Raw genomic sequence first — 56597 nt, forward strand, 5'->3', positions numbered from 1 at the left:
TTCCGATTGCGGAAGAGAACGGCCTGATCGTTCCGATCGGCGAGTGGGTGCTGCGCACGGCCTGCGCGACCGCCGCGACATGGCCCGATCTCACCGTCGCCGTGAACCTGTCGCCGGTGCAATTCCGCTCGCGCGGGCTGGTGACGATGGTGACGAGCGCGCTTGCGGAGGCCGGCCTGCCACCGCATCGGCTCGAGCTCGAACTCACCGAGACGGCGCTGCTCGACGACAGTGAATCGACGATCGAGATCCTGCACCAACTCCGCGCGTTGGGGGTGCGCGTCAGCCTCGACGATTTCGGCGTCGGCTATTCTTCGCTGAGCTATTTGCGCAGATTTCCGTTCGATCGTATCAAGATCGACCGCTCCTTCGTCGGCACGATCAGTGAAAGCCCGGAGAGTGTGGCGATCGTCCGCACCATCGCCAGCCTCGGCTCGGTGCTCGGCGTCGAGACCACGGCGGAGGGTGTGGAGACGATTGAACAACTCGACTTCGTCCGCGAATGCGGCTGCACCGCCGTGCAGGGATATTATTTCGGCAAGCCCTCCCCGGCCGCGGAGGTCGGACGCGTGATCGAGACGCTGAGCGCAGTACGCCGCGTGGCGTAAGGGCCCCACCGAAGCCAAATTCCGTATCTCGGCACGCCTTCAAACGACCAATTGTCGCACGTGCGCTTTTCGGCGGGATCACCGTATCGCGCCCGCGCAATGCGCTTTTCTTCTCCCATGAATTCGGGGACAATCCCGTCATAACAATGAGAAACGGCGGCCCGAACCAGGCCACCGCGAGGGAGGAGTTTCGATGTCGCGATACGGGCTGAAGACAACCGCCTTTGCCGCCATGCATGCCGTTGTGAGCGCGCTGCTCGCAACCGCCGCCGGTGCGCAGGATTATCCCACCAAACCGGTGACGCTGATCGTGCCATGGCCCGCCGGCGGATCGACCGACATCTCGATGCGCGCGATCGCCGACAGTGCGTCTAAGGTCCTGGGGCAGCCGATCGTGATCGACAACAAGGCCGGCGGCGGCGGCACTGTTGGACCTGCCACCATGGCCGCGGCTGCGAAGCCGGACGGCTACACCATCTCACAGCTTCCGATCACCGTCTTCCGCCTGCCCCTAATGCAGGAGGTGTCCTGGGATCCGGCGAAGGACTTCACCTATATCGTTCACCTCACCGGCTACACCTTCGGCGTAACGACCAGCGCCGAGTCGCAGTTCAAGTCCTGGAAAGACGTGGTCGAGTTCGCGAAGGCAAATCCGGGCAAGGTGACCTACGCGACGCCGGGCACAGGCACCTCGCTTCACATCGGCATGGAGCAAATCGCCGCGATGTCCAGCATCAAGCTCACGCAGGTGCCGTTCAAGGGCGGGGCAGAGACCAACGCCGCGGTACTCGGCCAACACACCATGCTGCAGGCCGACTCCACCGGTTGGCGGCCCTTGGTTGACGCCGGCAAGCTGAAGCTTCTCATGGTGTGGACCGGCGCGCGATCGCCGAATTATCCTGACGCGCCTACGCTGAAGGAGCTCGGCTACCCCATGGTCTATGATTCCCCGTTCGGCATCGCAGGCCCCAAAGGCATGGATCCCAAGATCGTCGCCAAGCTGCACGACGCCTTCAAGAAGGCGGTCGAGGACCCCGCGGTGATCGCCACGCTCGCCAAATACGACATGGTGCCGAGCTACAAGAATACCGAGGACTACAAAAAGTTCGTCGTCGAGGTCACGGAGTCAGAGCGCAAGGTGATCGACACGCTCGGGCTTGCGAAGAAGTAGGATTGAGCCACTTTCGTGTCCCGGATCTGCAGCACACCGCGTCGCGCTGCGTAGCGTCCGGGGCACGACCGAGAGGGTATCGATGAACGACCAAACCACCGTCAAACTCCGTTTCAACAACTCCGAACTCTGGGGCGGCTTGATCGGGCTCGCGCTGGGCGGCTTCGTGATCTGGCAGGGCGTTAGGCTCAAGCTCGGCACCATCAACGATCCCGGCTCCGGCTACGTACTGTTCTACACGGGCATCCTGATGTGCGTGTTCGCGGCCAGCATTATCATCTCGGCCATCACCGAGGGCGGGCCGACGCTGGCTTCGCGCTGGGACAATGTGAGCTGGAGCAAGCCGCTTCTCGTCATCGCCTGCCTCACTGCGTTCTCCTTTGCCCTCGAGCCGCTGGGATTCCTGCTGTCATCGATTCCGCTCATGTTGCTTTTGCTGCGCTTGATCGATCCCGTCCGTTGGACGCTGGCGATCCCGATCGCCGCGCTGGTGCCGCTCGGAATGTGGTGGGTACTCAAGCGGCTGCTGCTGATCCAACTACCCTCGGGCCTGTTCGGGATCGGTTGATCGCATGGATACGCTCGTCAACGTCGCGCACGGGTTTGGCGTCGCGCTCCTGCCGATCAACCTGCTCTACTGTTTCATCGGCGTCTTCATCGGTACGCTGGTCGGCGTACTGCCAGGCATCGGGCCGATCTCGGCGATGTCTCTGTTGCTTCCGGTGACACTGTCAGGAACGCCGGAATCCGGCATCATCATGATGGCGGGGATCTATTACGGCTCGATGTATGGTGGCTCGACCACTTCGATCCTGGTCAATATCCCGGGCGAGGCGGCTTCAGTCGTGACCTGTATTGACGGCCACCAGATGGCGAAGCAGGGCCGTGCCGGCCCTGCGCTGGGCATCTCCGCCTTCGACTCCTTCATCGCCGGCACATTTTCGCTCGTTGCGCTGATGCTGGTGGCACCTCGGCTCGCCAACATCGCCATCGCGTTTGGCCCTGCCGAATATTTTAGCCTGATGGTGCTCGGCCTCATCGTGCTCACGTTCCTCACTCAGGGATCGATGCCGAAGGCGCTCCTGATGGCATGTATCGGCGTCGTGCTCGGACTGATCGGCCTCGACAGCATCACGGCGCAGCCGCGGCTGACGTTCGGCCGCATGGAGCTGATCGACGGCATCGGACTCGTGCCCGTCGTGATGGGCCTGTTCGGCGTCGCCGAGGTGCTGCTCAATACCGAGCAAGCAATCAAGCGCGATATCATCAACGCCAAGATCACGCAGCTGTTGCCCAATAAGGCCGATTGGCAAGCGAGCGCCGGCCCGGTGGCGCGTGGCACGTTCCTCGGCTTCCTGCTCGGCATTCTCCCGGGCGGCGGCGCCGTGGTCGCCTCGTTCGCGTCCTATGCCCTGGAGAAGCGGCTGTCGAAAACGCCGGAGCGTTTCGGCCATGGCGCGATCGAGGGCGTAGCGGGTCCCGAATCCGCCAACAACGCGGCGGCCGGCGGCGCTTTCATTCCGCTGATGACCTTGGGCATTCCCCCGAACGTGGTAATGGCGTTACTGCTCGGCGCCTTCGTCATCCATGGCCTGCAACCGGGGCCGCTGCTGATCACGCAGAACCCCGGCCTGTTCTGGGGCATCGTCGCCAGCATGTATATCGGCAACGTCATGCTGCTGATCCTCAATTTGCCGCTGATCGGCATTTGGGTGCAGCTGCTCAAGCTGCCCTACAACATCCTGTTCCCGCTGATCATCCTGTTCACGATCCTAGGCGTCTACTGCTCGAGCAACAATGTGTTCGACGTCTATGTGATGATCGCGTTCGGGATCATCGGTTATTTCATGCGCAAGCTCGGCTTCGAGCCCGCGCCGCTGGTGCTGGCGTTCGTGCTGGGACCGATGATGGAGAACAATCTGCGCAAGTCGCTGATCCTGTCGCAGGGCGACCTCTGGACCTTCGTGCAGCGCCCGATCTCGGCAGCGTGTCTGGCGCTCGCGCTGGTGCTGCTGATAGCGCCGTTATTGCCCGCCTTGCGCAAGAAGCGCGAGCTCGTGGCGCTGGATGAGGGGGCATGAGGGTTTGGCAGGGTGTCTCAGCTTGCCGCGGGCAGCGCGCTGTCCGGCGGCGCGCCCCAGGGGCGGTCGGCTGAGGCGAGCCCGATCAGGCGGCCCTGGATGTAGTCGCAGCCCCAGTCGCGCAGCATGTTCGCAGCTTCTTCGTCCTGCACCCATTCGGCCACCGTCTTGATGTTGAGGCGGCGGGCGAGGTCGATCAAGGTCTGCACGAAGGCGCGGTCGTCGGCGGAGCGAGTGATGTTCTGCACGAACGCGCCGTCGATCTTCACGATGTCCACGCCGAGCTTGCGCAGATTGCGGAACGAAGTGTAGCCGGCGCCGAAATCGTCGATGGCGATGCGGCTGCCGAAATTCTTCAGCCGGGTGACGAAGCCGCGCACATCGTCGATGTCCTGGATCGCGACGGTTTCGGTGATCTCGACGATCAGCCGCTCGGCGACGCCGGGATGGGCACGCATCAGCGATTCGATTCCTGCCCACCAATCCGGGTCCATGGTGGTGTCCGGGGAGATGTTGAGGCTGAGGCAGATGTCGGGCGCGGCGGCGAGCTCGGCGACCACGAGCTCGAGCACGCGGTGATCGACCAGGCGGATCAGGCCGAGCCGTTCCGCGACCGGCACGATATCGGGCGCGAGCAGCACCTGGCCGTCGCCCTGGTCCATCCGCACCAGGCATTCGTGAAAAGAGCACTCGCGCGAGAGAGCAGCAACCACCGGCTCATAGGCGAGCTTGATGCGGCGCTCGTTCAGCGCCGTGACGATCTCGTCGGTGACGCGGATGTTGACGCGGCGCTGGGCGTCGCGCGCGGCATCCGGGCGCCAGGCGGCGAACGAGCCGACGCGGCGTTGTTTCGCGGTGTCCAGGGTCTCGTGGGCGCGATTGACCGCTTCATCGGTGTTGCGGGCATAGCGCGGCACGCTGACCGCGCCGATCGAGGCGGTGACCGACACCGGGCCGGATTTGGTCGGCACCACCTCGTCGCGGATGCCGGCGAGGAAGCGCTCGGCGGCGACGTTCATGTCGTCGACGGTGCAGTTCTTCAGGATCAGGCCGAACTTGTTGCCGGAGAAGCGGCCGAGCACGTCGCCCCCGCGCAAGCGCGCGCGAATGCGCGTGGCGACGTCGAGGATCACGGCGTCGGCAACGTCGAAGCCGAAGGCTTCGTTGACACGCGCGAGATGATCGATGCCGACCAGCATGAAGGCCGCGGTCGAGCGGAAACGGGTCGTCTCCTCGATGGCCTCGGCCAGCGCGGCGATCAGATGCGAGCGATTGAGCTCGCCGGTCAGCGGATCAAGCCGGGCGAGCTTCGTCAGTTCCTCGTCGCGGGCATGACGTTCATTGTTGATGCGGACGGAGCCGATCGCACGCACGGGGCGGCCGTCGGGGCCGGCGAACCACCGGCCGGTCTCCTCGATCCAGACCATGGGATCGGCGGCGCTCATGCGCACGCCGTACTCGACCCGATAGGGCGTGCCGTCGGCGCCATGCACGGCTGAGGTCTGCGCCAGCGCGGCGGTCCGCAGCGATTGCGCGGGCTCGATCAGCTTTGCGAATTCGGCGCCGGTGGCCAGCCGTTCGGTGGGAATCCCGGGGAAGATGGCGCCGACCTGCTCACCCCAGACGATGGCATCGCTGGCGATGTCCCAGGCGAACACGGCCTGGCCAAGGGCAGCCAGGATGTCGGAGGCTTGCGGCAATGCGGGGGTCAAAATCGCCTCGTTTCGGGACAGCGGGGAGTCCTGAGTCGGCACAGGATAAAGCCAGATTCGCCATTGACCCTAGGCAAAGTTGATAAACAATTTGGAAACCACGTTTGTTCTCGTGCAGGAACCAAACCGGCCCGTCCGGCATAGGCCTTGCGAGTACATCACACGCACCGGCGCCAGCGTCTCGAAACGCGACAATCCAAGCCGGGTCAACGGTGATCGCGATGTTGAGTACTGATCAAGTGGACGTGGCGGACAACGGCACAGGCTCGGCTGTGGTGCCGCTGATGCCGGTTTTGCAGTGGGTCCACAAGGCACCGCTGCCGCGCCCCGATCCGAGCTTCGTCGCCCAGCTCATCGCCAATGCCGAGCACCTGCCCCAGGCGAGCCGACTTCGCCGCGTGTCTTCCGAGGATGCGCAGGTCGCCTATGGCAGCAAGCGCCCGCTTCCGAGCGTGACCGCGCGCACGCGCCAGGTGGCTTGATCAGCGCGGCGCGTCGGGAGACGGCTGGGTGCCGTTGCCCGGCTGCAAATGCGGCGAGGGAATTTCCGGCGAGGGCGTACTCACAGGCTTCGGCGCGGGATGATCCATCAGTACGGATTCGGCGACCGATTGCGCGGAAGGCGCGGATGCGGGCGGCGCAACGACCGGCTCGAACTTGGGCTCGAACGTCCCTTCATCCGCCGGCGTCTCGGCCTGGCGCTTGGCCTTGCGAGGCGCCGGCACTGTCGTTTCGGCGACATAAGCGACGCGGCGGCGGGTGCGCTGGGCGATGCCGCCGAGGAAATCGGCCATCGCCAGCAGCACCAGAAGGAAATAGGTGGAGTTGCCGAATTTGGGCCACATCACGAATTCGGCCGCAGCCGCGCCGAACACAATCAGCGACAGCAAATGATCCATCAGGAATTTCGACCCGGGCCGCGCGCCCTTGACCACCTCGAGCAGCAGCAGCACGACACCTAGCGCGAGCATCACGTCGGCAAGCGTGACCGGCCAGGCCTCGCCCGTGATCATCGGCACCCTGAACAGCACGTCCGTAAAGGACACGCTGGGCATCAGGAAGGCGATGATGTTGTAGACCGCAAGCGGGATCAGGAGCAGCGGGAAACCGACCATCGGCGAAATGCCTTCTCGATCAAGAAATCCAGACAGGACAATGCGGCGGCGAAGCATTCGCTCCGCCGCCGTCACTGTCATATCTCATGGATTGGCCGAAATCAGGCAGGCGAAATCATCCTGCCTGGGAAAGGTCCTGAATTCAGGACTCTTTCTTCTTCAGGACCTGACGGCCCTTGTACATGCCGGTCTTGAGATCGAGATGATGCGGACGACGGAGCTCGCCGGAGTCCTTGTCTTCCACATAGGTCGGCTTCTTGATGGCGTCGGCCGAGCGGCGCATGCCGCGGCGCGACGGCGAGGTTTTTCTTCTCGGAACGGCCATTTCAGTATCCTCTAGGGATTGGTGTCATCAGGGCATCGTCCGCGAGGGGACGGCTCAGCACCCGCAAACCGAGGCGAGCTGAATGCCGGTCAAGGCCGGGCTTATAGAGGAAGGCCTGCCTTAAATCTAGGGCTCTGGGCCGGAAAATGCGCCCGAAAAGGACCGGAAATCAGCGATTCTCCCGCCAGCAGGTCGAAAGCGAGCTCGCCTGCGCCCTCGCCACATAGGTCCCGGCCAGTCGCCGGACACCCGGTCCCGGCGTCCTTGCGCTGCGTTTGACCGGATTCGGCAGGATCGAGGCCAGAAGTGCCGCCTCCCGGGGGGAGAGGTTCGCCGCCGATTTGCCGAAGGCATAGGCGCTGCCCGCCTCGGCCCCAAACTGGCCCTGTGGTCCCAGCTCAGCGATGTTGAGGTAAATCTCCAGGATCCGTGCCTTGGGCAGCACGAGATCGATCCACAGCGCCAGCGGGAATTCCAGCGCCTTGCGGACGAAGTCCCGCCCCTGCCAGAGGAACAGGTTTTTCGCCACCTGCTGGGTGATGGTGGAAGCGCCCCGGAACGGGGTGCCGTCCTCCCGGGCATCGTCGACCGCCTCACGCAGCGCCCCCCAGTCGATACCGTGATGCTTGCAGAAATGGGCGTCCTCGGCCGCCACCACCGAGCGTGGCAGCGAGGGCGACATCGCCGCCAGATCGATCCATTCCCGCTGCATCGGCGCACCCCGAAGCGAGCGCCAGATCATCAGCGTCGAAACGGGATGGCCGGCGCGGTAGAACGGCGCGACGACATAGGGCGCGAGAACCGCGACCGCGAGCACCAGGAGAAGGATTTTGACGACGCGCAAATCAACCTTTCCGGCGCAGAACGAAACGCGGCCACGGGCCCGGCATTAAGTCTGTGATAATTCGGGCCTTTTCCAGCACTTTTTAGGCCTTCCAAACGATTGACTGAGGCGGGCGCATAAAGGATTGTCCCGCCGAATTTTAGTTCTGGAGCCCTTCTTGATGACCGGCACGTCCCCGTCCGATTTCGCCAAACGTCTGGACAAGACCGCTGATGACACCGAGGCGCTGCTCGGGCGCCTGCTGTCGGACGACATCCTGCCCGATGAGATCGCCCGGCCCAAGCGACTGATGGACGCAATGCGCTATTCGAGCCTCAACGGCGGCAAGCGCCTGCGGCCCTTCCTGGTGGTCGAGAGCGCGGCCGTGTTCGGCGTGCCGCGCGAAGCCGCGCTGCTCGTCGGTGCGGCGCTCGAATGCATCCACTGCTACTCGCTGATCCACGACGATCTGCCGGCGATGGACAATTCGGACCTGCGCCGCGGCCGTCCGACCTTGCACAAGAAGACCGACGACGCGACCGCGATCCTCGCCGGTGACGGCCTCCTGACGCTCGCCTTCGACATCATCACCCGCGACGAGATTCATCGCGACGCCAATGTCAGGCTTTTGCTGACCCGCGCACTGGCGCGCTGCGCCGGCATCGGCGGCATGGTCGGCGGCCAGATTCTCGACCTTGCCGGCGAAGGCCGCTTTGGCGGCAACGAGCCGATCGACGTCGCCCGCATTCAGCAGATGAAGACCGGCGCGCTGCTGCGCTACGGCTGCATCGCCGGCGCGATCCTCGGCCAGGCCTCGCAAAAGGAATATCAGGCGCTCGACGATTACGGCCGCGCGCTCGGTGAAGCCTTCCAGATCGCCGACGATCTGCTCGACGTCGAAGGCGATGCCGCCGCGCTCGGCAAGCCTGCCGGCGCCGATGCAGCTCTCGGCAAGACCACCTTTGTCACCCAGCTCGGCATCGAAGGCGCCAAGCAGCGCGTGCGCGACCTGCTCGCGCGCGCCGACAGCGCGGTATCGATTTTCGGCGATCGCGCCGCCGTGCTGCAAGCGGCTGCGCGGTTCGTGGCCGAACGGAAGAGCTGATAGCGCGATGGCGGGCGGCAACAAGGAAGACCCCGCCCTCGCCCGCTTTCGCAAGATGTCGCGGCCGATGCGGCTGATTTATGCGCGTCCGCGGACGTTCATGTCGCTTGCCGTTGGTATTCTCGTCTGCCTGCTCATCCCGGGTTCGCACCGGCTGGTCACGCGGCTTCTGTTCGGCTGGGATGCGTTGATCGCCGTTTATCTGGTGCTGGTCTACGCGATGATGCTGTGCAACGACCACCAGCACATCCGCCGCGCCGCAGCGATGCAGGACGACGGTCGCTTCGTGATCCTGCTGGTGACGGCGATCGGCGCCTTCGCCAGCATCGCCGCGATCGTCTCCGAGCTTGGAACGCCGCATCGCGGCGTCCTGGAGCTGAGCATCGCAATCACCACTATCGTATTGTCATGGGCCGCCGTGCACACGATCTTCGCGCTGCATTACGCGCATGATTATTACCGGCACGCCACGCCGGGCGGCCTTCAGTTTCCCAGCGGCGACAAGGAAGACCACGCGGATTATTGGGACTTCGTCTACTTCTCGTTCGTGATCGGCATGACCGCCCAGGTCTCCGATGTCGGCATCTCCGACAAGACCATCCGCCGCACCGCCACCGCGCACGGCATCGTCTCATTCATCTACAACACGGCCTTGCTGGCGCTGACCGTCAACATCGCGGCCAGCGCGATCTCAACTTGAACTCACTTCCGCAATCCTAATTACAGACCTCGGCATTGGCATCGTTGCCGGGGCCGCCGCCGCCGCGATATTCGAGATGGCAGCCGCGGTTGACCGGACGGCAGCCGCCGTTATTGCAGAATAGCTGTCCGCCACTCGAGGGGCGGCTGGCGCCAGCAGCAGCAGCAATGCCGGCAGCGCCGCCAAAGCCGCCAGCTGCTCCGGCAGCTTCACCGCCGGCTTGACGACGCTGCCGTGCGGGACGCTCGTCGCCGTCGTCACGCTTTGCAGTCGCAGGCTTGGCGGGCCTGGCGGCACGCTGCTTCTCGCACTCGTTGTCGTCGTTGAGCGCATAGCCATCACGGCAAACGATCCTGGTGCACTTGTCGCCGTCGGCCTTGAAGCCGTGCTCGCAAACCAGCGGACAGACGCGCGACTGTTTCGACTTGACCGTGTCGAGTGCATCGGTGCTCGCCACCTTCACGTCGAGCTTGGTGCCGGCATAACGGTTGAACTGCGACAACGAGCGCTGTGCGGACGGGGTCCAGTTGCCGTCGGCGGCGCCGGAGAAGCAGCCGACGCGGCCGAGCTCGGTCTGCACCGAGCGGCTGAGATCGGCCGGCGCGGTGGCCGGCGTCAGCGACGCGACGTTGGTGCCGGCTGGGCTCGCCGTGCTGGCGGGCGCTGCACTCGGCGCCGCGGCGGCGAGATTGACGCGCTGCTGCTCGGCGGCGGCCGCCTGCTGCTGCGCCTGCTCCTTGGCCTTTTGCGCGGCAAGCTGTACCTGCTCTGCGGCCTTCGCATCGGCGGCTGCCTTGGCCTGCGTATCCTTCTGCGCGCCAACCGCGGCAAGACGATCGCGCTCGGCCTCGGCCTGCTTGGCCTTCTCGGTGGCCGCCGCATGAGCCTGTTCGGCACCGATTTTTTCGACCTGAAGCTTGGCGAGGCTCGCATAGAAGCCGTCGGGATGCTGGGCAAGGAAGGCATCCCACGCCGGCCTGTTGCCGACCTGGAGCGCGAGTTCGTAATCGCGGCGGATGTCAGCCTGAGGATTCGGCGCGGGCGCGGCGGCAGCCGCAGCGGTCGCCTTGACCGGCACCAGCGGCACGTCTTCGCCGCCGAGCGAGCCATAGACGAACGGCTCCTGCTTGTTACCTGTCGACTTGAGCACGTCGTCGCGCACGAAGCCGAAGGCGCGGCGGACGTCGAGGCCGGGCGTCGTCAGATGCTTCGACAGCGCCACGGTGAAGGGGCTGTTCGCACCGTCGCCATCCTGCGCCGTGAAGCCGGCCTTGGCCGAGTAGGCGATCAGCGTGTTGGAGCTGGTCGGCTCGACCTGGGCGAGGCCGCGGCCGATGCCGCGCGAGGCGACCGTGCGCTTCATGGTCTTGCCGAACGGATTGTCACGGCAGGCATCCAGGATCACCAGGCGAAGCTGCTTGGCCGGTTCGACCGCGACCAGGACGCGGTCGAGGGAGAGCGCCTCGTCGAAGACGTCGGTGTCACGCTCCAGCTTGGCGTCGACAGGGATCAGATAATTCGAGCCTTCGACCTCGATGCCGTGGCCGGCATAATAGACTACGGCGATATCGGCATCGCGGGTCCCGTCGGCGAATTCGCGCAGCACACGCCGGGTTTCCTGCGCCGTCAGATCGCGCCGGGAATCGACGATGTCGAACCCGGCCTCCTTCAGCGTCCTGGCCATCACCGAACCGTCATTGACGGGGTTCGTCAGCGACGGCGCATGCTGATAGGCGGAGTTGGCGATCACCAGCGCGACGCGCTTCCCGGCGAAAGCGGGCCCGGTGCCGAATAGCAGCGCGACGACGAGGAGAAGTGGGCAAAGTCTGAGCAATTGGCGCATGACACGACTTCCGAGTTCAGGGCAGTTCGAGCCCCTTTGGGACGGCTTTAGCAGGGTCCGTCGCGGACGCTTGTGACGGAGGTCACGAAGGTGGCGCCGGCGGCGGGCCGAAAGACCCCTTTTGTTTGTCGCGCCAGTCCGGCCGCGGTTCGCCGCGAAACAGGTGCGCAGCAGGTTCCCTCAGGCATCCCCGATGTGGCCCCGATATTGAGGCAGATTGTCCGTAATCTCGTGCCAGGGCGCCTTCGAGCCCACGAAAATGTGGGCGCTCGGTCGGATCGAGGGGACATCGACCAGGGTTCCCATGGCGACATGGACCCATTTTCCCTCGCGCACCCGGGAATAAAGCAGCGAGCCGCAGCGGGCGCAGTGGGCGTCGTGGGTGGTGTCGTCACCGTAGATGGTGCGCTGGTCCTCCCCTCTGATGATGCGGAGCTTGCTCTGCTCGATGCCGGCGAACGGCTTGAAGGCGGCGCCCGTGGTGCGGCGGCAATCCGAGCAATGACAGTTCAACGCATAAGAGAACGCGTCAACCACCTCGTAGCGCACGGCGCGGCAATAGCATTCGCCGACCAGGATACGAGCGTTCGAATTCTCTGATCCGGTCATCACAGTGTCCTCGCGCAAATGGTACGCACTCCCATAGCGCATTTTGATCTGTACGACTAAGTTCGCCCCGAGCCATCAGTCAAAGGGATGACCCATGAGCCAGAACCGTTCGAGCGTCGAAGCCGTCGTGCAATCCTATTTCGACGGACTTTACGAGGGCGATGCCGAAAAACTCGGCGCCATCTTCCACCCCTCCGCCGATTTGCGCTGGGTCGAGAAGGGCGAGCTGCAGGTGCTGACCGTGCCGGACTGGCTCGACCGCGTGCGCAAGCGTCCCTCCGGCAAGGCCGAAGGCAAGGCGCGCGAGGATTTCATCGTCACCATCGACCGTTCGGACGACAAGACCGCCTTCATCAAGGTCCGGTGCCAATTGCCGCCGCGTTTTTTCACCGACTATCTGGTGGCGATGAAGCTCGCCGACGGCTGGCAGATCGTGTCGAAATCCTATCGGTATGACCTGCGGGAGTGAGGGGCGCGACCTTCCGCTGCCCGAAATCGGGCGCACTCGTCCCACATCCTCCGTCATTACGAGCGCAGCGAAGCAATGACGATGCGGATGGAGTGCATGCCGCATCTCCACCCCGCCCCGTCTCGCCCAAGAGTTCCCCATGCTTCTCGACCGCCGTTCGCTGCTCGCCTCGCTGTGCTGGATGGCCGCCTCCCCTGCACTCGCCGCGGACGCGCAGCCTGAGCTCGAAACCTATGAGCGCGAGAGCGGCGGCCGGATCGGGGTCTATGCCGAAAACCTCGCGACCGGCGCAAAGCTCGCCTGGCGCGCTGACGAACGGTTCGTCATGTGCTCGACATTCAAGGCTTCGCTGGCGGCTTGCGTCCTGGCGCGGGTCGATCGTGGCGAGGATCAGCTTGCGGCCATGATCCCGTACGGCAAGGCCGACCTGCTGGAGTACGCACCGGTCGCCAGGCAGAACATTGCCGCCGGCGCAATGTCGGTCACCGAGATGTGCAAGGCGATCGTCGAGCTCAGCGACAACACCTGCGCCAATTTGCTGTTGGCACGGATCGGCGGCCCCGCCGCGCTCACGGCATTCTGGCGCTCACTCGGCGACACCACCTCGCGGCTCGACCACAATGAGCCCGAGCTCAACCGCTCACCGCCCGGTGATCCCCACGACACCACGACGCCGGCGGCGATGGCAGGCAATCTGCGCCGGCTGCTCACGGGCGAGGCGCTGTCGGCCACCTCGCGCGCACAGCTCACGGAGTGGCTGGTGGGTTGCAAGACCGGCGCGAACCGGCTGCGTGGCGGGCTCCCCGCAAGCTGGAAGATCGGCGACAAGACCGGCAACAACGGCAAGGACGCCTCCGGCGACATCGCAGTGGCCTGGCCCAAAATCGACACGAAGCCCGATGCACCGATCCTGATCGCGGCCTATACTCAGGGCGGCACGCCGACCGCGGCGCAGATCGAAACCGTGTTCGCACGCATCGGCCGCATGGTGGCCGAGCGGCTGGTGTAAGCCGCACGCATTGACGTTGCGACCGCTTCCGGGTGAAGACAGATCATCATGGAAGCGAAATTTCAGACCTTTCTCATCCTGCTCGCCGTGCTGGCGGGCACCGCGCTTGTCGCCCGCCGCTTCAACATCGCGCCTGCCATTCTGCTGATGCTCTCCGGCGTCGGCCTCGCCTTCGTGCCGGGCATGCCGCCGGTCGAGCTGCCGCCGGAACTGGTGCTGCTGATGGTGCTGCCGCCGCTGATCTACTCGGCGAGCGTCGCGATGAGCTGGCGCGAATTCAAAAAGAATCTTCGTCCGATCGTGCTGCTCGCGGTCGGCGCGGTGATCTTCACCACAGCACTGGTCGCAACCGCCACCCACTATTTGATCGGCCTGCCCTGGACCATCGGCTTCCTGCTCGGCGCCATCGTGGCGCCGCCCGACGTGGTGGCGCCGCTCGCGATCGCGCGCCGGCTGCATTTGCCGCGCAGGCTCATGGTCATCCTCGAAGGCGAAGGGCTCGCGAATGACGCCACCGCGCTGATTCTCTACCGCTTCGCGCTCGCCGCAATCATGGTCGGGCATTTCTCGCTGCCTCTGGCAGGCGGCGAGTTCTTGCTCATCGTCGCCGGCGAGATCGCATTCGGCATCGGTGTCGGCTGGCTCTCCCTACGGTTCCGCAAATGGTCGGGGGACCCGCAGGTCGAGCTGACACTGTCGCTGATCACGCCCTACGTCTCCTACTGGCTGCCCGAGCATCTCGGCGGCTCCGGCGTGATCGCCACCGTCGCCTGTGGCCTCTATGTGAGCTGGAACGGCCCGCTGCTGATCTCGGCATCGACGCGGCTGCAGGGCATCTTCTTCTGGGACCTCGGGATCTATCTGATCGAGGGCTTGTTGTTCCTGCTCACCGGGTTCCAGATGCGCGCGCTGTACGAGAAATCGAAGGCATTCCCGCTCGACGACATCGTGATCGCGACCGTCGTGGTGCTGGCGGTCGTTGTGATCGCGCGCTTCGCCTGGCTCTATCCCGCGACCTATCTGCCGCGGATGCTCAGCAAGTCGCTGCGCGTGCGCGACCCCTCCCCGCCATGGCAATGGCCGTTCGTGCTTGCGTTCACCGGCGTGCGCGGCGCGGTGTCGCTGGCGGCGGCGCTCGCGCTGCCGTTCACGCTTCCGGGCGGCGCGGCCTTTCCGTTTCGCGACCTGATCCTGTTCGTTGCCTTCGGCGTCATCTTCATCACGCTGATCGGCGTTGGCCTCACGCTACCCCCGGTGGTCCGTTGGCTCGGTGTCGCCGAAGCCGGTCGCAGCGAGCATGCCGCCGAGCACGAGGCCGAGATCGCAGCACGGCGCCAGGCCCTCGATGCCGCCCTGAAGTCGCTCGACGCGCTGACCGAGGAGAAGGACGTATCGGACGAGGTGATGCGGCTCCTGCGCGCGCGACACGAGATCCGGGTCAATCAGCTGCCGGACTCGCTCGATCCCATCCACCACGACGTCTCCGCCGCCGGCACCGCCTTGACCCGCGACCTGATCGCCGCCGAGCGCAAATTCATCCACGAACTGCTGCGCGACGGCCAGATCACCGACGAGACGCGGCGGCGGATCGAGCGGGATCTGGATCTGGAGGAGGCGAGTTTGGCGAACCGGGAGTATCGGGGCGGGCCGCTGTAGCTCCTCGTCATTGCGAGCGTAGCGAAGCAGTCCAGAATCTTTCCGCTGCGGCAGCCTGGATTGCTTCGCTACGCTCGCAATGACGGCTGTTGAAGCGGCGGAGCAAACTACCGCCTCTCGCAGAATTCCCTCATCGCCACCGCCACGGCGCCCGCAATGATCTCCTGCCGCTCTAGGGAGTTCATCGCCATTTCCTCGTCGCGGTTGATGATGGAGCCGGCTTCGAGCAGCACTGCGGCGCTGCGGGTTTGCGAGAGCACGACGAGCCCATCATAGCGGTAGACGCCGACATCCTTGTCGAGCAATTGGCGCCGGTAGCGGCCCATCACCGGCAGGGCATATTGGCCGGCATAATGCAGGTCCTGATCCTTTAGCTGCCGGCCGATCATCCGGGCCAGCATCAGGCTCGCAGCGTAGTGCGGATTCCGCTGCGACACGAACAGAGAGTGGCCCGAAAAGCGGTCGCTGAAATAGCTGTTCGCGCCGTCGAACTCCCAGGTCTCGATCAGCTTGTCCGGCACCGAATCGTGATGGATCGACAGGAAGAGATCGGCCCGGGCGTCATTCGCGGTGCTGACGCGTTTGAGCAGGCTCGGTCGCGCCTTGCCGGCCGTGACGAGCAGGCGGGCCGCGGCAAAGCCTTCGGCTTTGAGCTTCGCCGTGATCAGACTTGCAAGCCGGAAGTTGAAGCCGAACTCCGTGTCGTTGCGTGCGCTCAACGCGCCGTAGGAGTCCGGGGTGTGCCCGACATCCACGACGATCCGGAATTTCGACATCTCACATTTGACCGGCGCGTGCGGCGGCTTGGGCTTCACGATTTTTCGCGCGATAGCAGCATGACCGGTGCTTGCAGGCGCCAGCGACCATAGCAGGATCGACGCGACCAGCGTCGAGACGAGACTTGCGATGATGCTGCGCGGCTGCCCCAAGCGCTACTCCGCTGCCGCTGTCCGCGGCCGGCCGACAAAACCCGTGACGTCACCGAAACGCTCCAGCATCACCGCGGAAAGGTCCTTGGCCTTGCTGGTGACGCAGGCGCCCGAGCGCACGGCGTAGCGATCCTGATGCACGGCGTGCGGCGGCGGCTCGCCCTGCTGAAGCGCCCGCGCCAGCTCCATCACGACTTTCCGGAAATGCATGATACCGAAATCGGTCGGACCGAGATGCTCGCGGCTGCGGTCGGCGATCGGGCCCTGGCTGTCCTGCACGGCCGCGTCCTGTTCGGAGACGCCCTTGATGCCAGTGTAGCTCCTGGTCTTCTGCAGCTTGCGGTCGATCAGATAGTCGTTGCCCTTGTGGCGCAGCGGCACGTAATTGTCGCCGACCTCCGCGATCACGCCATTGCCGCGGTCAAAGGCGTCACGCTCGGCTTGCGTCAGCGGCCGCTCCGGATTCCAGGCATAGGTGTAGATCCAGCAATTGGTGTCGGTGACGGGCACGAAGGTCTGGCCAAAGATGTTCTCGCCCGGCATCGCGCTCGGGGCATAGGCGTGGAACGGCATCAGGATCTGCGCGATTCGCCAGTAGATGTCATCACGGCCCGTGAGCCGCCCGCCAGCGATCGTAAGGCCCGCATCGTGCGCGGCGATCTTGATTACGGGACGCGGGTCTTCGGCGATCCAGCGCATGTGATCGCTCGACATCCGCGCGATCGGATTCACAAAATGCTTCTTGATGTCCAGGATCTCGTTCTCCTCCTTGTCGAAGGAGAGATGGGCGAAGGTGAAATGCGCGGTGTCGATCGAGCCTTCCAGCGCCTGCACCCAGTTGCAGTCCTGCCATTTCTTGCTGACGTAGCGGTGCGAAGCCGGCAGCAGCGCCATTTCGAGGTCCGGCAGCTCGGGCATCGCGTCAGCCGGGCCCATATAAGCCCAGATCATCTCGCCCCATTCGCGCACCGGATAGGATTTGATGCGGATGAGGTCTTTGGCGTTGAGGTCGGGATAGGACGTCGGCATGTCGACGCACCGGCCGTCGGTATTGAACTTCCAACCGTGATAGACACAGCGGATACCGCATTCCTCAACGCGCCCAAGCCAGAGATTGGCGCCGCGATGCGGGCAGTATTGGTCGATGACTCCGACAACGCCGCGCGTGTCGCGGAAGGCGAGCAGCTCCTCGCCGAGCACAGTGATCTTCTTCGGCTCGCCGTCGGGCTCAGGGAGTTCTTCGGACAGGAGCACCGGAATCCAGAAGCGGCGCAGCAGCTCGCCCATGCCGGTGCCTGCATCAGCCTCGGTCAGGAATTTGTTGTCCTCGGCGCGGAGCATGGCAGGCTCTCCCGACTATTTTCGCAGAGATTGGCGCGGGCGCGGGAGGACGTCAACGTTGAGCTATTGACCGTGAACCATCCGAAGAACTTTGCCGTCACGGCGGGCGACTTCAACTTCAACTACTCCGCCAACTGCGCCGTGCGGCAACATGCCTGTCACAATCCAATTGTTACGTTGGTTGAGCTCAGCGGTTAGAGGCTCCTCGCTTCGAATAACGACCTCACCGTAGCGGTTAACGGCCGCCGCACGTGCGATCTCGACGGCCGCATCAGCAGTCGCCACCGTGCCTTCAGCGCCGGTCGCCACCTTGTCCCCGGCAATCGCGCAGCTCGTGACAAAGACGAGTGCGACCACAAAAATGCCTCTCACACCGGCCTCTCTCCCTTCACCGTCACGCGCGTCCCCGAGCGTGTGTGCGGCCAGTAGTCCCACATGGCGCGGTGCTGGGTGCAGCGGTTGTCCCAGAAGGCGATGGCATTCTCGGTCCAGCGAAAGCGGCACTGGAACAGCGGATTCTCGGCGTGCTGGTAAAGATAGGCAAGCATCGCATCGCTCTCGTCGCGCGGGATTCCGTTGATGTGGCGGGTGAAGCCGCGGTTGACGTAGAGCGCCTTCCTGCCCGTGACCGGATGCGTGCGCACCACGGGATGCTCGGCACTCGGATAGGACGGGCGGTCGGCGACGCCGTAATTGGCGTAGAGCCCGCGATAGATCGGCTCGCCGTCATGCAGCGCGGTCAGCCCGTCGACATAGGCCTTCATCCGGTCCGACAGCGCCTCGTAGGCTGCGTACATGTTGGCAAACAACGTGTCGCCGCCGCGCGGCGGGCACCGCTTGATGTAGAGGATCGAGCCCATCGGCGGCTCGAGATCGCAGGACACGTCGGAATGCCAACCCTCACCGTTGGCGCGCGGCGAGTTCGCATCCGCATAGATCTTCATCAGCGCCGGGTCTTCATCCTCATGCGGCGCGGCAGGATGGAAATGCAGCTCACCGAACTTGCGGCCGAAGGCGAGATGCTGTTGTGGCGTGATGGTCTGGTCGCGGAAGAAGATGACGAGGTTTTCGGCGAGCGCGCGATGGACCTCGTCCATCTGGCGGTTGGAGCGGGCATCGTCGGAAACGAGCTTACCGATGTCGACGCCGGAGATTTCCGCGCCGATGATCGGGGTGAGCTTTTCGACCGCGATGGTCTCGTACGGCACGCCGTCGTCCGTCGCGTGGCGATAGCGCGGACCCTGCTTGCCGGCGAGTGAGCTCATGGCGTGTCTCCCGATCGTTTGATTGGGAGCATGGTAGCGCGCAGTTAAGGATGTGCAATCTGCATTGCAAACACCGCCCGTCGTCCCGGACAAGCGAAGCGCAGATCCGGGACCCATAACCACAGGATTTGGTTTGGCGAAAACTCGGAGCGACAGCTCGTTCTAACCACCAATCCTGTGGTTATGGGTCCCGGCCTCCGCCGGGACGACAGCTCAGTATGAGGCGCGAGCGGAGCAATACTACTCCGCCGCGGTCACCGGCACCTTGGCGCCCTGGCCGTAGCGCTGCTCGATGTAGTCGATCACGAGCGCCTTGAAGTCGGCGGAGATGGTCGGGCCGCGCAGGGTGCGGAACTTCTTGCCGTCGACGAACACCGGGGCAGCCGGCGCTTCGCCCGTGCCCGGCAGCGAGATGCCGATATTGGCGTGCTTGGATTCGCCGGGGCCGTTGACGATGCAGCCCATCACCGCGACGTTGAGCTCTTCCACGCCGGGATATTTCGTCTTCCAGGTCGGCATCTCGTCGCGGATGAAACCCTGGATCGATTGGGCCAGCTCCTGGAAAGTGGTCGAGGTGGTGCGGCCGCAGCCGGGGCACGCCGCAACGAGGGGCACGAAGGTGCGGAAGCCCATGGTCTGCAAGAGTTCCTGACCGACCTGCACCTCGCGGGTGCGGTCGCCGCCGGGCTCCGGCGTCAGCGATATCCGGATGGTGTCGCCGATGCCCTGCTGCAACAGGATGCCGAGCGCCGCCGAGGACGCCACGATGCCCTTGGTGCCCATGCCGGCTTCGGTGAGGCCGAGATGGATGGCGTAATCGGAACGGCTGGCGAGAACCTCGTAGACCGCGATCAGATCCTGCACCGCCGAGACCTTGGCCGACAGGATGATGCGGTCCTTGGGCATGCCGAGCTCTTCGGCGCGTGCCGCCGAGAGCAGCGCCGACTGCACCATGGCTTCGCGCATCACCGCGCGCGCATCGCGCGGATTGGCCGAGGCGGTGTTCTCATCCATCAGCCTGGTCAGCAGCTCCTGGTCGAGCGAGCCCCAATTGGCGCCGATGCGGACCGGCTTGCTGTTCTTGTTGGCGATCTCGATGATGTCGGCGAACTGGGTGTCGCGCTTGTCCTTGAAGCCGACATTACCGGGATTGATGCGATATTTGGCGAGCGCCTCGGCGCAGGCCGGATAGGCCGCGAGCAGCTTGTGGCCGATATAGTGGAAGTCGCCGATCAGGGGCGTGGTGAGACCGAGCTTGAGCAGGCCGTCGCGGATATGCGGAACGGCAGCTGCCGCCTCCTCGCGGTCGACGGTGATGCGGACCAGCTCGGAACCGGCGCGGGCGAGCGCTGCGACCTGGGCAATGGTGCCGTCGATATCGGCTGTGTCGGTGTTGGTCATCGACTGCACGACGATCGGCGCACCGCCGCCGACGGTAACGTCGCCGACCTTGACCTTGGTGGTGTGATGACGCGGCGCAGGCCCCGCGATGTCGGAATCGATGGTGTTTTCGAGCTTGTTCATGGCGTCCAAATATCAGGTTTTGGTGACGTTCAGCAATGCATCGCGCGGCGCCGCAGCGGATTGACTGGGACGGTTAACCAGAAAAAGCCCAGCAATGACAAGGACGGCGGCAGCCCCGAATGTCAGGTTCAGCGTGTCGTGCATGATGAAATAGCTACCCACCACGCCAAACAAAGGGGTGATGAAGGTAAAAGCCGACAATTTGCTGGCCGAATAGGTCTTCACCAGCGCGAACCAAAGCGTGAACGTGGTTCCCACCACCCAGATCGCCTGGAAGGCCATCAGGCCCAGCGACAGCGGCGACGGGGTGTGGGGGATGGTCTCCCCGAACAGCCAGGCCGCCAGCCCCAGGATCGGGATCGAGGTCGCGACCTGGTAGCCCAGCGCCTTCTCGGGCGCGGCGAAGCGCAGCCGGGTGCCCTTGGCAACCAGCGTGGTCGCCGCCCACAGCGCGGCGCCGCCGACGATCATGAGGTCGCCGAGCAGAACATGCGAATCGACGTTGGGCTGCGGCACGCCGATCGCGAGTGCGACGCCGGCAAAGCTGATGGCGAGCCCCAGCCATTGCGTCCCGCCAAGTCGCTCGCCGAGCACCTGGTAGGAGCCGAGCGCAACGAAGAACGGCGCGGTGTAGAGGAACACGACCGCCCGCGATGCCGGTGTGAAACGCAGGCCCTGAAAGATCAGCACGAACTCGATGCCGAACATCAGTCCGGCGATGACGCCCGGCTTCCAGGTGCCGTCGCGTTCGAAGAATTTAACGCCGCGCAAGCTGCCGATGATGAACAGCACCGGCAGCGCGCCCATCGAGCGGAACGTGGCCTGAAGCATCGGCGGGATGTCCGGCAGCACCAGTTTCACCGCGATCTGGTTGAATCCCCAGGTCAGGCACAGCATGAGCATCAGGGCGATGGCGCCGGCACTGAGGGGACGACCGGCGGACGGTATGATTTGAGGTGAGGACATTTCTTCCTGAAAAACCGGCTTTGCGCCGTTGTTGCTCTATGCAGCTTTCTGACAATGCGCACAAACGCCCGTGATTTCCACCACGGACAATTTGGGAGCGAAGCCTGAGCTGCGCGCGGCGGCGTTGAGATCCCTGGCGAAGGAAGCCGACGGAATCTCACCGACCAGGCCACAGCGCTCGCAGATCAGGAACGTCACCGCCGAGGTCGCGTCGTGGTCGTGAGCGGCGCAGGCGAGATAGGCGTTGCGGCTTTCGATGCGGTGCACGAGGCCGTTGGCCATCAAGAAATCGAGAGCACGATAGACCGTGATCGGCGCGGGCCGCGGCATCGACTTTGCCAGCTCGTCGATCACCTCATAGGCGCCGAGCGGCCGGTGGCTCGAGAGCAGCGCCCCCAGCACATGGCGGCGTATCGGCGTGAATTTCTGCGCGCGCTCTCCGCAGACGGCCTCGGCATGCGCCAGCGCATCCGCGGTGCAGCGGCCGTGATCGTGGTCGGGCGCGGGAAATGCCGGTTTTGCGAGGGTCATGCGACCGGCGTTCTAGCATTTCGAAAGGGGAACCCAAAGCGGCACCGGCGATGCGGCCATCAGCCATGCTCGGCCTGCGGGACAGTGTCCCGCAAACCCGCCATGAAATAATCATAAGCTTGCTTATTATATTCCAAGCTTATTGGAGACCAAGCTCATGAGCCCAGGGCCCGTGGACCAGAACTTCCTGTTTACGCTCGCCGAGCTCTATCGCCTGCTCCGGGTCTATGCCGACAAGGAAGCCTCGCGCTTCGGCATCACCCGCGCGCAATGGGCGGTGCTGGCCAAGGTCGAGCGCAGCGAAGGCATGAAGCAGTCGGAACTCGCCGAGCTTCTCGAGGTGCAGCCGATCACGCTAACGCGCCTGATCGACAAGCTCTGCGACAGCGACTGGATCGAGCGACGCAACGATCCTTCGGATCGCCGCGTCAAGCGGCTGTACCTGAAGAAGGCCGGGCGGCAATTGCTCGGGCGGATGAGCGGGCTGAAATCCGAGCTCACGGCCAACGCACTCGACGGCATCACTCCGGCGGACGCCCACCGCCTCCTCACCCAACTCGAGACAATCAAGGAAAACGTGCGGTCCGCGATCCAGACCAGCGGAGCGGAACAAGCGCGTAAGGAGCAGCGCTATGGCTGATCAGGTTCTCAAGTTCCAGCCCGAGCAGAAAATCGACGGCGGCAAGCCCACCAAGAAAGCCGGCACCAATCCGCGCCGCCGCCTGCTGGCGGGCCTGCGCCGCTACCGCCGCGTGCTGCTTCTGGTCGTGCTGCCGATCGTCGTCGCGGTGGCCGGCTTCACCTTCTATCTCAATGGCGGCCGCTATGTCGGCACCGACGATGCCTATGTCGGCGCGCAGAAAGTGCTGGTGACCCCCGATATCTCCGGCAAAATCCAGAAGGTCGTCGTCAAGGAGGGCCAGATCGTCAAGCACGGCGACGAGCTGTTCGAGATCGACCCCGCTCCGTTCCGTCACGCATTGGAAGAAGCCAAAGCGCAACTCGCCCAAGCCCGCATCACCTATGACAATCTCGTTGCCAACATCAAGATCTACGGCGACATGCTCAATCTCGCCCAGCAGGGCATGGACCTGAAGCAGCGCGACGTCGAACGCAAGCAGTCGCTGGTGAAGAACAATTACGGCTCGCAGCTCGATTTGGACAACGCGTCGAATGCATTGGTGACCGCCGGCGCGCAGGCGCAATACATCAAGCAGCAACTCTCCAATGCCAAGACCCAGTTGCTGGGCAATCCCGAGTTGCCGCTTGAGCAATTCCCCGCCTACGCGCAAGCGAAAGCCAAGCTGGACGATGCCCAGCGCAACCTCGACCACACCGTGCTGCGCGCGCCGATGGATGGCGTGGCAACACAAGTCGAGCAGATTCAGCTCGGCCGCTACGTCGCCGCCGGCACGCCGGTGTTCTCCATCATCGACGTCGCCCATCCCTGGGTCGACGCCAATCCGAAGGAGAGCGACCTCACCTACGTCACCGAAGGACAGCCGGTCACGCTCGAGGTTGATGCCTTTCCGAGCCATCTCTTCAAGGGCAAGATCGGCTCGCTCTCGCCCGGCACCGGCGCGCAATTCGCGATTCTGCCGCCGCAGAACGCCAGCGGCAATTTCGTCAAGGTGGTGCAGCGCGTGCCGATTCGCATCTATTTCGACGAGACCGACAAATACGTGCGCAAGCTGAAGGCCGGCATGAGCGTCTACGCCACCATCGACACCGGCCACCGGCGCTCGCTCGCCGGCCTGCTCGGCCTGTCGGCGACCGCGAGCCAAGACAAAGATTCGGACAAAGACTGAGACAGGGACTGATCCGATGTCCGGCCCCAATGCCCATTTGATGGTTCCCGGCCTGCGCCGGAACATGGTGACGATCTGCGCCATGACGGCAACCATCATGCAGGCGCTGGATACCACCATCGCCAACGTCGCCCTGCCCTATATGCAGGGCACGCTGTCGGCTTCGCAGGACCAGATCAACTGGGTGCTGACCTCCTACATCGTCGCCGCCGCGATCATGACGGCACCGGTGGGCTGGATCGCCAACCGCTTCGGCCGCAAGCGCATCTTCATCATCTGCTCGGCCGGCTTCACCATGGCATCGGTGCTGTGCGGGCTTGCGCAGGACATCAACCAGATGGTGCTGTTCCGCCTGCTGCAGGGCGTGTTCGGCGCGGCCCTGGTACCATTGTCGCAATCGGTGATGCTCGACTATTACACGCTCCAGGAACGCGCCAAGGCGATGTCGATCTGGGGCATGGGCGTGATGATGGGGCCGATCATGGGTCCCTCGCTCGGCGCCTGGCTGACCGAGACTTATTCCTGGCACTGGGTGTTCTTCGTCAATTTGCCGTTCGGCGCCATCACCGTGATCGGGCTGATTATCTTCATGGACGAGACCCGGAAGGATCTCAGTCTCAGGTTCGACTGGTTCGGCTTCGCGGCGCTGGCGGTCGCGATCGGCTCGCTTCAGCTCGCGCTCGACCGCGGCGAGCAATTGGGCTGGCTCGAATCGGGTGAGATCCTTGCCGAGTTCATCGTCTCGGCCGTCGCTTTCTACTTCTTCATCGCGCACTCCTTCACGACCTCGACGCCGTTCATCCGCTTCGCGCTCTTCAGGGATCGCAACTTCGTCACCGGCTGCATGTTCATGGTCGTGATGGGTCTCGTGCTGTTCTCGACCATGGCGCTGGCCTCGCCCTACATGCAGAACGTGATCGGCTATCCCATCATCACCGCGGGCCTGCTGCTGGCGAGCCGCGGCTTTGGCACCTTCTTCGCCATGATGCTGGTCGGCCGCATGATGCGTTACATCGAGGCCCGCACGCTGATCATCACCGGCCTGACGCTGACCGCGGGATCGCTGTTCCAGATGACCGGCTGGACCGATTTGACCCAGGTGCCGGAGATCGTGACCGTCAGCGTCATCCAGGGCTTCGGCTTCGGCCTCGTCTTCGTGCCGCTATCGACGGTGGCGTTCCTGACCTTGTCGAACGAACTGCGCACCGACGGCACCGCGATGCTGACCCTGATGCGCAACGTCGCGAGCTCGGTGGGCATTTCCGTCGTCATCGCCCAGCTGACGCAGGGCACGCGCAAGACCTACGCGATCCTGTCCGAAAACATCAACCCGTTCAACCACGCGCTCCAGATGCCCAACGTCAGCGGCATGATCAATCTGTCCACCGATGCCGGCCGCGCCATGGCCGACCGCATGGTCAGCGTGCAGTCGCAGATCATCGCGTTTGCGCACGACTACCAGTTGGTGATGTTCTTCATCCTCTGCACCATCCCGCTCGCTTTGTTCATCGGCTCGACCAAGGCCACCCTGCGCAAACAGGCGGCGGGGCCGGAACATGCGGTGATGGAGTAACACTGTGACGCGAGCAGTTACAAAAGCTCCTCGCAGCCTAAATCCTCGACCGCCATCATCACCCGCTCCAGATTATTCCACCAGATCACCGGCGGGATGTTGATGCTCCACTGCCAGACTGGCTTGGTGATGTGCCACAACACCGACCGCCGATAGTCCTGGTCGAGCGCGCCGCGCGTGTAGCCGCTGACACCGTGCGCCATCAGCATCTCGTGATAGCGATTGAGCAGCGGGCGTTCGAGCGCCTGCCGGCGCTCTGGATACCATTGCGTCGCAATCATATAGGCAAGGTCGTGGGTAGGAACGTTGATGCGCCAATGATCGAAATCGAAAATGCGCACAGCGTCAGCGATGCCCGCGCGTGGCAGCAGGAAATTCCAGGTATGGGCATCGCCGTGAGCGATGGTCACATGGCGATGTGAATGGTAGCGTTGCAACAGTTGCTCGGCCTTGTCGATGAAGCGCCGATACAGGGTCCGCCGCTCCTCACTGAGGCGATCACCAAGCAAATCGGCGAAGCGGTCGTAATGGCCGGCGAATGTCTCTATCAGACTCGCCGTATCATCAAGGCTCATCCAGGTGCCGATGGTGTCGCCGAGACCCGGATGGTCCCACCAAGATGCATGCCAGCGGGCGAGCGCCGTTACGATCGCCATCGCCTGATCGCGTGAGGGCGGCAATGGCCAGTCAGCTGCAACGTCATGGCTGTCGGTGAGATCTTCGAGCAGCAGATGCCAGTCCTGGCTCTCCTCGTCGAAATGACCATCGTAGCAGCGCGGCACGATCTGCGACGGCATATTCGGCGCAAGATGAGTGTAGAAGGCCACTTCCTGCCGACCGGAATTGGCCAACGCCTTGGCGTAGGTCGGATGCGGCATCTTGAGGATGACGGAGGGCGGTGCCCCGGCGGATTCCCCGACATAGCGCAGCCCAAGGCGGATGACCTGCGACACCATGGCCGGGTGCTGATGCAGCACCTTCACTTCGCGCACCGCGCCAGCGTCCAGTACGCCACTCCTGCGCAGCGCAGCCGTCAGCTGGGCGGGCTCAACGACCGCTGGCAATTGTGGAGGTGTCATAACCACGATGCCCCTGTCCCGCGTCACACTGCACGATCACGGCCGTAGGCGCCAGCGAACGACCCCGCGCCCGACTCAAGCCGCCGCTGTCGAGTCGCGCACCGTCCGGACCACGACCGACCGGAGCTGTTCGAGATTGGCCGCCATGCCGGCGATCGCCTGTCTGACCTCCGCGGCGCGCTCGTTCACGGAGGCGGCGTCGCGGCTGACATCACCGATCTTGGCCGAGACCTCCTTGGCCGCGGAAGCTGATTCGGAGATCGACCGCGTGATCTCTCGCGTCGCCGCGTCCTGCTCTTCCATCGCGGCGGCAACCGAGGTGGCAACGCCGTCGATCTCGACGATGTGACCTCCCATGGTTTCGACGGCATCGACTGCGGCCTGCGTCGAGGCCTGGATCTCGGCAATCAGCCGCGCGATCTCCTCGGTGGATTTGGCGGTCTGGTCGGAGAGGGATTTCACTTCGGCGGCGACCACCGCGAAGCCACGGCCGGCCTCCCCGGCGCGCGCCGCCTCGATGGTGGCGTTGAGTGCCAGCAGATTGGTCTGGCCGGCGATGCCGCCGATGAGGTCGGAGACCTCTGCGATCTTCTTCACCGATCCGGCCAGCGTCTGGATGGTCGAGCGCGCCTGTTCCCGACCGGCGACCGCCGATTTCGTCACCGTGCTGGTCCGCGCGACCTGGGTTGCGATCTCGCGGATCGAAGCACTGAGTTCTTCAGCCGCGGCCGAGACGGTCTGCGAGCTGCCGAGAGCCTGGTTGGAGGCGGCTGCGACCGCCTGCGATTGTGTCGAGAGCGACCTTGCGATCTCGGACAAACTGGAGGCGGCACGCTCCACGCCTTGCGTCGCGGCGCTCGCGGTGTCGACCGAGCGGCCGGTCTCGCGCTCGACGGTTTCGGCCATCTGGTGCAGGGCGCCGCGCTTGGCGAGCGCCGCCTCCTGCGCCTTCTGCAACTGCTCCTCGCGCAGGCGGGAATTCTCGACCGCCGCCTGCTTGAACACCAGGAGTGCGCCCGCCATCGAGCCGACTTCGTCCTGCCGGTGCGCGAAAGGGATGTCGGCGGCGAGATCGCCGGTCGCGAGCTTTTGCATCGTGCTGGTCATGCGCACGATCGGGCGCATCACGCCGAGGGCGACGCCGAGCAGGCCCGCCGCAATGAAGGCGAGGACGGCGGCGGAGACGCCGAGGAGGATATAAAGCATGGAGCTGTCGCGGTCCGCGGCCAGCTTCTCCATGTCGGCATTCTGCTTGTTGGCGCTCTCGACGATGCTGTCGATGACGGCACGGTGCGCGGTGTAGGCGTCCTTGAGCTGCGCGTAGGCGCGCTCGGAAGCGGCCGTGTCCTTGGCCTTGAGTGCGGGGAGGAGCTGGTCGGACAACAGCTTCCAGAACTTCTGCACCTCGGCGTCGGATTTCGACACCAGGGCCGTTTTCAGGTCGGCCGAGAGGCTGGAGGTGACCCAGAATGCCTTGCGCTCGTCGTAGTCCTTGCGGAGCTGGACCAGGCGTTCGCCGTGGGCCGCCAGCTGGTCGGGCTCGCGCATGGCCAGCGTGGCCTCGAGATAGGCCTCGATCACATATTCCGGCGGCGGCAGGATGTCCGCGATGAGATCATTGCCGAGCTTGATGTCGGAATAGAGCGGGCCGCCGACCTTGAGCTCTTTCAAGGCGTAAAGGCTGGTGGAGACCACGGCGGTGAAACCGATCGCCAGAACGATGCCGAAAGCAATGATTGCGGAAGAAAGCGAAAGGCGAATTTTCATGGAACAATCCAATGGGCCGCGCTGAATCCCACGGACCCTAAAGGATTACGGTAAACACGGGATTGCATCGCGCGGAAATTGCATCGCACGAACTCCGGAAAAATACGGGAAACGGCGTCAGGTGAACGGTTTCGGGCAGCGAAATCAGGCCGTCCTCCGCTGTCGTCCCGGATCGGCGCTCCGCCTGTCCGGGACGAGGCTGGGATCACACGTCGAAAAACACCGTCTCGTTGTCGCCCTGAAGCCGCAGGTCGAGCCGGTACACCGGCTTGCTGGCCTCGCGCACGGCCGTCAGCGTGGCGCGACGGTCGGCGGGCACCACCGCCAGCACGGGATCGGCGGCATTGCCGGCCTCGTCGCTGAAATAGATGCGGGTGTAGAGATGCCGCAGCATGCCGCGGCCAAACACCGCAAGCAGGATATGCGGTGCCTGCGGCTTGCCGTCGGGATCGGGCACCGCACCCGGCTTGATGGTTTCAAAGGAATAATTGCCGTCCTTGTCCGTGCCGCAGCGGGCAAAGCCGCGGAAGCTCGCATTCGGCAGCGCGCGTTTGTCCTGCGGATCGGCAAAGCGCCCCTGCCCGTCGGCCTGCCAGATCTCCAGCATGACATCGGGCACAACGACGCCATCGCCGTCGAACACGCGGCCCTCGATCCGGATCCGATCGCCGGTGACGTCGGGCGTCAGCGTCGAGTTGGTGAACGCGTCGTTCCAGGCATACTCGCCGGTCGGCGTCAGGCCGTATTTGAAGAACGGGCCGACGGTCTGCGACGGCGTGATCCCATTGTCCTGCACTTAATGGTTCTCCATAGGGGTGGCGTTCTTGCCGCGCAGCACAATGTCAAAGCGGTAGCACAGCGCCCATTCGGGCTTAGTGTTCTCGAGATCGAACGACGACACCATCCGCGCCCGCGCCTTTTCGTCCGCCACCGAATTGAAGATCGGATCGAACGGGAACAGCGGATCGGCCGGGAAGTACATCTGCGTCACGAGACGCGTGACGAAGGAATGGCCGAACACCGAGAGATGGATGTGTGCGGGACGCCAGGCGTTGTGATGATTGCCCCAGGGATAGGCGCCAGGCTTGATCGTGACAAAGCGGTAGTAACCGGCGGCGTCGCTCACGGTGCGGCCGGCGCCCGTAAAGTTCGGATCGAGCGGCGCCGGATGCTGGTCGCGGACGTGAACGTAACGGCCGCAGGAATTGGCCTGCCAGATCTCGACCAGCGAGTTCGGCACGCCCCGGCCGTCCTCGTCGCGCACATGGCCGTGCACGATGATGCGTTCGCCGAGCGGCTCGCCGGTGTGTTGGGTGGTGAGGTCGTTGTCGCCCTCGCGCACGGTCTCGTGGCCGTAGACCGGGCCGGTCAGCTCCGACAGCGTATGGCGCATCGGGATCAATGGCTTGTTCGGCGCGCGCTTGATCGAGCTCTTGTACTCGGGCGACAGCGGCAACGGATGCGCCGTGTTGCTGCCGACGGGATAGATGAATGTCATTGGCGAACTCCTCCCCCGGCCCTTTTCCGACCGGTCTACGCTTCCGCCAATCATTATAGGATATAACTAATTGGGGGAAGCGGCTTTGCGCCCTATTTGATCGGCGGACGCGGCAGGACGGCCTCGCCGGCTTCGAGCCGGTAGACATGGTCGAGCGAATACCAGGGCGTCGCGACGTCGCGCTCGGTCGGATGTGGCGTGTCATGGCGCAGGAACTTGCCGATCAGCGCCTTGGTCACGCCGAACTGCACGTCGCTATCGATATGCGGATCGGCGGGGTCGTAGACCTGCGAGATCAGCACCTTGAATCCGGGCTTGAAGACCAACGCGTGCAGGTGCGCGGGACGATAGGGATGCCTGCTCTGCGCCTCCAGGAGGCGGCCGACCACGCCCTCGGTCGGAATGGGATAGCCGACCATCATCACGGAGCGGAAAGAGAAGGCTCCGTCCTGGTCGGTCGTAAACTTGCCGCGCAGGTTCATGTCGGCCTGCTCGGGGTCCTGATTTTCATACAGACCAACCGGCGACGCGTGCCAGACGTCGACCTCGGCGCCGGCGACGGGGCGACCGCCCTTGTCCACGACGCGGCCGTTGACGAACAGCGGCGCGCCCGGTGTCTCGGAGCGGACGATCGATCCGCCATTTTCCACCCGCGGCGAGTTCAGCCGCCAGAACGGCCCGAGCAGCGACTGGTCGGTTTCCGTGTTGCCTTCATCGCCATTGTTCAGCAGGCACACCAGCGGCGAGATGCCGAGCGAGCCTGCCATCAGCACGACCTCATTATGCGTGTCGGTCGAGAGCTTGCCGAGTTCGGCGATCACAGCCGTGGCGTCGCGGAATTCCTTCTCGGTCAGGCGAACGTCGCGAACAAAACCGTGCAGATGCTTGACCAGGGAGACCATGATCTGGCGCAGCCGGGGATCGGACGTCTGCTCCATCACCGCCAATGCCGCGGCCGTGACGTCCTGCTCGCGCGCGATGATCATGGGATGCTCCCCTCACCTTGCGTCATGGCCGGCTTGTCCCGGCCATGACGAGTCTGGGGCACCCGGCTCCGGGATGACGGAACGCTACCCGTCCCGTCAGTTCAGCTTCTCGATCGCGACGGCAACGCCCTGGCCGACGCCGACGCACATGGTGGCGAGCGCCAGCTTGCCGCCGCGCTTCTCCATGCCGTGCACGGCGGTGAGCGCAAGGCGCGCGCCGCTCATGCCGAGGGGATGACCGAGTGCGATCGCGCCGCCATGCGGATTTACGAAGTCGGCATCGTCGGCCACACCGAGCTGGCGCATGCAGGCGATACCCTGCGAGGCAAAGGCTTCGTTGAGCTCGATCAGGTCGAAATCGCTGATCTTCTTGCCGAGACGCTCCATCAGCTTGCGGGTGGCCGGCACCGGGCCGATGCCCATGATGCGCGGCGGCACGCCGGCCGAGGCGAGGCCGAGGATGCGCGCGCGCGGCGTCAGGCCGTGCTTCTTCACGGCAGCCTCGGACGCCAGGATCATCGCGGCAGCGCCGTCATTGACGCCGGAGGCGTTGCCGGCGGTCACCGTGCCGGGATTGCGCACGATCGGCCTGAGCTTCGTCAGGGCTTCGAGCGTGGTCTCGGGGCGGGGGTGCTCGTCCTTGTCGACGGTCACAGGGCCGGCCTTGCCGCCGGGAATGGTGATCGGGGTGATTTCCTCCGCAAAATAGCCGGCCGCGATCGCGGCGCCCGCGCGCTGCTGCGAGCGGATCGCGAAGGCGTCCTGATCGGCGCGCGAGACCTGGAATTCCTCGGCGACGTTCTCGCCGGTCTCGGGCATCGCGTCGACGCCATACTGCGCCTTCAGCAGCGGATTGATAAAGCGCCAGCCGATCGTGGTGTCGAAGATCTCAGCCGAGCGCGAGAACGCTTCCTGCGCCTTGCCCATCACGAAGGGCGCGCGCGTCATGGATTCGACGCCGCCGGCAATCGCAAGCTCGATCTCGCCGGAACGGATGGCGCGGCCGGCGGCACCGACCGCATCGAGGCCGGAGGCACAGAGCCGGTTCAGGGTCTGGCCCGGAACCGAATCCGGCAGACCCGCAAGCAGCAGCGCCATGCGTGCCACATTGCGGTTGTCCTCGCCGGCCTGGTTGGCGCAGCCGAAGAAGACCTCGTCAACCTGTGCCCAATCGAGATTGGGGTGCTTGGCCATCAGAGCCTTGATCGGGGCCGCCGCAAGGTCGTCGGCACGCACCTTGGCGAGCGAGCCGCCAAAACGACCGATGGGGGTCCGCACGGCATCGCAGATAAAGACGTCACGCATCGTTGTTCTCCCTGAATGCCGCGATCCGGCCTAAATTCTTCAATGTCGACGGAGTTTTAGGAGGGCGCCCGCAGCAGGTCAATTGACCGATACGCCCGTGTTCCGAGGGGTGCGCACGCGAGTTGCGCATGCCGCGGTGCGGACAACGTGGAAAACCTCCCCTCCCCGGCCAAAGCGATAGGAGCGCGGGGTGAAATTTTGTAGGTTGCGCCGCCCATGACGATGCAACAGCCGATCCCAGTGCCGCCCCCCGACGAAGCGGCCGCCCCGCAGGCGGAAGCCGCCGCGCGCGTCACGCCGATGATGGAACAGTACCTTGAAATCAAGGCGGCGCATCAGGGCCTCTTGCTGTTTTACCGGATGGGCGACTTTTACGAGCTGTTCTTCGAGGACGCAGAGATCGCCTCCAGGACACTCGGCATCGTGCTGACCAAGCGCGGCAAACATCAAGGCGCCGATATCCCGATGTGCGGCGTGCCGGTCGAGCGCTCCGAGGATTATCTGCACCGGCTGATCGCCGGCGGCCACCGGGTCGCAGTGTGCGAGCAGACCGAGGATCCCGCCGCCGCCAGGGCGCGCGGCAACAAGAGCGTCGTGCGCCGCGGCGTGGTGCGCCTGGTCACGCCGGGCACGCTGACCGAGGACACGCTGCTCGACGCGCGCGCCAACAATTACCTGCTGGCGCTCGCGCGCGCGCGCTCATCGGCGGGCGGTGACCGCTTTGGCCTCGCCTGGATCGACATCTCGACCGCCGAATTCATGGTGACGGAATGTTCGGGCGGCGAACTCGCCGCCACGCTCGCGCGCATCAATCCGAACGAGGTGATCGTCACCGACGCACTCTATAACGATAGCGAGCTCGGACAGACCCTGCGCGAGCTGCCGGCGGTGACGCCGCTGACCCGCGACGTCTTCGACGGCGCCACCGCCGAGAAGCGGCTGTGCGACTATTTTGCCGTCGCGACCATGGACGGACTGTCGCAGCTCACGCGGTTGGAAGCCACTGCTGCCGCCGCTGCCGTCACCTATGTTGACCGCACCCAGGTCGGCAAGCATCCGCCGCTTTCGCCGCCAGCGCGTGAAGCCTCGGGTGCGACCATGGCGATCGATCCCGCCACTCGCGCCAATCTCGAACTGACGCGGACGCTGGCCGGAGAACGCCGCGGCTCACTGCTCGATGCGATCGACTGCACGGTGACCTCGGCCGGTTCGCGCCTGCTGGCGCAGCGGCTTGCCGCGCCGCTGACCGATGCGGCGGCGATTGCGCGGCGGCTCGATGCCGTCGGCAGCTTCGTTGCCGACTCGGCCGCGCGCGAGGACATCCGCAGCATCCTGCGCGGCGCTCCGGACATGTCGCGGGCGCTGGCCCGTATATCGGTCGGCCGCGGCGGGCCGCGCGACCTCGCCGGCCTGCGCGACGGCATCATCGCCGCCGACCAGGTGCTGACGCGGCTTGGCGAACTCGGCCAGCCGCCGCAGGAGATCGCCGCGGTGATGGCGGCGCTGCAAAGACCGTCGCGCGAGCTCGCGGCGGAATTCGCCCGGGCGCTCGACGATCAACTGCCGCTGATCAAGCGCGACGGCGGGTTCGTTCGCCAGGGCTATGAGCCTGCGCTGGACGAAACGCGAAACCTGCGCGACGCCTCGCGCTTGGTGGTGGCCTCGATGCAGGCGCGCTACGCCGACAACACGGGTGTGAAGGGTCTCAAGATTCGGCACAACAACGTGCTCGGCTATTTCGTCGAAGTTACCGCGCAGCACGGCGACAAGCTGATGTCGGCGCCGCTGAACGCGACTTTCATCCACCGCCAGACGCTGGCCGGCCAGGTCCGCTTCACCACCTCGGAGCTCGGGGAGATCGAAGCCAAGATCGCCAATGCCGGCGACCGCGCACTCGGGCTCGAGCTCGAAATTTTCGAGCGGCTCTGCACCAAGGCGTTGGCAATCAGCGAGGAGCTGCGCGCCGCCGCCCACGCCTTTGCGCTGCTCGACGTCGCGACGTCGCTTGCCAAGCTGGCGATCGACGAGACCTATGTGCGGCCCGAGGTGGACTCGTCTCTCGGCTTTGCCATCGAGGCCGGCCGTCATCCGGTGGTCGAGCAGGCCTTGAAGCGCAATGGCGAGCCGTTCATCGCCAATGCCTGCGACCTCTCGCCGGGCCCTGCGCAAAAATCCGGCCAGCTCTGGCTGCTGACCGGTCCGAACATGGCCGGTAAGTCGACCTTCCTGCGCCAGAACGCGCTGATTGCGTTGCTTGCCCAGATCGGCAGCTTCGTGCCGGCGACACGCGCGCGGATCGGCATCATCGACCGCCTGTTCTCGCGTGTCGGCGCCGCCGACGATCTCGCCCGCGGCCGTTCCACCTTCATGGTCGAGATGGTCGAGACCGCCGCGATCCTCAACCAGGCCGGCGAGCGTGCGCTCGTGATCCTCGATGAAATCGGCCGCGGCACCGCGACTTTCGACGGCCTCTCGATCGCCTGGGCCGCGATCGAGCATCTGCACGAGAGCAATCGTTGCCGCACGCTGTTCGCGACGCATTATCACGAGCTGACCGCGCTCTCCGCAAAACTGCCGCGGATGTTCAACGCGACCGTGCGGGTGAAGGAATGGCAGGGCAATGTCGTGTTCCTGCACGAGGTGTTGCCGGGCTCGGCCGATCGCTCCTACGGCATCCAGGTCGCCAAGCTCGCGGGCCTGCCGCCGGCCGTGATCACGCGCGCGAAATCGGTGCTGGCGAAGCTGGAAGCCCAGGATCGCGGTCAGACCGCGCGCGCGCTCGCCGACGATCTGCCGCTGTTCGCAGTGCCCTCGCGCGCCGCCGCAGAAGCCGCCCCACTGAGCGAGGCCGAACTGCTGATGGACGCGGTGAAGGCACTGCATCCGGACGAGATGTCGCCGCGCGAAGCGCTCGATGCGCTCTATGCGTTGAAGGCCAAGCTGCCGAAGCAGTGAGCGGTCCTTCCGCAATCGTGATTGCGAGCGGAGCGGAGCAATCCAGAATCTCTTCGCGGCGGCAGTCTGGATTGCTTCGTCGCTTCGCTCCTCGCAATGACGAGCCTAATGCGCCAATCGCTTCCTTCGCCCGTTCCACCACAGCGTCAGATTCCAAACGACGCAGGTCGCAAGCCCCATGCAGAGCCCGATCGCGGAGCCGAAATTGGCGGCGCCGACGTGCAACACCGCAATTGCCATGCCGAATCCGAGCAGACCCCAGGCGGAGTTGGCCAGCACCGCAGCAGTCGGAGGGCCGCCGATGCGCGGATGCAGGATCACCATGATGCTGGTGAACACGACCGGGTAGAGCGCGATGATGCCGCTGATGCGGGGGCCGACCGAACTCGATGTCGAGACGACGATGGCGACGAGCGTCGCCACCAGCAATGCCCGCATCGGCACGTCATACCAACGCCGCGTCACCAGCGGCATCTTCACGTGGCGATAGCCCGCGAGCAGCGGAATGCAGATGCCGAACGCGATCAGATTGGCGGCGAGCCCGGCGGTGAGCGACCAGTCGAACTGCTTGATGATCGATGCGAACACGATCCAGACCGCGACCGCGCTTCCGCAACTCACCAGAAGGCTGCGCCGCTGTGCCAGCACCACATAGGTAACGCACATGAAGATCGTCGCTGCATTGACCGGCAAGCTCGACAGTGCGCCCTGCGCGATGAAGGCGGCATCGTGGTCGAGCGCGAGGAAGACGTAGGATGGCCCGGCCGAAACCGGCAAGGTCGCGACCAGCGCGCCGATCACCGGCCCTGAGCGCTCGGTGATGATCGACGCCGTCACGACGAACGCCGCCGCGACCATCATGCGCAGAACGAGGATGAGGATGAAGTAGAGCTCGGGGGACATTTTTTTCTTTTGTCGTCCCGGGCTTCGCCGAGACGACACGATTTGTTGGGCGAGCGAGCGGCCTTCGCTCGCTACATCCGCTGCATCGACACCGAGACCTTCGGGCCGTTCTTGATGGTCTGATAGACCACGCAATAGCGCTCGGTGAGCTTGAGCAGCAGGTCGAGCTTGTCTTGCGGCGCATCAGTGTCGACGTCGAAGCGCAGGCGTATCTCGGCGAAGCCGACCGGCGTCTCCTTGTCGACGCCGAGCGTGCCGCGGAAATCGAGATCGCCCTCGGCGTAGACGTTGCCGGTCTTCAAGGGCACCTCGATGGCGGTCGCGACCGATTTCAGCGTGACGCCGGCGCAGGCGACCAGCGCCTCCAGCAGCATGTCGCCGGAGCAAAGCTCCAGGCCGGTGCCGCCGGTCGCGGGATGCAGGCCGGCCATTGCGATGGCGCGGCCGGTCTCGACCTTGCAGGCGATGCCCTCGCTGTCGGTCGAGCCCTTGGCCTTCAACGTGATCATCGCGGTCTTGGGGTCGGTCTTGTAGCGCTCCTTGATCGGGGCCTGCATCTGGCGCAGTGCTGCGGCGTCCATTTTGTCTCTCCCGGGAAAATCGTCTCTACGAAGTACCGGCTTGCGATGTACCGGCTCGGAGCGAAATTGTCACCACCACATGGCCTGACCGGGACCCTGGGTTGCGTCACGGTCGGGCACGCTGCGGTCGAGCGAGCGGTCGAGTGACGTCAGCACACTCCGCTTGAAATTCTCGAACAGCGGCGAATTGCGGTCGCGCGGCCGGCCGAGATTGATCTCGATCTGGTCGAACAGCCGGCCCGGCCGCGGCCGCATCACCAGCACGCGGTCGGCCAGCACCACGGCCTCGTCGACGTCATGCGTGACGAGGATGAGCGTCGGCCGCGTGTCGGCCCAGAGATCGAGCAGATGATCCTGGAGGTCGCGGCGGGTGAAAGCGTCGAGCGCCGAGAACGGCTCGTCGAGCAAGAGCACCTCGGGCTGTGGCACCAGCGCGCGGGCGATCGCGACGCGCTGTGCCTGCCCGCCCGAGAGCTCGCGCGGCCACGCCTGCGCCTTTTCGGCCAGCCCGACACGCTCGAGCGCACGCGCCACCTTTTCACGCCGCTCGGTCGCGGGCCCATCGGCAAGACCGAAGCCGATATTATCGGCGACGCTGAGCCAGGGCAGCAGCCGCGGCTCCTGGAAGATGATGCCGATCTTGGCATGCGGCGCGGCGATCGCCTCGTTGTCGAGCGTCACCGCGCCCGAGCTTGCGCGGTCGAGGCCGGCGATGGCGCGCAGCAGCGTGGACTTGCCGCAGCCCGAGCCGCCGATGATGGCGACGATCTCGCCTTGCCTGATCTCGGCGGAGAAGCGCGCCAGCGCCTGCACGCCGTTGGGATAGGTCTTGCTGACCCGGTCGAGCGCCAGCATCGCCTTATGCTCCCACCGTACGCCCGAAGGCGTCCTGCCAGCGCAGGAAGGGCGCAGCCGCGATCTCGATCAGCCAATCCGTGAACTTGCCGAGGATCGCGAAGATCACGATGGCGGCGAGGATCTGCGCGGGCTTGCCGAGCTGCTGGCCGTCGAGCAGGAGATAGCCGAGGCCTTCGGACGCGCCGATCAGCTCGGCCGCCACCACGAACATCCAGCCCAGACCAAGACCAACGCGCAAGGACACGACATAGGCCGGCAGCACCGCAGGCAGCAGGATCCGCCGGATCATGGCAGGTCCAGAGAGACGGAAGGTGCGACCGACCTCGACGATCTTGCGATCGACGATGAGGATCGCGCCCATCACGCCGAGATAGACCGGGAAGAACACGCCGACCGCGATCAGCGCGATCTTCGAGGTCTCGAAGATGCCGAGCCAGAGAATGAACAGCGGCACCCAGGCCAGCGAGGGGATAGCGCGCAGCGCCTGCACGGTCGGATCGAGCAGCCGCCGCGCCAGCGACCAATAGCCGGATATGGCGCCGAGCAAGGTGCCCGCGACCACGCCGAACGCAAAGCCAAGACCAACGCGCCACAGTGTCGCGGCGATGTGACGGACCAACTCGCCGGAGCGGGCAAGATCAACGATGGTGGCGAACACGCGCGAGGGCGGCGGCACCAGCCGGCCATTGGACCAGCCGCGCCAGACCAGGAACTCCCAACCGAGCGCGAGGGTCAGCGGCAGCAACACACCCAGCAATGGACGCGCATAACGCGACAACCACGAAGGCGCGGCGGCGCTTTCGGCCGGTTCCGTAGTTTGTTGCAGGACTGGCGCGTCAGAGATCATGGCCGGTAGGAAGCGCGTCTCGTCAGGGAATGCAACACTACTCTTGCCGCGCTCTCCGCTGCTTTTCCCTTCTCCCCTTGTGGGAGAACGTGGCATAGGCGACCTTCAGCCGCCGTCCTTAAAAGAACGCCGACGCTTTGCGTCGGCTATGGCGCCGGATGAGGGGTTCTCTCGGCTCGCATACCGATCGTGAGGAAAGATACCCCTCACCCGCCTCGCTTCGCGAGGCACTCTCCCCCACAAGGGGGGAGGGAAAGAGCACCTTAATTCGTCGGCAGCGGGACCTGGTCGTCGATCAACGCATCCAGCGTTGCCTTCACATCGACCTTCGCGTCCACGACGCCGGCCTGTTGCAAAGCGAGGCCCGCGGCGAGGATCGACTCGCGCTGGGGCGCGCCGATGCGGCTGTGGGTCAGCTCGGTGCGCTCCTTGAGCTGCTTGTCGACGACAGGCTCCGGCAGCTTGGTCACGGCGATGAAGGTCTTCTTGAGCTCGTCGTAATTCGCCAGCGAATATTTGCGCGCCTCTTCGTACACCGCGAGCACGCGGCGGGCGGCGTCCGGATAGTCCTTCAAAAACTGCTCGCGCACATTGAGGATGCCCCAAGTATTGGCGTTGGCCTTGCGGTAGAACAGTTTCGCGCCGTCCTCGACCTCGGCCTGCGCCATCATAGGATCGAGCCCGGCCCACGCATCGACGTCGCCGCGGATCAGCGCGGTCTTGCCGTCGGCGTGCTGGAGCAGCACCGGCGTGATGTCCTTTTCGGTGAGACCTGCGCCAAGCAGCGCGCGCACCAGGAAGATGTGCGGATCGGTGCCGCGCGTTACCGCGACGCGCTTGCCCTTGAGGTCGACGACATTAGCGATCTTGGAATCCTTTGATGTCACCAACGCCGTCCATTCGGGCCGCGAATAGACGTAGATCGACTTGATCGGGTTGCCGTTGATACGGGCGACCAGCGCCGCCGAGCCCGCGGTCGAGCCGAAGTCGATCGAACCGGCGTTGAGGAATTCGAGCGCCTTGTTGGAGCCGGCCGACTGCACCCAGGTGACGGTGATGCCGTCCTTGGCGAACTCCTTTTCCAGGAGCCCCTTCTGCTTCAGGACCATCGACACCGGATTATAGGTCGCCCAGTCGATACGGATTTCCTTGAGCGGATCAGCCGCCCGCGCCACGGGGGACATGGCGAGAGCGACCGCTCCCGCCAACAGTATGCGTCGTGTAATCCTGATCATGCCCGGCCTCCTCAAAACTTCATTGTTTTTCAATGAGTTATATCTAGAAATCAACGAGAAAATCCATCCCTCGAAAGCGCGCCGGCTGAGAACAGCTTTGCCCAAAGCCGCACCTTTCCAGCATGGAACGACTATTGCGAGAGAATGGCGGGTGACAGGGCCGGCCGCCTCTTATATCCGGTGAGACATGGACAGCGTTGCGACTGAGCAGAAGGCCGAGGTGGACGATCGCTTCGACACCGCGCGGATCACCGCCGCGGTCGATGCGCTTGCCGAGAAGCACCAGGGACGCGAGGACGCGTTCCGCACGGCCATGGCGCAACTGCTCAAGGCCGAGCTGATTGCGTCGCGCGCTGCGGCACAGACGATCCTGCTGAAGGACCGTCACGGCCGGCGCTGCGCCGAGCGGCTGTGCCACGTGCAGGACGAGATCATCCGCATTCTGTATTCGGCGGCAACTCGTCATCTCTACCGCTCGCCGATCCCGAGCGGTGCCGAGCGCATGGCAGTGGTGGCGACCGGCGGCTATGGCCGCGGCCTGATGGCTCCCGAGTCCGACATCGATCTGCTCTTCATCCTGCCCTACAAGCAGACCGCCTGGGGCGAGCAGGTCGCCGAGGCCATCCTCTATTGTCTTTGGGACATGGGGCTGAAGGTCGGTCACGCCACGCGCTCGGTCGACGAGTCGATCCGGCAGGCGCGGGGCGACATGACCATCCGCACCGCGATCCTGGAGACGCGCTTCCTTACCGGCGACCGGCCGCTTTATGACGAGCTGGTCGCCCGCTTCGACAAGGAGGTCGCGCAAGGCACCGCGTCCGAATTCGTCACCGCAAAGCTCGCCGAGCGTGAGGAGCGGCATCGCCGCGGCGGTCAATCGCGATATCTGGTCGAACCCAACGTCAAGGACGGCAAGGGTGCCCTGCGCGACCTGCACACGCTGTTCTGGATCGCGAAATACGTCTACCGCGTGAGCGACACCGACGAGTTGGTCGACCGCGGCGTGTTCGACGCGCAGGAATACCGCACCTTCCGCCGCTGCGCCGACTTCCTCTGGTCGGTGCGCTGCAATCTTCACTTTTACTCCGGTCGCCCTGAAGAGCGCCTCTCCTTCGACCTCCAGCGCGAGATCGCGGTCCGGCTCGGCTACACCTCGCATCCCGGCATGCAGGACGTCGAACGCTTCATGAAGCACTACTTCCTGGTCGCCAAGGAAGTCGGCAATCTCACCGCCATCCTCTGCGCCAAGCTCGAGGACCAGCAGGCCAAGCCCGCGCCGGTGCTGAGCCGGATGATGGCGCGGCTTCGCCCCACCGCGGTGAAGCGGCGGGTGCCCGACAGCGACGACTTCATCGTCGACAACAACCGCATCAACGTCGCCGCGCCCGACGTGTTCAAGCACGATCCGGTCAATTTGATCCGCATCTTCCGCCTGGCGCAGAAGAACAATCTCGCCTTCCACCCGGACGCGATGCGCGACGTGACGCGCTCGCTCGGCCTGATCAACGCGCAGATGCGCGAGAATCCCGAAGCCAACCGGCTGTTCATGGAGATCCTGACATCCGACAACGCGGAAATCGTGCTGCGGCGGATGAACGAGACCGGCGTGCTCGGCCATTTCATCCGCGCCTTCGGCAAGATCGTCTCGATGATGCAGTTCAACATGTATCATCACTACACCGTCGACGAGCATTTGATCCGCTGCGTCGGCTTCCTCCAGGACATCGAACGCGGCGGCATCGAGGAATTCGCGGTGGCGAGCGACCTGATGCGCAAGATCCGGCCGGAGCATCGCTCCGTGATCTACATCGCGACGCTGCTGCACGACGTCGCCAAGGGCCGGCCCGAAGACCACTCGATCGCCGGCGCCAAGGTGGCGCGACGGCTTTGCCCACGGCTCGGCTTCAGTCCGGCCGACACCGAGCTCGTGGCCTGGCTGATCGAGGAGCATCTGACGATGTCCACGGTCGCGCAGTCGCGCGATCTCTCCGACCGCAAGACCATCGAGAATTTCGCCGCCGTGGTGCAGTCGGTCGAGCAGATGAAGCTCTTGACGATCCTGACCACCGCCGACATCCGCGGCGTCGGTCCAGGCGTATGGAATGGCTGGAAAGCGCAGCTGTTGCGCTCGCTGTACTACGAGACCGAGCCGGTTCTGACGGGCGGCTTCTCGGAGGTTGACCGCGGCAAGCGCCTCACGGCCGCATACGCCGAATTCCGTAACGCCTTCGCGGAATGGCCGGCGGAGGAGCTCGACGCCTATATCGCCCGGCACTATCCGGCCTATTGGCTCAAGGTCGAACTGCCGCGCAAGATCCGCCACGCGCGCTTCGTCCGTGCCAGCGAGCAGGCCGGCCACAAGCTCGCGATCAATGTCGGCTTCGACGAGGTGCGGGGCGTCACCGAGCTGACCATCTTCGCCGCCGACCATCCCTGGCTGCTGTCGATCATCGCGGGCGCCTGTGCCTCGGCCGGCGCCAACATCGTCGATGCCCAGATCTACACCACGACCGACGGCCGCGCGCTCGACACGATCTCGATCTCCAGGGAATACGACCGCGACGAGGACGAGGGACGGCGCGCGACGCGGATCGGCGAGATGATCGAGGACGTGCTGGAAGGCAAGCTGCGTCTGCCCGAGGTGGTGGCGCGGCGCACCGTGCGCGGCAAGGCGCGGCCGTTCGTGATCGAGCCGGAAGTGACCATCAACAACCAATGGTCCGACCGCTACACAGTGATCGAAATGTCCGGCCTCGACCGGCCCGGCCTGCTTTACGAGCTGACCACCGCGATCTCGAAGCTCAACCTCAACATCGCCTCAGCCCATGTCGCGACCTTCGGCGAGCGCGCCCGCGACGTGTTCTACGTCACCGATCTCCTGGGCGCACAGATCAGCGCGCCGACACGCCAGGCCGCGATCAAGAGCGCGCTGACGCACGTGATGGCCGGCGACAAGGCGGTTCAGCCGGCGGCGTGACTTTCTCTCGTCATTTCGGGCTGAAGCATCACGCCGATTTTTGTTCAGGGAATCGCAGCGCGGTCACCAGTGCCGACAGCGCGGCTGGTTGATGCTGACGACTGGGATAGTACATGAAGAAGCCGGGAATGGGCGGAGTCCAATCCTCTAGCACCCGAACAAGGCGGCGCTTCGCAATATATTCGGCGACCTGCTCTTCATAGGCTAATCCGATACCAACCCCGGCGAGCGCGGCCTGAATCACCAGGTGAGTGTCGTCAATGATGAGCGGGCCGTTCACGTTGATCGTGACCGACTTTCGTCCCTGCTCAAACTCCCACCGATATGGACCACCCGCAAGACGCAGGGTAATGCACCGGTGATCGTTGAGATCCTTTGGCTTTTTGGGGATGCTTCGTGAAGCGAAATAGCGTGGCGACCCCACGACCGCCAACCGCAGCTCGGGCGTGACGCGAACCGCGATCATGTCCTTTTGAATGTACTCGCCAAGCTGGATACCGGCATCGAACTCGCCTGCAACAAGGTCCACGGGGCCAGTGACGGTGACAACGTCCAGAACGATGTCCGGGTAGGCTTCGGCGAAAGCCCTCAACCGCGGCAACAATACCATCACGGCAGCTGATCGTGACATTACAATTCGAAGGCGACCTTCAGGCCGACGCCGAACGCTTCGGGCCCTGTCGAGGGCGTGACGAATTTGCTCGAGCGCCGGAGACAAGTCTTCCAAGAGAGCTGCCCCCGCAGCGGTTGGCGCAACGCTCTTGGTTGTTCGAGCGAGCAGCTGCAGCTCAAGCCGTTGCTCAAGCCTCCGGATCGTGTAGCTCAAGGCAGACTGAGACACACCCAGCTTTATCGCAGCGCGCGTAAAGCTTCGTTCACTGGCCACGACGGCAAACGTCGCGAGTTCGTTCATTTCGTTGGTCATCAATGATGAATATCGGTCATAAGACCGTGCCGTGCAAGACGTCTAGTCTCATAAGCCACGACGCCGTAGGCTTGCGCGAGCAAGAAAGCGCCGTGCAGTGCTTTCCTGCATGTGGTGGCAGGTTGACGCTCGGCACAGCTCGCCCGGCCGCATGAACGATTTCGGTGTACCAACTTTGAGGATGACAATGGATACGGACATTTCCGCCTTGCGCTCCCTTGCGCAGACCTATTTCGATGCTGCCTATGAAATGGATGCCGAGAAATTTGCATCCATATTTCATCCCTTGAGTTCCGTGACGAAGGTCGCGGAGGACGGCAACGTGGGCGTGACGCCGATTGCGACCTGGCTGGCAGCGGTCCGCAACATGGAAGCTCCAAAGCAACAGGGCTTCGAGCGCGATGATCAGATCCTGTCAACGGATGTTGAAGGAGAGCTCGCGCTTTTGAAGGTGAAATTGCACATTCCGCCGCGTCGCTTCACGGACCTGTTGTCTTGCCTGAAGGTGAACGGGACCTGGAAGATCGTGCAGAAAGTGATGACGTCGAACGCCTGACGGATGCGGTCACAGTAGAGGAGAGCGGCCGAAGGTTCGCTTGACGACCCGCCGCCGGTCGCCGCCAATCGTTCAACGCGTTGTCGAACCGGCTTAGACCGCCACGCCTTCGTGCCGCAGCAGCCAGCGCTTGCGCTCGAGGCCGCCGCCGTACTTCACCAGAGAACCATCGGCGCCGATCAGACGGTGGCACGGCAGCACCACACTGATCGGATTGGAGCCGTTGGCATGGCCGACGGCGCGAATGGCCTTGGGCATGTCGATCCTGGCGGCGAGCGCGCCGTAACTCATCGTGGTGCCGGCAGGAATTTGCGCCAACGCATTCCAGACCTTCTGCTGGAACGGCGTGCCGGCGATGCGCCAGGCGATGCCTGAGAGCTGGCCGAGATCGCCGTCGAAATAATCCGACAGCGCAGTCCGCATGGCTGCGGGCGCGGGCTGGTCACGCAACTCCACCACACCGTAATGCAGGCGCAAGAGCTCGCGCATGCGGTGCTCGTAATCGGCCCAGTCGAGCGCGCGCAAGGTGCCCGCAGCGTCGGTGACCAGCAGCGCAATCCCAATCGGGGTCGCCAGCCGATCGAGGCCGAAGCTTACAGGTGATTTGGTCGGTCGCGCGGGCATTGCGGCACCATGGCATCGAAACACGCCATCGCAATTGCCACGCCGGCCGTGCTAGCGTCCACCCGAAAGCTGACGCCGGGGGAGCTCAACTTGTTCTGGATCGCGAATATCCTGGTGGCGCTGGTCGCCGCACTGCACGCTTACTTCCTGCTCCTGGAGATGTTTCTCTGGGACAAGCCGCAGGGCTTGAAGGTTTTCCGCAACACGCCGGAGAAGGCAGCGACCACAAAGGTGCTGGCGGCCAACCAGGGGCTCTATAACGGCTTTCTGTCCGCCGGCCTGGTCTGGGGGCTGGTGCACGGCAATCCGGCCTTCGCGTTCCAGATCAAGGCATTCTTCCTGCTCTGCGTGATCGTGGCCGGCGCTTATGGCGCAGCGACCGTCAGCACGCGCATCCTGATGGTGCAGGCGCTGCCGGCGGCGCTCGCGCTGTTAGCGCTGTTCCTGGCCTGAGACGCCATAGCGCGGCGCCGCGATCCTTGCGCGTCGCCTGCCGTTCCTCCACAATCTCCGACAGCGATGGCGACCGTTGGCAATCAACGGGACAAGACCGTCGGTCGGAAATTCCGTCAGGAGGAACAACCCCACATGAGCAATCGCAGAGCCTTCATCACTGCCACGGCGGCGCTCGCCTTCGCGTTCTCCGCCAACCAAGCTCTCGCCCAGAAGAAATACGACACCGGCGCGAGCGACACCGAGATCAAGATCGGCCAGACCGTGCCGTTCTCCGGGCCCTATTCCGTCTACGCCAATATCGGCAAGACCCAGGCCGCCTATTTCAAGATGATCAACGATCAGGGCGGCATCAACGGCCGCAAGATCAATCTGATCCAGTATGACGATGCCTATTCGCCGCCGAAGACGGTCGAGCAGGTGCGCAAGCTCGTCGAAGGCGACGAGGTGCTGTTCACCTTCCAGATCATCGGCACGGCCGCGAACGCCGCCGTGCAAAAGTATCTCAATGGCAAGAAGATCCCGCAACTGCTGGCCTCGACCGGCGCCGCGCGCTTCAACGATCCGCAGAACTATCCATGGACCATCGCCTACAATCCCAACTACGTGTCCGAGGGGCGCATCTACGCCAAGTACATCCTCAAAGAGCATCCGAACGCCAAGATCGGCGTGCTCTATCAGAACGACGACATGGGCCGAGACTATCTCGCCGGCCTCAAGAGCGGTCTCGGTGACAAGGCCGCCGGCATGATTGTCGGCGAAGTCTCCTACGAGGTCACCGATCCCACGGTGGACTCTCAGGTGGTCAAGCTGAAGTCGTTGGGCGCCGATCTTTTCTATGATGCCTCGACACCCAAGTTCGCGGCGCAGGCGATCAAGAAAGTCGCCGAGCTCGGCTGGACGCCGGTGCACATTCTCGACATCAACGCGAGCCCGATCTCGGCGACGCTGAAGCCGGCCGGCCTCGATATCTCCAAGGGCATCATATCGACCCAATACGGCAAGGAGCCCGGCGATCCGCAGTGGAAGGACGATCCGGGCGTGAAAGCGTTCTTCGCCTTCATGGACAAGTATTTCCCCGAAGGCGACAAGCTCAACACCGTCAACACCTATGCTTATTCCGTCGCCGAATTGCTGACGCAAGTTCTGAAACAGTGCGGCGACGACCTGTCGCGTGAGAACGTGATGAAGCAGGTCGCCAATATCAAGGACTTCACTCCGAGCTTCGCGCTGCCCGGCATCAAGATCAACACCGGGCCGAACGACTACCGCGTCAACAAGCAGATGCAGATGATGAAGTTCAACGGCGAACGCTGGGAGCTGTTCGGCCCGATCATGGAGGATGCGGGTCCAGCGGGTTAGTCTCTCGGAGATTTCATAGGGTGGGCTACGCCCGGCGGACTGCACTTCGCGCATCCGCCGGGGCCGTGCCCACCTTAACGAACTTGCTGAGACGTTGCGTATCCTACGAACTGCGGGTGCACGCCCACCTTGCGTTGCAGCAATGCCTCATTCACACTCGACCTCAGCGGTGACGCCCCGTGCGCATGAGCGCACCCGATTGATCACCGGCAATAAACAATGAGGAAATGCGAATGAGGAATGGAATTCTGCATCTGGCCACGGCAACGGCGCTGACCCTGGCGCTGTCGGTCTCGGCGGCCAATGCCCAGAAGAAATATGATCCGGGCGCCAGCGATACCGAGATCAAAGTCGGCCAGACGATGCCGTTTTCTGGACCGGCGTCGGCCTATTCGTCGATCGGCAAGACCCAGGCCGCCTATTTCAAGATGATCAACGACCAGGGCGGCGTCAACGGCCGCAAGATCAATCTGATCCAGTATGACGACGCCTACTCGCCGCCGAAAGCCGTGGAGCAGATTCGCAAGCTGGTCGAAAGCGACGAGGTTCTGCTGACGTTCCAGATCATCGGCACGCCGGTGAACGCAGCCGTGCAGAAATATCTCAATTCGAAGAAGGTGCCGCAACTGTTCGCGGCGACCGGAGCCTCGAGGTTCACGGATCCGAAGAACTTTCCGTGGACGATGGGCTTCAACCCCAACTACTTCGTCGAAGGCCGCATCTACGGACAGTACATACTGAAGGAGCATCCGAACGCCAAGATCGGCGTGCTCTATCAGAACGACGACCTCGGCAAGGACTATCTGAACGGCATCAAGGCCGGCCTCGGCGACAAGGCTGCCAAGATGATCGTGACTGAAGCTTCCTACGAAGTCTCCGATCCGACTGTCGATTCGCAGATCCTCAAGATCAAGGACGCCGGCGCCGATTTGTTCTTCAGCGCCACCACGCCGAAGCAGGCGGCGCAGGCGATCAAGAAGATCGCCGAGATGGGCTGGCATCCGGTGCAGATCGTCGACATCAACGCCACCTCGGTCGGCGCGGTGCTGAAGCCGGCTGGCCTCGACGCCGCCAAGGGCCTGATTAGCGTCAATTACGGCAAGGAACCGCTCGATCCGACCTGGAAGGACGATGCCGGCCTTAAGAGGTATTTCGACTTCATGGCCAAGTATTATCCAGATGGCGACAAGGATTCGAACTTCAACACCTACGGCTACAGCACGGCGCAGCTGCTGGTCCATGTGCTGAAGCAGTGCGGCGACGACCTGACGCGCGAGAACGTGATGAAGCAGGCCGCGTCGCTGAAGGACGTGACCAGCGACACCGCGCTGCCCGGCATCAAGGCCAACACCTCACCGACCGACTACCGGGTCAACAAGCAGCTTCAGATGATGAAGTTCAACGGCGAACGCTGGGAGCTGTTCGGCCCGATCATTGAGGATGCGAGTCCGGCGGGTTAGTTCTCGTAAGCAACTGCCTCAACGTCGTCATGCCCGGGCTTGTCCCGGGCATCCACGCTCTTGCGGCAGCAAAGGAAGGCGTGGATGGCCGGGTCAAGCCCGGCCATGACGGCAAATCAATCCGGCACCTCGCCAAAGTTCTTTCCGACCGGCAGCACCGCGTGCCGAATGAGCCGTGAATCCTCCACCGCGGCCTGCCTGTGCTTCACCGCTTCGCGATAGACGGGATCGCGGATCATCTCGACGAAGGCGGCGACGCTTGGGTATTCGGCGATGAAACAGTGGTCCCAGCGCTCGGTCTCCGGGCCGATCAGCGTCAGCTCGAATTTGCCCTGCCACACGATGCCGCCGCCGAGGCGTTCGAACACCGGGCCGCTCTCGTGGCCATAGGCCGCATAGGCTTCCGCGCCGCTCGCCTTGCGGCCATCCGGATAGGCCGCTTCCTTGCGCAAGCGCACCAGGTTGAGCATGTGGATCGGGCCGGGACGGTCGTTGTCCCGGAACTGCGCGAAAATCTCCTTGGTCGGATCGATGTGGCCCATCTGAGTTTCCTCTTGTTTTATGCCGGCGATCCTAGCTCTGCCGACCTCCCAGCGGAACTGCGGCCATCGAATGCCGCACCTCCTAATCACACGTTAAGCTCTGGGTAACCGGGCCTTAAACAGCGACCGCTAGCGTGCGGCGGGGCGGGCTGACCGGGCGTTTGCGTATGGGGTTGGGAAAGAAAAAGGGTGGGCGCAAGGAGCCGCTGTTCGGCTTGCCTGCAGCACTCGCCGATCTGCGCCTGACCGCCGCCGACCGGATTCCTGGCGGCGATGACAAGCCGAAGAAATCAACGAAATCATCCGCCAAGCGCAAGAGCGAGGATGCCGGCGACGAGCCGCCGCGCGAGCGGAAGGCGCCGGCCGGCCGCGGCAGTGCCAAGCGCCGATCCAAGTCACGCATCGGCGCAAGCCTTGGCCGCCTAGTCTATTGGGGCGCGGTGCTGGGCCTGTGGGGCGCGATCGCCGTGATCGGCGTCGTGATCTATGTCGGCGCTCATCTGCCGCCGATCCAGTCGCTGGAAATCCCCAAGCGGCCACCGACGATCCAGATCGTCGGCATCGACGGCAGCATGCTGGCACAGCGCGGCGAGATGGCCGGCGCCAACGTCTCGCTGAAGGATCTGCCGCAATATCTGCCCAAGGCGTTCATCGCCATCGAAGACCGCCGCTTCTATTCGCATTTCGGCATTGATCCCGTCGGCATCCTGCGCGCGCTCGTCACCAACGTGCTCCATCGCGGCGTGTCGCAGGGCGGCTCGACGCTGACGCAGCAACTGGCGAAAAACCTGTTCCTGACCCAGGAGCGCACCATGGCGCGCAAGCTGCAGGAAGCGGAGCTCGCGATCTGGTTGGAGCGCAAACATTCCAAGAACGAGATCTTGGAGCTCTATCTCAACCGCGTCTATTTCGGCTCCGGCGCCTATGGCGTCGAGGCCGCCGCGCAACGCTATTTCGGCAAGTCGGCCAAGAACGTCACCGTCGCGGAAGCAGCGATGCTGGCCGGCCTCGTCAAGTCGCCTTCGCGGCTGGCGCCGAACCGCAACCCCGAGGGCGCGGAAGCACGCGCGAAAATCGTGCTCACGGCGATGGCCGATGCCAAATTCATCACTGAGGCGCAGGCGCAGGCCTCGATCGGCCAACCCTCCTACAATGTGAAGCCGGTCGGCGCCGGCACGATCAACTACGTCGCCGACTGGATCGGCGAGGTGCTGGACGATCTGGTCGGCCAGATCGACGAGAGCATCAAGGTCGAGACCACGATCGATCCGAAGCTCCAGAGCGTGGCGGAAGCCGCCATCATCGACGAGCTCGCAGCCAAGAGCGTGAAGTTCAACGTCAGCCAGGGCGCGCTGGTGGCGATGACGCCTGACGGCGCAGTGCGCGCCATGGTCGGCGGGCGGAACTATTCCGAGAGCCAGTACAACCGCGCGGTCACCGCCAGGCGCCAGCCCGGCTCCTCGTTCAAGCCGTTCGTGTACCTGACCGCGCTGGAGCAGGGGCTCACGCCCGACACCCTCCGGCAGGACGCGCCGATCGAGGTCAAGGGCTGGAGACCCGAGAACTACACCCACGAATATTTCGGCGCGGTAACGCTGACCCAGGCGCTCGCGATGTCGCTCAACACGGTCGCCATCCGGCTCGGCCTCGAGGTCGGCCCGAAGAACGTGGTGCGCACCGCGCACCGGCTCGGCATCTCCTCGAAGCTCGAGCCCAACGCCTCGATCGCGCTCGGCACCTCCGAAGTCTCGATGGTCGAGCTGGTCGGCGCCTATGCATCCTTTGCTAATGGCGGCTTCACGGCGACGCCGCATGTCGTCACGCGGATCAGGACGCTCGGTGGCAAGCTGCTCTACATGCGCCAGGCGGACGAGCACAATCAGGTGGTCGACCCGCGCTATGTCGGCATGATGAACGCGATGATGCGGGAAACGCTGATCAGCGGCACCGCCAAGAAAGCGGAGATCCCGGGCTGGCCGGCGGCCGGCAAGACCGGCACCAGCCAAGACTACCGCGACGCCTGGTTCATCGGCTACACCGCCAACCTCGTCACCGGCGTGTGGCTCGGCAATGACGACAACTCGCCGACCAAGAAAGCAACCGGCGGCGGCCTGCCGGTCGAAGTCTGGTCGCGCTTCATGAAGACGGCGCACGAGGGCGTGCCGGTGGCAGCGCTGCCGAGCTCGCAAGGTGGCTGGGGCCTGTCGAACCTGGCGCAGGCGACGTCGCAAGTGTCGCCGCCAACAGCGACCGCGCCCGGACCCGCACCGGCCAGCAACGGCGGCTATCGCCCGCCCCCCACGCGCGCCAATGCGCGGCCCGAGGCAGCCGCAGGGCTCGACGGCTGGTTGATGGACCGGCTGTTCGGCGGAAATCGCTAGCGCCGACCTGAGGTCTTGGTGACCTCAAAACAAAAAAACGCGAAAACAACCCCATGCACAGTAGCCGAGGATAACGAAATCAATGGCTTGTGCGGGCAGCACAGACGCTTGAATCGCGCGCGCGGCTGTCATTCCCCGCGGAGGCGGGGAATCCAGTACGCCGCGGCTTCTCGGTTCAATCACAGCCGCCTCTGGAATACTGGATCGCCCGCTTTCGCGGGCGATGACAGCGTCACATGAGGCATCAACGAGCCTTAATCCTCGACCCCGTACCGGTGCAAATCGTTGCCGTATGTATCGAGCCACTTCTTGGCGCGCTCCATCGACGGGCAGACCTTGCCGCAGACGCGCCAGAATCGCGCCGAGTGGTTCATCTCGACGAGATGGGCGACCTCGTGCGCGGCGAGATAGTCGAGCACATAGGGCGGCGCGAGGATCAGGCGCCAGGAGAACGACAACGAGCCGGCCGAGGTGCAGGAGCCCCAGCGGCTGGATTGATCGCGGATCGAGAGCCGCTTCACCTTGACGCCGAGCTCGGCGGCATAGGATTCCGCGGCACGCTGAAGATCGCGGCGCGCCTCGCGCTTGAGGAAGTCGCTGACGCGACGGTCCGCATGTTCGACGCCGCCGGCGACGCAGAGAATGCGTTCCCCGCTATCGCGCACTTCCGTCCACACCGTACCGCGGGTGCCGGCGCGATGAACGATGCGATGAGAAACACCGCGAAGCGGTATTACTGTGCCAGGCTGGAACGGTGCGGCCTTCGGCAAACGGCCGAGACGTGCCGCGATCCACGCGCCGTGGCGCTGCGCGAAGTCTTTTGCTTCGGCGAGCGTGCCGCGCGGCGGCATGGTGAGGATGGCTTCGCGATCGCTCGGATGAATTCTGAGCGTGTAACGGCGCGCGCGGCGATGCCGGCGCAGTCGAATCGCAAAATATTGCGATCCATGGGTGATCAGGAGGGTCTTCGGCTCGTGGGGCCGGCGATAGAGGAGTGCGCGAGTGGCCATGTCTGTCAGTCCGGGGGGCAGGAGAGCGCCCGGATTCTGCCATAACCGCCGCCAGGGAAAGCGCTCGGCGCAAAAACAAATCATTTGCCCAATATACAGGGGTCTGGCGTCCGGGAGACCCTACAGACTGGGGTTGGAACCGGCTTTTTTCGCCCCCGTTCGGCGCATGCGGCACCCCCAAAGGGTGAGGTTGGACTCACTCCTACAAAGCTACCTGAATACCGCGAATCTGGCGGGAGCTTGCCCCTGTCGGAGCCTCCGACAGGGCGTCGATTCTCAGCGGGAAAGCCGAAAAACGCGATTATTCGGCTGCGAGCGCCTGCAATGAGCTCGGATTCGCCGCCGAGACCATGAAGTCGTGGATGCGTGGCACGATTTCCGATTTGAAGCGCGAGCCATTGAACACGCCGTAATGTCCGACGCCCTTCTGGACGTAATGAACGCGGCGGTGATCGGGAATCGAGCTGCACAATGTGTGCGTTGCTTCGGTCTGACCGATGCCGGAGATGTCGTCGTTCTCGCCTTCGACCGTCATCAACGCGACGCGCGTGACCTTGGAGGGATCGACGCGTGTTCCGCGATGGGTCATCTCGCCCTTCGGCAGCGAATGCTTCACGAACACGGTGTCGACCGTCTGCAGGTAATACTCGGCCGAGAGATCCATCACCGCGAGATATTCGTCGTAGAAGTCGCGATGCTTGTCGACGAGGTCGCCGTCGCCCTTCACCAGATTGGCGAACAGCTGCTTGTGGGCATCCATATGCCGATCGAGATTCATGCTGATGAAGCCGTTGAGCTGCAGGAAGCCCGGATAGACGTCGCGCATCATGCCCGGATGCGGGAACGGCACCTTGGTGATGACGTGGTTGCGGAACCAGTCGATGCCGCGCTCCTGGGCGAGGTTGTTCACCGCGGTCGGATTACGCCGGGTGTCGATCGGGCCACCCATCAGCGTCATCGAGGTCGGCACGAAGGGATCACGCAGCGCTTCCATGATCGAAACGGCCGCGACGACGGGAACCGAGGGCTGGCACACCGCCAGCACATGGGTGTTGCCGCCGAGGACATGCAGCATCTCGATGACGTAGTCGATGTAGTCGTCGAGATCGAAGCGGCCGTCGCTGAGCGGCACCATGCGGGCATCGGCCCAATCGGTGATGTAGACCTCATGCGCAGGCAGGAAAGCCTCGACCGTACCGCGCAGCAGCGTCGCGTAATGGCCGGACATCGGCGCGACGATCAGCACGCGCGGCTGCGGACTGCGCAGCGGACGGGTGAATTTGCGATCGAAGTAGAGCAGGCGGCAGAACGGCTTTTCCCAGACCGAGCGGACCTCGACGGGGACGCGGATGCCGTTGACTTCGGTGTCGTTGAGGCCCCATTCCGGTTTGCCGTAACGCCGCGTGGTGCGTTCGAATAACTCGCAGGCCGCGGCAACCGACTTGCCGACCTCGGTGCGTGCCCATGGATTGAGGGGATTTTGAAACAGCAGCTTGGTTGCGTCCGTGATCGCACGCGCCGGATTGAGAGAGGCTTGCCCCATCTCGTACATCCAGTACATCGGCGTCGTCAGGACCGGACTGCCTTCGGCCACCAGGGGCGGCGCGCCGCCAAACTCACCAATCGGCATCGCTATATTCCTCTTCGCATCGCAGCATACTGCCGAATGCGTAATATTGCGTCAATGCATGGTTCCGTACATCTACGTGGCCCAGGTGCCCAAACCGGGCTGAATCCACGAGAAAGTGACGTTATTCGCCGCCTGATAGCAGCGAGCCCTGCATCCGGGCGCTGCGCAAAAGGGCAAGGAATGCCCCAAAAGATGCAACCAACAGCACCGCGTTGATGGCCAACGCGCTCAGCATCAGATCGGTCCTGAAGGTGTTTTCGATCAACAGCGCCCGCATCCCTTCGAACACATAGGTCGGCGGCAGCGTCCAGGCGATATATTGCAACCAGACTGGCAGCACGCTGACGGGATAGTAGACGCAGGCGAGCGGCATGATTCCGAACATCAAGGTCCAGACGATGCTCTCGGCGCCGAGGCCGTTTCGCAGCACCAGGCCGGAGACGAAGATGCCGACCGACCAGCTCGTGAAGATCAGATTGCAGAAGAACGCGATCAGCGGCACGCCGAGCGCATAAACATTGAAGTGGAACAGGAACAGCGCGAGCAGCGTCATCGGAATGACGCCGATCGCGAGCCTGATCAGGCTCATGATCATCAGCGACAGCAGGAATTCGATCGGCTTCAACGGGCTCATCATGAGATTGCCGAGGTTGCGCGCCCACATCTCTTCCAGAAACGAGATCGAAAAGCCGAGCTGCCCGCGAAACAGGATGTCCCAGAGGATGACGGCGCCGATCAGGGTGCCGCCGGCGCGCGCGAAGAAATTTGCATTCTGCGCGATATAGAGCTGAAGAAAGCCCCAGGTGATGACCTGCAGCGCCGGCCAGTAGAGCAGCTCGAGCAGCCGCGGCCAGGACGACAGCAAGAGGTACCAATAGCGCAGGATCATCGCGCCGATGCGATGGAGCGAGATGCCGCGATGGAGGGAGACCTCACTCATCGCACCGCCTCCTGCGCACCGTTCACCCGGCCGCGCGCGACGTCCAGAAACACCTCTTCCAGCGTGGTGCGGTTGTAGCGTGCCATGATGGCTTCGGGCGTATCGTCGTCCTCGATCCGGCCGCGCTTCATGATGATGACGCGGTCGCAGAGCCGCTCGACCTCGAGCATGTTGTGCGAGGCCAGCAGGATGGTGGCGTTGTTCGCCTTGCGATAACGCTCCAGATGACCCCGGACCCAGTCGGCGGTGTCGGGATCGAGCGAGGCGGTCGGTTCGTCCAGCAACAGAAGCTCGGGCTGGTTGATCAGCGCCTTGGCAAGCGCAACGCGCGTCTTTTGTCCTGCGGAGAGCTTGCCGTTGGCGCGGTCGATGAACTCGGTGAGATCGAGGTCGCAGGCCAGCTCAGCAATGCGGTCGGAGAGGTTCTTCACCGCATAGAGCTTGCCGAACACGGTGAGGTTCTGACGCACCGTGAGCCGCATGGGCATGTCGACATAGGGGCTCTCGAAATTCATCCGCCCCAGCACGGAGGCGCTGTCCTCCGGCATTCGATGCCCGAGCACCTGCACGCGGCCCGAGGTCGGTAGCACCAGGCCCATGATCGTCGCGATTGTCGTGGTCTTGCCGGCGCCGTTGCCGCCAAGCAGCCCGGTGATGCTGCCACGCGGAAGCGAAAAGGAGATGTCGTCGACAGCGCGGGTCTGCTTGTACACCTTGACGAGGTGATCGACCGCGATTGCCGCGGAGAGGCTGCGATCCGCGACAGTCGGCCAGCTTGAAGCCTTGTCATTCTCAGTCATGCTGGGCGTTCTTCTGCTATTGCAGCGGAGAGCGCAAGGCTTGTAATCCGGTGGTTCCGTGAGCCGCGCGCTTGTGATCGAGAAGGCACCGCCCCATTGGCCGAAATGACCGAACTTGCCGCTTCCGACTTTCGCCCCGTGCAGCGGCATATCCGCCTGGATACCATCCTGCGCCTGCGCTGGCTCGCGGTGCTGGGCCAGCTCGCCGCGATCTTCATCGTGGCGCAGGGGCTGGAATTCAACGTCGAGATCGTCCCCTGCGTCAGCATCATCGCGCTGTCGGCAGCGCTCAATCTGGGGCTCCAGACCGTGTCCAATCCGCTGCAGCGGCTGGAGCCGATGCAGGCGGCCGGACTGCTCGCGCTCAATATCGTGGAGCTGGCGGGTCTCCTGTTCTTCACCGGTGGACTCCAGAACCCGTTCTCGTTCCTGTTCCTCGCGCCCGTGCTGATCTCGGCGACCGCGCTGCCGGCCCGCTTCACCTTCGGCCTCGGCGTGCTGGCTGTCGCCTGCGCCTCGGTGCTGTTCTTTTTCCATCTGCCGCTGCCCTGGGATTCCGACGATCCGCTGGTGCTGCCGCCGATCTATCTCGTCGGCGTCTGGCTCTCGATCGCGCTCGCGATCGGGGTCACCAGCCTCTACTCGTTCCAGGTCACCGAAGAGGCGCGCAAGCTCGCCGACGCGCTGGCCGCGACCGAGCTGGTGCTGACGCGCGAGCAGCATCTGACCCAGCTCGACGGCCTGGCCGCGGCCGCAGCGCACGAACTCGGCACGCCGCTCGCGACGATCTTCCTGATCTCGCGCGAGCTGGAGAAGACGGTGAAGGAGCCGAACTTTGCCGCTGACCTGAAGACCCTGCGCGAGCAGACGCAGCGTTGCCGCGACATATTGAGCAAGATCACCCAGCTCTCCTCCACCGGGGCGCCGTTCGACCGCATGAAGCTCTCGGAGCTGATCGAGGAGGTGGTGGCGCCGCACCGCGATTTCGGCGTGGATATCAAGGTGCGCATCGCCGTCGCCATCGTGGCCGAGCCGGTCGGCTCGCGCAATCCGGCGATCCTCTACGGGGTCGGCAACATCGTCGAGAACGCGGTCGATTTCGCCCGCACCACCGTCGAGGTGAATGCGTGGTGGAACAAGGACACGATCGAGCTCGTGATTTCCGACGATGGTCCCGGTATTCCGCCTGACATCCTGAACCGGATCGGCGAGCCCTATTTGTCGCGGCGGCGCAGCCAGGACGAAGGCGGCGGCCTCGGGCTCGGCGTGTTCATCGCGCGCACCTTGCTGGAGCGCACCGGCGCCAAGGTCTCGTTCACCAACCGGACCTTTCCTGACCATGGCGCAGTGGTCCAGATCACGTGGCCGAGAGAGCGTTTTGAGGCTATCGAGACCTTCGAAGAAACAATAGGATAGGCCGCGACCTTGCGTCGCACAACGGGGCCGATCGACTATTGGCGCCCTTGGCACCGCCCGATTGCGCCGCCATATGTAGAAGCGCTGGAGAGAGGACGAAACCTTGAACGCCATCGCCGAACTGAACGAACAGACCGACCGCTCGCTCCTGATCGTGGAGGACGACAAGCCGTTTCTGGAGCGGCTGTCGCGCGCCATGGAAACGCGCGGTTTTGCGGTGACGTCATGCGACACCGTCTCGGACGGTCTGGCGCAGATCGGCAAGGCGGCGCCGGCATTCGCCGTGGTCGATCTCCGGCTCGGTGACGGCAACGGTCTCGACGTGGTCTCGGCGCTAAAGAAGA

The 56597-nt window shown here is 64.2% G+C and carries 53 protein-coding genes (2 of these 53 cut by a window edge); 22 read left to right on the forward strand and 31 right to left on the reverse strand.

The window, feature by feature from the left end; all coding sequences use genetic code 11:
- The 4 genes from IVB45_RS35790 to IVB45_RS35805 form a co-directional block, all read left to right on the forward strand.
- Nucleotides 1–608 carry the end of a PAS-domain containing protein gene (locus tag IVB45_RS35790; RefSeq protein ID WP_247357523.1) on the forward strand. The gene continues 2260 nt to the left of window position 1, outside the view, so only the last 608 of its 2868 coding nucleotides appear in the window; the start codon falls outside the window, past its left edge; its stop codon occupies nt 606–608.
- A 193-nt stretch (nt 609–801) separates the two neighbouring features.
- A complete protein-coding gene (locus IVB45_RS35795) occupies nt 802–1779 on the forward strand; it encodes a tripartite tricarboxylate transporter substrate binding protein (RefSeq protein ID WP_247357522.1) in 978 nt (325 codons plus the stop codon).
- 82 nt (nt 1780–1861) lie between these two features.
- Nucleotides 1862–2347 carry a tripartite tricarboxylate transporter TctB family protein gene (locus IVB45_RS35800; RefSeq protein ID WP_027566013.1) on the forward strand — a complete coding sequence of 162 codons (486 nt, stop codon included), beginning with the start codon at nt 1862–1864 and terminating at the stop codon, nt 2345–2347.
- Between the two features lie 4 nt (nt 2348–2351).
- Nucleotides 2352–3860, forward strand: coding sequence for a tripartite tricarboxylate transporter permease (locus IVB45_RS35805; protein WP_247357521.1), 1509 nt, complete (start codon nt 2352–2354; stop codon nt 3858–3860).
- A gap of 17 nt (nt 3861–3877) precedes the next feature.
- Here the strand turns inward: IVB45_RS35805 and IVB45_RS35810 are convergent, their stop codons facing one another.
- Nucleotides 3878–5572 (reverse strand): bifunctional diguanylate cyclase/phosphodiesterase, encoded by a 1695-nt coding sequence (locus tag IVB45_RS35810; protein WP_247357520.1) that lies wholly within the window; start codon nt 5570–5572, stop codon nt 3878–3880.
- Nucleotides 5573–5793: 221 nt separating this feature from the next.
- Here IVB45_RS35810 and IVB45_RS35815 point away from each other — a divergent pair, with 221 nt between their 5' ends.
- Nucleotides 5794–6054, forward strand: coding sequence for a hypothetical protein (locus tag IVB45_RS35815; protein ID WP_247285467.1), 261 nt, complete (start codon nt 5794–5796; stop codon nt 6052–6054).
- Here IVB45_RS35815 and IVB45_RS35820 read toward each other — a convergent pair whose 3' ends face one another.
- From IVB45_RS35820 to mtgA, 3 genes are all read right to left on the reverse strand, one after another.
- Entirely contained in the window at nt 6055–6687 is a 633-nt protein-coding gene (locus IVB45_RS35820; protein ID WP_247357519.1) for a hypothetical protein, read from the reverse strand.
- Nucleotides 6688–6829: 142 nt separating this feature from the next.
- The gene (gene rpmF, locus IVB45_RS35825; protein WP_007598106.1) at nt 6830–7012 is read right to left on the reverse strand and encodes a 50S ribosomal protein L32; all 183 of its coding nucleotides are present in this window, start codon (nt 7010–7012) and stop codon (nt 6830–6832) included.
- Nucleotides 7013–7181: 169 nt separating this feature from the next.
- Complete coding sequence (mtgA, locus tag IVB45_RS35830; RefSeq protein WP_027566018.1) at nt 7182–7856, reverse strand: monofunctional biosynthetic peptidoglycan transglycosylase; 675 nt, start codon at nt 7854–7856, stop codon at nt 7182–7184.
- A gap of 160 nt (nt 7857–8016) precedes the next feature.
- Here mtgA and IVB45_RS35835 point away from each other — a divergent pair, with 160 nt between their 5' ends.
- Together IVB45_RS35835 and IVB45_RS35840 are read left to right on the forward strand one after the other, a co-directional pair.
- Nucleotides 8017–8940, forward strand: coding sequence for a polyprenyl synthetase family protein (locus IVB45_RS35835; protein WP_027566019.1), 924 nt, complete (start codon nt 8017–8019; stop codon nt 8938–8940).
- Between the two features lie 7 nt (nt 8941–8947).
- A complete protein-coding gene (locus tag IVB45_RS35840; protein WP_027566020.1) occupies nt 8948–9640 on the forward strand; it encodes a DUF1345 domain-containing protein in 693 nt (230 codons plus the stop codon).
- A 16-nt stretch (nt 9641–9656) separates the two neighbouring features.
- Here IVB45_RS35840 and IVB45_RS35845 read toward each other — a convergent pair whose 3' ends face one another.
- Nucleotides 9657–11483 carry a caspase family protein gene (locus tag IVB45_RS35845; protein ID WP_247357518.1) on the reverse strand — a complete coding sequence of 609 codons (1827 nt, stop codon included), beginning with the start codon at nt 11481–11483 and terminating at the stop codon, nt 9657–9659.
- 180 nt (nt 11484–11663) lie between these two features.
- Nucleotides 11664–12092, reverse strand: coding sequence for a GFA family protein (locus tag IVB45_RS35850; RefSeq protein ID WP_247357517.1), 429 nt, complete (start codon nt 12090–12092; stop codon nt 11664–11666).
- Nucleotides 12093–12186: 94 nt separating this feature from the next.
- Between IVB45_RS35850 and IVB45_RS35855 the strand changes: the two genes are divergently transcribed.
- The 3 genes from IVB45_RS35855 (at nt 12187) to IVB45_RS35865 (ending at nt 15226) form a co-directional block, all read left to right on the forward strand.
- Complete coding sequence (locus tag IVB45_RS35855; RefSeq protein WP_106941496.1) at nt 12187–12561, forward strand: nuclear transport factor 2 family protein; 375 nt, start codon at nt 12187–12189, stop codon at nt 12559–12561.
- A 139-nt stretch (nt 12562–12700) separates the two neighbouring features.
- Nucleotides 12701–13570: a class A beta-lactamase gene (bla, locus tag IVB45_RS35860; protein WP_247357516.1), complete on the forward strand. Its 870-nt coding sequence runs from the start codon at nt 12701–12703 to the stop codon at nt 13568–13570.
- A 48-nt stretch (nt 13571–13618) separates the two neighbouring features.
- Nucleotides 13619–15226, forward strand: coding sequence for a Na+/H+ antiporter (locus IVB45_RS35865; RefSeq protein WP_247357515.1), 1608 nt, complete (start codon nt 13619–13621; stop codon nt 15224–15226).
- Between the two features lie 107 nt (nt 15227–15333).
- Here IVB45_RS35865 and IVB45_RS35870 read toward each other — a convergent pair whose 3' ends face one another.
- The 7 genes from IVB45_RS35870 to IVB45_RS35900 all read right to left on the reverse strand — a co-directional run bounded on the left by IVB45_RS35870 (nt 15334) and on the right by IVB45_RS35900 (nt 21782).
- Nucleotides 15334–16155, reverse strand: a complete 822-nt coding sequence (locus tag IVB45_RS35870) for an N-acetylmuramoyl-L-alanine amidase (protein WP_247357514.1) — start codon at nt 16153–16155, stop codon at nt 15334–15336.
- 3 nt (nt 16156–16158) lie between these two features.
- Nucleotides 16159–17496, reverse strand: a complete 1338-nt coding sequence (locus IVB45_RS35875; RefSeq protein ID WP_247357513.1) for a Rieske 2Fe-2S domain-containing protein — start codon at nt 17494–17496, stop codon at nt 16159–16161.
- Nucleotides 17497–17559: 63 nt separating this feature from the next.
- Nucleotides 17560–17853, reverse strand: a complete 294-nt coding sequence (locus tag IVB45_RS35880) for an NTF2 fold immunity protein (protein WP_247285204.1) — start codon at nt 17851–17853, stop codon at nt 17560–17562.
- A gap of 11 nt (nt 17854–17864) precedes the next feature.
- Complete coding sequence (locus tag IVB45_RS35885; protein WP_247285203.1) at nt 17865–18761, reverse strand: TauD/TfdA family dioxygenase; 897 nt, start codon at nt 18759–18761, stop codon at nt 17865–17867.
- 240 nt (nt 18762–19001) lie between these two features.
- Nucleotides 19002–20285, reverse strand: a complete 1284-nt coding sequence (gene ispG, locus IVB45_RS35890; RefSeq protein ID WP_027566030.1) for a flavodoxin-dependent (E)-4-hydroxy-3-methylbut-2-enyl-diphosphate synthase — start codon at nt 20283–20285, stop codon at nt 19002–19004.
- A gap of 12 nt (nt 20286–20297) precedes the next feature.
- A complete protein-coding gene (locus IVB45_RS35895; protein ID WP_247357512.1) occupies nt 20298–21251 on the reverse strand; it encodes a DMT family transporter in 954 nt (317 codons plus the stop codon).
- Nucleotides 21252–21287: 36 nt separating this feature from the next.
- A complete protein-coding gene (locus tag IVB45_RS35900; RefSeq protein ID WP_007615963.1) occupies nt 21288–21782 on the reverse strand; it encodes a transcriptional repressor in 495 nt (164 codons plus the stop codon).
- A 157-nt stretch (nt 21783–21939) separates the two neighbouring features.
- Here IVB45_RS35900 and IVB45_RS35905 point away from each other — a divergent pair, with 157 nt between their 5' ends.
- Genes IVB45_RS35905 through IVB45_RS35915 form a run of 3 tightly spaced genes read left to right on the forward strand, consistent with a single transcriptional unit; the run spans nt 21940 to nt 25163 of the window.
- Entirely contained in the window at nt 21940–22422 is a 483-nt protein-coding gene (locus IVB45_RS35905; protein WP_007598134.1) for a MarR family transcriptional regulator, read from the forward strand.
- Nucleotides 22415–23590 (forward strand): HlyD family secretion protein, encoded by a 1176-nt coding sequence (locus IVB45_RS35910; RefSeq protein ID WP_247357511.1) that lies wholly within the window; start codon nt 22415–22417, stop codon nt 23588–23590. Before IVB45_RS35905 ends, IVB45_RS35910 begins: the two co-directional genes overlap by 8 nt.
- A gap of 16 nt (nt 23591–23606) precedes the next feature.
- The gene (locus IVB45_RS35915) at nt 23607–25163 is read left to right on the forward strand and encodes an MDR family MFS transporter (protein WP_247357510.1); all 1557 of its coding nucleotides are present in this window, start codon (nt 23607–23609) and stop codon (nt 25161–25163) included.
- Nucleotides 25164–25180: 17 nt separating this feature from the next.
- Here the strand turns inward: IVB45_RS35915 and IVB45_RS35920 are convergent, their stop codons facing one another.
- The 6 genes from IVB45_RS35920 to pcaF all read right to left on the reverse strand — a co-directional run bounded on the left by IVB45_RS35920 (nt 25181) and on the right by pcaF (nt 31798).
- The gene (locus IVB45_RS35920) at nt 25181–26269 is read right to left on the reverse strand and encodes an ecdysteroid 22-kinase family protein (protein ID WP_247357509.1); all 1089 of its coding nucleotides are present in this window, start codon (nt 26267–26269) and stop codon (nt 25181–25183) included.
- Nucleotides 26270–26317: 48 nt separating this feature from the next.
- On the reverse strand, nt 26318–28009 hold the full coding sequence (locus IVB45_RS35925) for a methyl-accepting chemotaxis protein (protein ID WP_027566036.1): 1692 nt from the start codon (nt 28007–28009) through the stop codon (nt 26318–26320).
- A gap of 205 nt (nt 28010–28214) precedes the next feature.
- Nucleotides 28215–28805: a protocatechuate 3,4-dioxygenase subunit alpha gene (gene pcaG, locus IVB45_RS35930; protein ID WP_247357508.1), complete on the reverse strand. Its 591-nt coding sequence runs from the start codon at nt 28803–28805 to the stop codon at nt 28215–28217.
- A complete protein-coding gene (gene pcaH / locus IVB45_RS35935) occupies nt 28806–29507 on the reverse strand; it encodes a protocatechuate 3,4-dioxygenase subunit beta (RefSeq protein WP_247357507.1) in 702 nt (233 codons plus the stop codon).
- A gap of 92 nt (nt 29508–29599) precedes the next feature.
- A complete protein-coding gene (locus IVB45_RS35940) occupies nt 29600–30493 on the reverse strand; it encodes a dioxygenase (RefSeq protein WP_247357506.1) in 894 nt (297 codons plus the stop codon).
- 96 nt (nt 30494–30589) lie between these two features.
- Nucleotides 30590–31798 (reverse strand): 3-oxoadipyl-CoA thiolase, encoded by a 1209-nt coding sequence (pcaF, locus tag IVB45_RS35945; protein ID WP_027566040.1) that lies wholly within the window; start codon nt 31796–31798, stop codon nt 30590–30592.
- A 216-nt stretch (nt 31799–32014) separates the two neighbouring features.
- Between pcaF and mutS the strand changes: the two genes are divergently transcribed.
- Nucleotides 32015–34753: a DNA mismatch repair protein MutS gene (gene mutS, locus IVB45_RS35950; protein ID WP_247357505.1), complete on the forward strand. Its 2739-nt coding sequence runs from the start codon at nt 32015–32017 to the stop codon at nt 34751–34753.
- A 105-nt stretch (nt 34754–34858) separates the two neighbouring features.
- On the opposite strand, the gene IVB45_RS35955 is transcribed toward mutS, so the two are convergent.
- The 5 genes from IVB45_RS35955 to IVB45_RS35975 all read right to left on the reverse strand — a co-directional run bounded on the left by IVB45_RS35955 (nt 34859) and on the right by IVB45_RS35975 (nt 39177).
- Nucleotides 34859–35656 carry a hypothetical protein gene (locus tag IVB45_RS35955; RefSeq protein WP_247357504.1) on the reverse strand — a complete coding sequence of 266 codons (798 nt, stop codon included), beginning with the start codon at nt 35654–35656 and terminating at the stop codon, nt 34859–34861.
- A 71-nt stretch (nt 35657–35727) separates the two neighbouring features.
- Nucleotides 35728–36237 carry an OsmC family protein gene (locus IVB45_RS35960; RefSeq protein ID WP_247357503.1) on the reverse strand — a complete coding sequence of 170 codons (510 nt, stop codon included), beginning with the start codon at nt 36235–36237 and terminating at the stop codon, nt 35728–35730.
- A gap of 69 nt (nt 36238–36306) precedes the next feature.
- The gene (locus IVB45_RS35965) at nt 36307–37092 is read right to left on the reverse strand and encodes an ABC transporter ATP-binding protein (protein ID WP_027566044.1); all 786 of its coding nucleotides are present in this window, start codon (nt 37090–37092) and stop codon (nt 36307–36309) included.
- Nucleotides 37093–37096: 4 nt separating this feature from the next.
- Nucleotides 37097–37942 carry an ABC transporter permease gene (locus tag IVB45_RS35970; protein WP_247357502.1) on the reverse strand — a complete coding sequence of 282 codons (846 nt, stop codon included), beginning with the start codon at nt 37940–37942 and terminating at the stop codon, nt 37097–37099.
- 263 nt (nt 37943–38205) lie between these two features.
- The gene (locus tag IVB45_RS35975; protein WP_247357501.1) at nt 38206–39177 is read right to left on the reverse strand and encodes an aliphatic sulfonate ABC transporter substrate-binding protein; all 972 of its coding nucleotides are present in this window, start codon (nt 39175–39177) and stop codon (nt 38206–38208) included.
- A gap of 187 nt (nt 39178–39364) precedes the next feature.
- Here IVB45_RS35975 and IVB45_RS35980 point away from each other — a divergent pair, with 187 nt between their 5' ends.
- On the forward strand, nt 39365–42154 hold the full coding sequence (locus IVB45_RS35980; protein WP_247807538.1) for a [protein-PII] uridylyltransferase: 2790 nt from the start codon (nt 39365–39367) through the stop codon (nt 42152–42154).
- Nucleotides 42155–42182: 28 nt separating this feature from the next.
- Here IVB45_RS35980 and IVB45_RS35985 read toward each other — a convergent pair whose 3' ends face one another.
- Nucleotides 42183–43079 carry a LysR family transcriptional regulator gene (locus tag IVB45_RS35985; RefSeq protein ID WP_247357499.1) on the reverse strand — a complete coding sequence of 299 codons (897 nt, stop codon included), beginning with the start codon at nt 43077–43079 and terminating at the stop codon, nt 42183–42185.
- A 151-nt stretch (nt 43080–43230) separates the two neighbouring features.
- On the opposite strand from IVB45_RS35985, the gene IVB45_RS35990 reads away from it, so the two are divergent.
- On the forward strand, nt 43231–43635 hold the full coding sequence (locus IVB45_RS35990) for a nuclear transport factor 2 family protein (RefSeq protein WP_247807539.1): 405 nt from the start codon (nt 43231–43233) through the stop codon (nt 43633–43635).
- 93 nt (nt 43636–43728) lie between these two features.
- On the opposite strand, the gene IVB45_RS35995 is transcribed toward IVB45_RS35990, so the two are convergent.
- Nucleotides 43729–44259 carry a methylated-DNA--[protein]-cysteine S-methyltransferase gene (locus IVB45_RS35995; protein ID WP_247357497.1) on the reverse strand — a complete coding sequence of 177 codons (531 nt, stop codon included), beginning with the start codon at nt 44257–44259 and terminating at the stop codon, nt 43729–43731.
- Between the two features lie 9 nt (nt 44260–44268).
- Between IVB45_RS35995 and IVB45_RS36000 the strand changes: the two genes are divergently transcribed.
- From IVB45_RS36000 to IVB45_RS36010, 3 genes are all read left to right on the forward strand, one after another.
- On the forward strand, nt 44269–44712 hold the full coding sequence (locus IVB45_RS36000) for a DUF1304 domain-containing protein (RefSeq protein WP_247357496.1): 444 nt from the start codon (nt 44269–44271) through the stop codon (nt 44710–44712).
- 135 nt (nt 44713–44847) lie between these two features.
- Nucleotides 44848–46074 carry an ABC transporter substrate-binding protein gene (locus IVB45_RS36005; RefSeq protein WP_007598163.1) on the forward strand — a complete coding sequence of 409 codons (1227 nt, stop codon included), beginning with the start codon at nt 44848–44850 and terminating at the stop codon, nt 46072–46074.
- Nucleotides 46075–46307: 233 nt separating this feature from the next.
- Nucleotides 46308–47534, forward strand: coding sequence for an ABC transporter substrate-binding protein (locus IVB45_RS36010; protein WP_007615994.1), 1227 nt, complete (start codon nt 46308–46310; stop codon nt 47532–47534).
- A 116-nt stretch (nt 47535–47650) separates the two neighbouring features.
- Here IVB45_RS36010 and IVB45_RS36015 read toward each other — a convergent pair whose 3' ends face one another.
- Nucleotides 47651–48076, reverse strand: a complete 426-nt coding sequence (locus IVB45_RS36015; protein WP_247357495.1) for a DUF1330 domain-containing protein — start codon at nt 48074–48076, stop codon at nt 47651–47653.
- A 167-nt stretch (nt 48077–48243) separates the two neighbouring features.
- Between IVB45_RS36015 and IVB45_RS36020 the strand changes: the two genes are divergently transcribed.
- Nucleotides 48244–50457, forward strand: a complete 2214-nt coding sequence (locus tag IVB45_RS36020) for a penicillin-binding protein 1A (RefSeq protein WP_247357494.1) — start codon at nt 48244–48246, stop codon at nt 50455–50457.
- 254 nt (nt 50458–50711) lie between these two features.
- On the opposite strand, the gene IVB45_RS36025 is transcribed toward IVB45_RS36020, so the two are convergent.
- The 4 genes from IVB45_RS36025 to IVB45_RS36040 all read right to left on the reverse strand — a co-directional run bounded on the left by IVB45_RS36025 (nt 50712) and on the right by IVB45_RS36040 (nt 54837).
- Complete coding sequence (locus tag IVB45_RS36025) at nt 50712–51551, reverse strand: SprT family zinc-dependent metalloprotease (protein ID WP_027514588.1); 840 nt, start codon at nt 51549–51551, stop codon at nt 50712–50714.
- Between the two features lie 217 nt (nt 51552–51768).
- Nucleotides 51769–53097, reverse strand: a complete 1329-nt coding sequence (phaZ, locus tag IVB45_RS36030; RefSeq protein WP_027566053.1) for a polyhydroxyalkanoate depolymerase — start codon at nt 53095–53097, stop codon at nt 51769–51771.
- A 121-nt stretch (nt 53098–53218) separates the two neighbouring features.
- A complete protein-coding gene (locus tag IVB45_RS36035) occupies nt 53219–54037 on the reverse strand; it encodes an ABC transporter permease (protein ID WP_247285184.1) in 819 nt (272 codons plus the stop codon).
- Complete coding sequence (locus IVB45_RS36040) at nt 54034–54837, reverse strand: ABC transporter ATP-binding protein (protein WP_007616003.1); 804 nt, start codon at nt 54835–54837, stop codon at nt 54034–54036. The genes IVB45_RS36035 and IVB45_RS36040 overlap by 4 nt, the downstream gene beginning before the upstream one ends.
- 105 nt (nt 54838–54942) lie before the next feature.
- Here IVB45_RS36040 and IVB45_RS36045 point away from each other — a divergent pair, with 105 nt between their 5' ends.
- Nucleotides 54943–56253, forward strand: coding sequence for an ActS/PrrB/RegB family redox-sensitive histidine kinase (locus IVB45_RS36045; protein ID WP_247357493.1), 1311 nt, complete (start codon nt 54943–54945; stop codon nt 56251–56253).
- Between the two features lie 103 nt (nt 56254–56356).
- Nucleotides 56357–56597, forward strand: the beginning of a protein-coding gene (locus tag IVB45_RS36050) for an ActR/PrrA/RegA family redox response regulator transcription factor (RefSeq protein ID WP_007598178.1). Its footprint extends 314 nt past the window's final position; only the first 241 of its 555 coding nucleotides appear in the window; the start codon lies at nt 56357–56359; the stop codon falls past the right edge of the window.

This window comes from Bradyrhizobium sp. 4, assembly GCF_023100905.1.
GTDB lineage: Bacteria > Pseudomonadota > Alphaproteobacteria > Rhizobiales > Xanthobacteraceae > Bradyrhizobium.

Coding starts and splice junctions, on each gene's coding strand:
- IVB45_RS35795 (WP_247357522.1), top strand. CDS start 802: ATGTCGCGATACGGGCTGAAGACAACCGCCTTTGCCGCCATGCATGCC.
- IVB45_RS35800 (WP_027566013.1), top strand. CDS start 1,862: ATGAACGACCAAACCACCGTCAAACTCCGTTTCAACAACTCCGAACTC.
- IVB45_RS35805 (WP_247357521.1), top strand. CDS start 2,352: ATGGATACGCTCGTCAACGTCGCGCACGGGTTTGGCGTCGCGCTCCTG.
- IVB45_RS35815 (WP_247285467.1), top strand. CDS start 5,794: ATGTTGAGTACTGATCAAGTGGACGTGGCGGACAACGGCACAGGCTCG.
- IVB45_RS35820 (WP_247357519.1), bottom strand. CDS start 6,687: ATGGTCGGTTTCCCGCTGCTCCTGATCCCGCTTGCGGTCTACAACATC.
- rpmF (WP_007598106.1), bottom strand. CDS start 7,012: ATGGCCGTTCCGAGAAGAAAAACCTCGCCGTCGCGCCGCGGCATGCGC.
- IVB45_RS35835 (WP_027566019.1), top strand. CDS start 8,017: ATGACCGGCACGTCCCCGTCCGATTTCGCCAAACGTCTGGACAAGACC.
- IVB45_RS35840 (WP_027566020.1), top strand. CDS start 8,948: ATGGCGGGCGGCAACAAGGAAGACCCCGCCCTCGCCCGCTTTCGCAAG.
- IVB45_RS35845 (WP_247357518.1), bottom strand. CDS start 11,483: ATGCGCCAATTGCTCAGACTTTGCCCACTTCTCCTCGTCGTCGCGCTG.
- IVB45_RS35850 (WP_247357517.1), bottom strand. CDS start 12,092: ATGACCGGATCAGAGAATTCGAACGCTCGTATCCTGGTCGGCGAATGC.
- IVB45_RS35855 (WP_106941496.1), top strand. CDS start 12,187: ATGAGCCAGAACCGTTCGAGCGTCGAAGCCGTCGTGCAATCCTATTTC.
- bla (WP_247357516.1), top strand. CDS start 12,701: ATGCTTCTCGACCGCCGTTCGCTGCTCGCCTCGCTGTGCTGGATGGCC.
- IVB45_RS35865 (WP_247357515.1), top strand. CDS start 13,619: ATGGAAGCGAAATTTCAGACCTTTCTCATCCTGCTCGCCGTGCTGGCG.
- IVB45_RS35875 (WP_247357513.1), bottom strand. CDS start 17,496: ATGCTCCGCGCCGAGGACAACAAATTCCTGACCGAGGCTGATGCAGGC.
- IVB45_RS35885 (WP_247285203.1), bottom strand. CDS start 18,761: ATGAGCTCACTCGCCGGCAAGCAGGGTCCGCGCTATCGCCACGCGACG.
- ispG (WP_027566030.1), bottom strand. CDS start 20,285: ATGAACAAGCTCGAAAACACCATCGATTCCGACATCGCGGGGCCTGCG.
- IVB45_RS35895 (WP_247357512.1), bottom strand. CDS start 21,251: ATGTCCTCACCTCAAATCATACCGTCCGCCGGTCGTCCCCTCAGTGCC.
- IVB45_RS35900 (WP_007615963.1), bottom strand. CDS start 21,782: ATGACCCTCGCAAAACCGGCATTTCCCGCGCCCGACCACGATCACGGC.
- IVB45_RS35905 (WP_007598134.1), top strand. CDS start 21,940: ATGAGCCCAGGGCCCGTGGACCAGAACTTCCTGTTTACGCTCGCCGAG.
- IVB45_RS35910 (WP_247357511.1), top strand. CDS start 22,415: ATGGCTGATCAGGTTCTCAAGTTCCAGCCCGAGCAGAAAATCGACGGC.
- IVB45_RS35915 (WP_247357510.1), top strand. CDS start 23,607: ATGTCCGGCCCCAATGCCCATTTGATGGTTCCCGGCCTGCGCCGGAAC.
- IVB45_RS35925 (WP_027566036.1), bottom strand. CDS start 28,009: ATGAAAATTCGCCTTTCGCTTTCTTCCGCAATCATTGCTTTCGGCATC.
- pcaH (WP_247357507.1), bottom strand. CDS start 29,507: ATGACATTCATCTATCCCGTCGGCAGCAACACGGCGCATCCGTTGCCG.
- IVB45_RS35940 (WP_247357506.1), bottom strand. CDS start 30,493: ATGATCATCGCGCGCGAGCAGGACGTCACGGCCGCGGCATTGGCGGTG.
- pcaF (WP_027566040.1), bottom strand. CDS start 31,798: ATGCGTGACGTCTTTATCTGCGATGCCGTGCGGACCCCCATCGGTCGT.
- mutS (WP_247357505.1), top strand. CDS start 32,015: ATGACGATGCAACAGCCGATCCCAGTGCCGCCCCCCGACGAAGCGGCC.
- IVB45_RS35955 (WP_247357504.1), bottom strand. CDS start 35,656: ATGTCCCCCGAGCTCTACTTCATCCTCATCCTCGTTCTGCGCATGATG.
- IVB45_RS35960 (WP_247357503.1), bottom strand. CDS start 36,237: ATGGACGCCGCAGCACTGCGCCAGATGCAGGCCCCGATCAAGGAGCGC.
- IVB45_RS35965 (WP_027566044.1), bottom strand. CDS start 37,092: ATGCTGGCGCTCGACCGGGTCAGCAAGACCTATCCCAACGGCGTGCAG.
- IVB45_RS35970 (WP_247357502.1), bottom strand. CDS start 37,942: ATGATCTCTGACGCGCCAGTCCTGCAACAAACTACGGAACCGGCCGAA.
- IVB45_RS35975 (WP_247357501.1), bottom strand. CDS start 39,177: ATGATCAGGATTACACGACGCATACTGTTGGCGGGAGCGGTCGCTCTC.
- IVB45_RS35980 (WP_247807538.1), top strand. CDS start 39,365: ATGGACAGCGTTGCGACTGAGCAGAAGGCCGAGGTGGACGATCGCTTC.
- IVB45_RS35985 (WP_247357499.1), bottom strand. CDS start 43,079: ATGACCAACGAAATGAACGAACTCGCGACGTTTGCCGTCGTGGCCAGT.
- IVB45_RS35990 (WP_247807539.1), top strand. CDS start 43,231: ATGAACGATTTCGGTGTACCAACTTTGAGGATGACAATGGATACGGAC.
- IVB45_RS35995 (WP_247357497.1), bottom strand. CDS start 44,259: ATGCCCGCGCGACCGACCAAATCACCTGTAAGCTTCGGCCTCGATCGG.
- IVB45_RS36000 (WP_247357496.1), top strand. CDS start 44,269: ATGGCATCGAAACACGCCATCGCAATTGCCACGCCGGCCGTGCTAGCG.
- IVB45_RS36005 (WP_007598163.1), top strand. CDS start 44,848: ATGAGCAATCGCAGAGCCTTCATCACTGCCACGGCGGCGCTCGCCTTC.
- IVB45_RS36010 (WP_007615994.1), top strand. CDS start 46,308: ATGAGGAATGGAATTCTGCATCTGGCCACGGCAACGGCGCTGACCCTG.
- IVB45_RS36015 (WP_247357495.1), bottom strand. CDS start 48,076: ATGGGCCACATCGATCCGACCAAGGAGATTTTCGCGCAGTTCCGGGAC.
- IVB45_RS36020 (WP_247357494.1), top strand. CDS start 48,244: ATGGGGTTGGGAAAGAAAAAGGGTGGGCGCAAGGAGCCGCTGTTCGGC.
- IVB45_RS36025 (WP_027514588.1), bottom strand. CDS start 51,551: ATGATTTGTTTTTGCGCCGAGCGCTTTCCCTGGCGGCGGTTATGGCAG.
- phaZ (WP_027566053.1), bottom strand. CDS start 53,097: ATGCCGATTGGTGAGTTTGGCGGCGCGCCGCCCCTGGTGGCCGAAGGC.
- IVB45_RS36035 (WP_247285184.1), bottom strand. CDS start 54,037: ATGAGTGAGGTCTCCCTCCATCGCGGCATCTCGCTCCATCGCATCGGC.
- IVB45_RS36040 (WP_007616003.1), bottom strand. CDS start 54,837: ATGACTGAGAATGACAAGGCTTCAAGCTGGCCGACTGTCGCGGATCGC.
- IVB45_RS36045 (WP_247357493.1), top strand. CDS start 54,943: ATGACCGAACTTGCCGCTTCCGACTTTCGCCCCGTGCAGCGGCATATC.